Origin of the sequence: Agrobacterium sp. NPDC058088 (genome assembly GCF_042885035.1) — a bacterium.
Classification (GTDB): domain Bacteria; phylum Pseudomonadota; class Alphaproteobacteria; order Rhizobiales; family Rhizobiaceae; genus Agrobacterium.
The window spans coordinates 1-54,977 of record NZ_JBHVSU010000001.1; the positions used below are offsets into that span (position 1 = coordinate 1).

The window sequence follows — 54,977 nt, forward strand, 5'->3', positions numbered from 1 at the left end:
TGCGCTGGTAACGCGGGGTGGAGCAGCCCGGTAGCTCGTCAGGCTCATAACCTGAAGGCCGCAGGTTCAAATCCTGCCCCCGCAACCAAGTCAAACCTGAATGTTCGACCATTCATATCCCTTAACAGAAAGCTCCTCCGCACAAGCGTCGAGGAGCTTTTTGCGTTTCTGATCCCTGTCCAACGCGCAAGCAAGAAGCGCCTCAAGATAAGCGGGCTGCTTATGCGAGACGTGCACCAGATCACGCGCGAGGCTATCCGGTTGCGAGGTTTCTCAACGTCGCGGTGTTGGCCAGCTCTCACTATACGAATGGAGGGAGAAGTTTGCGGCGTCGAACGCCAAGGGCGACGAGGCGACCGGGGAGATTAGGTGGCTGAAGAACGAACTGGCTCGCAGCACCTGCGCCCGCAGAAAACCGGTTGGTGTTCATGGGTGGGCCTCGTTCTGAAGAGGGTAATTTTGCCATCTACACATAGGCCTGAGGAAATGGCGTTTTGGTGCTGGACTTTTGAGATGGCTGGCAGCGAGTGAACGTCGTCTCGCTCGTACTTAAAGCATGGTGCTGTCTGCTTCCAACTCGCCGCGTTCCGGAACCATCCCGCGTGTTCTTTGTTTGGGGGCAACGGAACGCAGCACGCATTGCCGGTCCGTGGATCGCGGGTGATACGGCATGTGTGTCCTGCGTCGGTGTCAGCCATGAGGTGCAGCGCCATGGACAGGTTTTTCACTCAATTAGCGAGCCGCATAGCGTCTTTTTCCGGTTCGCCGACAGCTTTTGTCGCCGCGCTTGGCACAGTCATCGTCTGGGGAATAAGCGGGCCGCTGTTCGGGTTTTCTGAGGTCTGGCAACTGGTCATCAACACGGGCACGACCATTGTCACCTTTCTCATGATTTTCCTCGTGCAGAACTCGCAGAACCGGGATTCTGCGGCGATGGAAGCAAAACTAGACGAATTGCTGCGAGCTGTGGAGGAGGCGCGGGCGGATTTCATCGGGATCGAGCACCTCACGGAAGCAGAAATTGAGGACATCCGCGCTCGGCTGGAAAAGGAAAACGGCTCTGAAGGTGAAAAGCCGCCCCCGCATCATGCCATGGCGCGATTGCTTTCCCGGCGTTAGGTCGGGCGGTTTGCCAGATGGCGGCGGCGGTCATCGCCTGTCGCCGCCGTGACATCGTCACCGAAGACCAACACGCGGCAAAGCCCGCTGACAGAAGGAGTTACCATGTCTCTCAAGGCCCTTGCGTTGAATGCCACACTCAAATCCTCCACATCGGCAGAGCCGTCATCGACAGAAAGAGTTCTGGCCCTGATCCTTCAAGAGCTCGGCGATCACGATGTTCAAAGCGAAATGATTTGGCTCGCTGATCATGACATCAAGGCCGGGGTAACGTCAGACGAAGGCGAGGGGGATGCCTGGCCGGCTATCCGCGAGAAGATTCTTGCTGCCGATATTCTTTTGTTTGGGACACCGATATGGCTCGGACAGCCTTCGAGCGTGTGCAAAAGAGCGCTGGAGCGCATGGATGCATTTCTGGAGGAAACGGACGAGCAGGGACGTATGGTTTCCTACGGCAAGGTTGCCGCGGTGGCAGTCGTCGGGAATGAGGATGGGGCTCATCATGTTTCTGCGGAACTTTTCCAGGCTCTGAATGATGTTGGCTTCACGATCCCGGCAAATGCGGTTGCCTATTGGGTAGGGGAGGCGATGGGATCGGAGAATTTCGTCGATCTCGATGAGACGCCTGATGTCGTTAAAACCATGATCAGCATGCTTGTGCGCAACACGGTGCACTTGGCGGGGCTCCTGAAGAACAGCCAATATCCGGGCAGCGAGGACTGATATCCATTCTACCCGTTCGTATCGCAGGCTTTTCACCTCGAACGGATACGCGGGTCGTATGTTTTCGAGCCCTCCATGATCTGCCGCGATTTTGGAAACGAGATTCTCCTAGTCGATCATTATTTTTCGGAACTCTCCGCATGTCGGTTTGTTCGGGAGATGTCCATGCCGGCCCTGAAAGGGTTTCCCATCTCGGGGGAACTCCAGAGAGGGAGGCTGGAGAGCCATGATGCAAGCGGAGGAAAATCCCAATGAAGAAGACTGTTTTCGTTGCGTTGCTTCTGGGGAGCGGCGCGCTGTCGGCTTTCGCCCAGCAGACGCCGACCGCCAATCCCGGAGGCGATACGCCTGCTGTCGCCACGCCGGGCGCCAATAACCCCACGGCCCCGGTGGAGGGCGCCAATAGCTTCACCGAGGCGCAGGCCAGACAGAGGATTGAAGGTGCCGGTTACACCCAGGTCAAGAACCTGACGAAGGATGACAAGGGCGTGTGGATGGCATCGGGCATGAAGGGCGGAAAGACCGTCGCCATCGCGCTCGATTATCAGGGCAACGTCGTCGCCAAGTGAGGCGCGCAGGATTTTGGGAGAAGTGACATGAGAACCGTAACCGGACTTTTCGACGACTACGATGATGCAAGCGCTGCCGTTTCCGAACTGGAGAGAGCGGGCGTGCCGTCAAGCGATATCAGCGTCGTGGCCAGCAACGCCGACAGGCGACATGGAGAGGATTCCGATTCCAACGCTGCTGAGGGCGCCGGCGCGGGTGCTGGCATCGGTGCGCTTGTTGGCGGCGCTGGCGGTCTGCTGACGGGCCTTGGGTTGATGGCGATCCCGGGAGTGGGGCCGGTGGTTGCAGCCGGTTGGCTTGCCGCGACGGCAGTCGGAGCAGCCGGCGGCGCTGTTGCCGGCGGTGCTGCCGGCGGGCTGATCGGAGCCATGACCCGCTCGGGTGTTTCCGAAGAGGATGCCAATCTCTACGCGGAAGGGGTGCGCAGGGGCGGCACACTGGTAACCGCCCGTGTGGAAGACGATCTGGTGCCGGAGGCCGAGGCCGTGCTGAAGCGGCAAGGCTGGGTTGATCCTGCCGAACGCCGCGCCGCTTATCGCGAACAGGGCTGGACGCGTTTCGATGAGACGTCGAGACCCTACGCAGCGGAAGACATTGAACAGGAACGTAGCCGCTATCGCCGCTCGGCAATTTGACGAGAACATCCGTCCTCCAGGGGCCTGGTTCCGCCATGGTCCCTGGTCAACGCCTTGCAGGAGTTAACATGGCCAAAAAATCAGATTCCACTTCATCATCTGTTACCATCCACGACCAGAAGCTTGTTCGGGGAGAAGGAGGCGAGCTGCACCAGATTGCCGCTGGCGACGAGCCCGTGCTGACGACCGCGCAGGGCGGGCCGGTTGCGGATGACCAGAATTCCCTTCGCGTCGGTCCTCGCGGGCCGCTCCTCGTGGATGATTTTTATTTCCGCGAGAAGATTTTCCATTTCGATCACGAGCGAATTCCAGAACGCGTTGTTCATGCTCGCGGTTATGGCGCGCATGGCTATTTCGAGACCTATGACTTCCTTGCCGCCCACACCAAGGCCGACCTGTTTCAGAGGGCCGGTGAAAAGACCCCTGCCTTCGTGCGGTTCTCGACGGTGGCCGGTAACAAGGGCTCGGCCGATCTCGCGCGGGATGTGCGCGGCTTTGCCGTCAAGCTCTATACCAAGGAAGGAAATTGGGACCTCGTCGGCAACAACATTCCCGTCTTCTTCATTCAGGATGCCATCAAGTTTCCGGATCTCATTCATGCCGCCAAGCAGGAGCCTGACCGCGCCTTTCCGCAGGCGCAAACGGCGCATGACACCTTCTGGGATTTCATCAGCCTCACGCCCGAAAGCATGAACATGGTCATGTGGATCATGTCGGACAGGACTATTCCGCGTTCCTTCCGGTTTATGGAAGGGTTCGGCGTACACACCTTCCGCCTCATCAATGCGAAGGGAGAATCGAGCTTCGTGAAGTTTCACTGGAAGCCGAAACTTGGGTTGCAATCGGTGGCGTGGAACGAAGCGGTCAAGATCAACGGCGCCGATCCCGATTTCCATCGGCGTGATCTCTGGACTGCGATCCAGTCCGGCAATTTCCCGGAGTGGGAGTTGCAGGTGCAGCTTTTCGATCAGGACTTCGCCGACAGTTTCGATTTTGACGTCCTTGATCCCACCAAGATCATCCCCGAGGAGATATTGGCGCCCAAACCGGTCGGCCGGCTCGTCCTCGATCGTATGCCGGACAACTTTTTTGCCGAGACCGAACAGGTGGCGTTCATGACGCAGAACGTTCCGCCGGGTATCGATTTCAGCAATGATCCGCTGCTGCAGGGCAGGAATTTTTCCTATCTCGATACGCAGTTGAAGCGCCTCGGTGGGCCAAACTTCACACATCTGCCGATCAATGCGCCGAAGTGTCCTTTCGCGCATTTTCAGCAGGACGGCCATATGGCGGTGCGCAACCCGACCGGACGGGCCAATTATCAGCCGAATTCCTTCGGAGAGGGTCCAAGGGAATCGCCGATGCGTGGTTTTCAGCATTTCCCCGCTGAAGAGCAGGGACCAAAGGCGAGGCTTCGGCCGGAAAGTTTTGCCGATCATTACAGCCAGGCGCGCCAGTTCTATATTAGCCAAACGCCGCCTGAACAACGCCATATCGCATCGGCGCTCACCTTTGAACTCAGCAAGGTGGAAACACCGGTCATTCGTGAGAGGATGGTCGCGCATCTTCTCAATATCGATGAAACGCTGGCTGCGACGGTGGCGCAGAAGCTCGGCCTGCAAGCCATGCCGAAGCCCGCGGATGCCGCCATGCCGACCCGTCAGGATTTGGAGCCTTCGCCGGCGCTCAGTATCGTTCAGCGTGGGCCCAAACGTTTCGAGGGTCGCAAGCTCGGTATTCTCATCACCGACGGTGTGGATGCAAAACTGCTGAAGGGGCTGACCAAGGCGGTAACAGCCGAAAAAGCCGTCTTCGAGTTGATCGCGCCCAAGGTTGGCGGCGTGACGGCGTCAGACGGCACCTTCATCGAGGCACATCACATGATCGATGGCGGTCCTTCGGTGCTTTTCGATGCGGTGGCGCTGCTGACATCGGCGGCGGCCGTCGATGAACTGACCAAGGAAGCAACCGCGCGGGATTTCGTTGCCGACGCGTTCCAGCACTGCAAATTCATCGGTTACGACCAGTCGGCGCTGCCGCTGCTGGAGAAAGCGGGGATCGCCGATGCCATGGATGAGGGGGTGCTGCCTTTGCCAGGCGAGGAGGGACTGGCGGCCTTCGTGTCCGAACTCGGAAAATTGCGGGTGTGGGCGCGCGAGCCGTCGGTGAAACTCGGCAAGGCCTCCGTTCCCGTTAATGAGCAATGACGAACATCTGATTTCCCACTCACCAACCAAAGCAACAGGAGACTAAAAATGGCTGAGAAGACATTGGAAGACCTTTTCCTCGATACGGTGAAGGACATTTATTTTGCCGAGCGCCAGATTCTCAAGGCGCTTCCGAAGATGGCGCGCGCTGCGCAATCGCCGGACTTGAAGGCGGCATTCGAAAAACACAGGGACGAGACAGAGGTCCATGTGGAGCGTTTGCAGAATGTCTTTGAACTGCTCGGCAAGCCGGCGCGCGGCAAGACCTGTGAGGCGATCCAGGGCATCATCGCGGAAGGTGAGGAAATCATGGAGGAATTCAAGGGCTCGTCCGCGCTTGATGCAGGGCTCATTTCTTCTGCGCAGGCCGTGGAGCATTACGAGATCACCCGCTACGGCACATTGAAGACGTGGGCGGTTGAACTCGGCATGAAGGAAGCGGCCAAACTGTTCGAACAGACGCTGGGCGAAGAAAGCGCGACGGACACGGCGCTCTCGTCGCTTGCCCAGGCCAGCGCGAACGTGAAGGGCAAATCCAAGGCGGCGTAAGCGATCCGTCACCTGGAAGGTGCCGCTCAAACCCGCGGCACCTTCGATTTTGCAGTTGTCTCTTTCATGCGAGGCTGAACCATGAGGCTGTTTCGCGACAATGGATTGACGATTGTCCTTGTCCTGACTTCCGTATTAACGATCGGTGGTATGCTGGCGACCGGTTGGGAGGTTTACAACGAGGAGCTGGCGCAACATCACGCCGTGCCTCTCACGTTTTTATCTTATGCAAAGAGCGGTCATTTTCTCTCCGCTTTGTTCGAAAACTGGGAGAGCGAATTTCTCCAGATGTCGGCTTACGTGATGCTGACCGCGTTTCTTTTTCAAAGAGGCTCGTCGGAGTCCAAGGATCCTGACAAAACTGCCTCGCAGGATGAAGACCCTGCCCAAAAAGAAGATGACCCCAAGGCGCCCTTGCCGGTAAAACTTGGAGGATTTATCCGTGCCATTTATTCCTATTCCCTTGGTCTGGCGCTGTTCTTGCTTTTTATCGTCAGTTTTTTTCTGCATCTGAAATACAGTGCCGACACGGCGGCGTTGGAAGCCGCCATGCACGGCGAGCCCGAGACGACACTGTTTGCGCATCTGGGAAGTGTAGAATTCTGGTTTGAATCATTTCAGAACTGGCAATCGGAGTTTCTGTCGACTGCGGTGCTCGTGGTTCTTTCCATCTTCCTGCGCTTTCGCGGATCGCCGGAATCCAAGCCGGTCGCCGCTCCTCACAGCGAAACCGGCGGGTAGGGAGGAGGCATGATCAAATTTTTGGACGAGGGAGACTGGCGGCACCTGTGCGTCGACATGCAGCGCGTTTTCGCCGAGGATACGCCATGGCATGTCGAATGGATGGACCGCATCAGCGAAGAAGTGGAGGCCGTGGTTCAGGCGGATCCCGCCCGCTGCATCTTCACCTGTTTTATGCCGCCGAAAACCGTAAAAGAGGCTCCCGGTGCGTGGCGGGCCTATTACGAAAAATGGCCGATGATGACGCGGCAGGCCCTGCCTCCCGAGCTCATTGAGGTCATCCCCTCCCTATCGCGCTATATCCCACCCGCCCGTATCTTCCGCAAAAGCGTCTATTCGCCGTGGCAACATGGGGGTCTCGGCGAAATCCTGCGGAAAGAGCGTGTATCGACGGTTGTGATCACAGGCGGAGAAACGGATGTCTGCGTTCTCGCGACCGTTCTGGGTGCGATAGACCAGGGTTTCCATGTCGTCCTGGTAGAAGACGCGCTTTGCAGCGGAAGGGATGCAACGCACGACGCAGCGTTAAAGTTGCTCTCCGGCCGTTATTCGATGCAGTTGCAGGTCTGTGACACGGCGACATTCCTCGGTGCTCTTCCGTCGCAATCCGCTCGGCGGCTCATAAAATTCCCGTAGGCGAGCGTCACTTTTCTTCCGGGGCAGCCATTTTGCGGTGTTGTTTTGCCAGGATCTCGGATGGGGTCACGTTTGCAGCAGCCGACATCAGCTTGTTTTTCCAGCCGGACACGACGTCACCGTCGCCATTCATCATCGCTTCATAGCCGATTTGCGCGACGAAGCCGGGATCGTCCTTCTTTTGTTTGCCGACCGGCGTATCGAGCATATCTGCGCGCTCGAAAAATGCCGTTTCTGTTGCTCCGGGGATCAGGCAGGTAACGGTAACGCCGGTGCCATCCAGCTCTTCGCGAAGGGCGAATGAGAAGGAATTAATAAACGCTTTTGTCGCGTTATACACCGCCTGAAAGCTGCCGGGCATGAAACCGGCAATGGAGCCCGTGAACAGGATCCGGCCGCTGCCGCGCTGGCGCATGCCGTTACCTATCGCATGCACCAGCGCAACGGTGCCGCTGATATTGGTGGCTATCACCCGCTGGATCGCATCCATTTTCTGATCCAGAAAACCGTTGCCCAGTCCCTGTCCCGCGTTCGCAAACAGCAGATCGACTGGGCGCTCTTTCGTCGCTATGCGGGCGAGAAGTTTTTCCACGCCTGCCTGTGTCGAAAGGTCGGCTTGCACCGCCTCCACTTCCGTTCCCGCCGCCCGTAACTTCGTAGCGGCCGTTTCAATTTCCGCTTCGTCAGCCACGACGATGAGATTGTAACCGTCCTGCGCGGCGCATCTTGCCAGTTCGTACCCGATGCCTGACGATGCACCAGTAACCAAAGCAAGGCCCCTGATGGATTTTTTCGCAGGCATGGTTGTTCTCCTATGGCTTCAGGACGACCTTGATGCAGCCATCGTCGCGGTGGCTGAACGTTTTATAAAGATCAGGGCCTTCATCCAGGGTGGCGCGGTGGGTGATGACGAAGGAGGGGTCTATCTCTCCCTTCTCGATCCGCCCCAGAAGAGTCGGTAGATAGGCCTGCACAGGTGTCTGAGCCATTCGGAATGTCAGGCCGCGATTGATCGCGGAGCCCATCGGGATCTTGTCGAGAAAACCGCCATAGACGCCGACGATCGAGACTGTGCCGAAGTTACGGCAGCAATAAATAGCCTGCCGCAGCACATGTGGACGGTCCGTCCCCATGAATGTCGCCACCTTGATACGGTCGAGCCGGGAATCCCATCCGGCGGCCGGATCCGGTTCCGTCCCCACGGCGTCGATGCAGGCGTCGGCGCCGCGGCCATGGGTCAATTCCATGATCTGCTCGTAAATATCGTCATCCAGATAATTCAGTGTGAGCGCGCCTGCGGCGGCGGCAAGGGCGATCCGTTCGGGTACGGAATCGATGGCGATGACGCGTTCCGCACCCAAAAGGAAGGCGGAGCGGATGGCCATCTGGCCGACAGGACCGCAGCCCCAGATGGCAATCGTATCGCCGGGCTGGATATTACAGAAATCCGCCGCCATGTACCCGGTCGGAAAAATGTCTGACAGGAACAGGACCTGCTCGTCCGTCAGCCCGTCGGGAACCTTGATGGGCCCGACATCGGCATAGGGAACCCGCATATATTCGGCCTGGCCCCCGCTGAAACCGCCCAGAAGGTGCGTGTAGCCGAACAGCCCGGCGGGGGAGTTTCCCCACATCTCCCGAACCTTATGGGGGTTGGGGTTGCTGCGCTCGCAGCCGGAGTAAAACCCTCTTTTGCAGAAGAAACATTCTCCACAGGCAATGGTAAAGGGAACGACGACCCGGTCGCCGACCTTCAGGGTTTTGTTGTCCCTACCGACGTCGACAACTTCGCCCATGGTCTCGTGGCCCATGATGTCGCCGCCATGCATTTCGGGCATGATGCCGTTGTAGAGATGAAGATCAGAACCGCAGATTGCGCAGGCGGTCACCTTGATAATCGCGTCGCGGCCATGCTCGATTTGTGGGTCGGGGACACTCTCACAGCGAATGTCGTGCTTACCGTGCCAGGTCAGGGCCTTCATGGTCGGTGTTCCTTCCAGATGGTGGAGCGGCAGGTGCGCCGGGTCCACGCCTAACCGTGGGTCCTCATCAAAGTTCCAGACTTTTTTGGCGACCGCGGCGCACGATGCGCAGCAACGGAAGAATGGGAACAAGCCTGGCCAAGCGCAGTTAGGCCACCAATCTTCCCAGTAACGGAGGTCCAGCCGTGACCCAGAGAGTCGATCACGAAACCAGCAACAGCCTGAATATCAAGGCTGCGACCCCGAAGGTCATCAAGATCATTGTGGGCGAACGTACCGTGCTTGAGGGCGTTCTGAACACCGGCAGCGTGTTGACGGTGCAGACACGAGAGGGCGCCGAGCCACAATCCATCGAACTTCTGATCGAGGACCTGGCACGGTGAAAATTGCGATTTTCAATCGGGTTAACCCCTGAAATCACCCTCGTTGGTGTCTCGTTCGTCGTAGTTCAAATCCCAGTCTTTTTCGGGTTTTTTGACCCCAGGCGGCAGCTTGTTGGCGGTTGCATCGTCCGACCCTGTAATAACCCGTGGCTTCGCACTCGCGACGCCGTTGTTATCAGAGGTTTTTTTGCCGCGCGCAAATTGCGGTTCGCTGTCCTTATGGATCTGCTTCAGCTTGTCGTCCTTGTTCATGACATCCTCCTTGATACGCCCCTAACCATTTTCCGGCGACCCTGTTCCCTCACGCCTTCATTGCGCCGGAACATCCTTCCGGCGGGATGGTTAGAAAACTGCGGGGATAGCGGGTCCCTCATTCTGGAAACCACAAGCGGAGATGAAGCGATGAGCCTACCAGACGATGACGCCAAGCCAGAGCCCGGTACGGATGACGCCCGTTCCGGCAATAGCGATGAAAGCCGCAAGGACAGGGAACGGACGAGAGAAAACGCGGAACGTATGATTGAACAGCGGCATCGGAAACAATCACCCGGCAGTGCGGAAAAGGCCTGAAGCCAGGTTGTCGGGACGCGAGCGTTCACGCGGTCGGGGTGTTCTCAATGAGACCTTTGGATCGTCGCGGATTTCGCTACTGTACGTTGGCGTACAGCAACCAAGCGTCCGCCGAGACATTTGCCCATAGTGAAAGGATGGGAAAATGGCCAAGCACGATGTGAGTGGAGTTTCCGGAAACACATTAAATGATGCGCAGCTGGAGGTGTTGCGTATCGGTATTGCAGATCTGGCACCGGCCTTGACGGCTTTTGCCCGCCGCTTCGTCAGGAATGAAGAGGATGTCAACGATCTAGTTCAAGAGACGATGTTGCGAGGACTGCGGTCCCTGCACGGTTTTACGCCCGGCACGGCTTTGAAATCGTGGCTCTTCACGATTTTGCGCAACACGTTCTGTACCCGCTACAAGGTGTCTAAACGCGAATGTGTAGGCTTGCCGGTTGGTATCGAGCAAACGATGTCTACCCCTGCCAGCCAGGAATGGCGTGTGCAGCATCAGGAAGTCATGCGGGCGATACGGGATCTCGACAAGGATCAGAAAAAAGCTCTTCTGCTTGTCGCCGGAGGGACGAGTTACTCCGATGCCGCGGCCATTTGCGGCTGCCGGGTGGGCACTATCAAAAGCCGGGTGAACAGGGCAAGGGAATCGCTTCGGCGCAATCTTGACTAAAGTGTAATTTCTCATACTCGAGAGCGCCTTTCCGGCGGATCGCCGGAAATCATCTTTTCGTGAGTTGAACCGGCCGCGCAAGACATTGCCGCGGCCGTTTTGTGTCTTTGCGCCTGTCAGCGGTCACCGATCGCAAATTGCAGGGCATAATCGTCATAGCTCGTGCCCTCGATGCTGCCTTGCCGGAAAAAGGTTTCCCCCTGTACAGCCGGAAGACTGGTGAGATTTGGCGAAAGGTTGGCGCGCATTTCCAGCCGTCCCGCGCTGAAATACCAGTCGATCGCCAGACATTGGGTCTCGCAGTCAAGGGAAACTCCCCTCTCGAAATCCGAGCACAGGAGCGGCCAGATGTACCGGCGCCGTTTCTCAAGCAATGCCTTCATCCTTTCCCTTGCCAGCTTCCCCTCGGTCGTTTCCGCGTCATCCCACTTCAGGGTCGAGATTTGCATCGTGTGCAGATCATTCGGATCCAAAACCACCTCTGGCGCCTCGGGAGGTAATTCGCCCTGGAAGCTTTCCGCCTGTTTCAACCTATTCTTGATCTCCTGCTCCCGGTCGTTTTCAGGGTGGTCGGAAAAAAAGAAGAACGGGTTGGTCGAACCATGGTCGTCGCCCATGAACATCAGCGGCGTCTGCGGGGCGAGGAGGAGGATCGTCTCAAGCGTATCGAAAAGGGCAGGTTGTATCAGGGAGCGCAGCCGCTCCCCGCGCAGGCGGTTACCGGCCTGATCGTGGTTATGCAGAAAGTTTACGAACCGGTGGGGCGGGAGATGGCCGCTGGGTTCACCGCTTCCCGCAAAATTATGAGAAGGCCGCGGGTGGCCCTGATAGACAAAGCCGGTTGCGAGCGAGCGGCGAAGACCGTCATAGGGCTGGTTGGCGAAATCTGCGTAAAGGCCACCGTCCTCATGCGTGGTGGCAACATGGATCACGTGGTGAAAGTCGTCGTTCCATTCGGCATCGACACCGACGAGGCCGTCAGACGAAGGTGTCATGGGTGAGGCTGCATTTCGCGCGTCTTCCGTAACGATATGGACATGCCTGCTCGTTATCGCCCGCTTCACGTGCCCTGCCATCTCGATCAGAAAATCGACGTCTCCGTCGCCGCCGGCGAGATGGTCGGCAGCATCGATCCGCAGCCCGTCAAACCGATAGGTCTCTAGCCAGTAGAGCGCGTTCTGGAGAAAGAACGACCGCACCTCTGCGCGGTTGAAGTCCGGCGCGGGTCCCCACGGCGTCCCGCCCTGCTTGAAGAATGCGGGAGCAAACGCCTCAATTGCGTTCCCCGTGGTGCCGAAGTGGTTATAGACGACATCCAGCAGCACCATGATGCCGTGGGCGTGGGCCTTATCGATAAAGGCCTTGAGGTCTTCGGGCGCGCCATAATCTCGCTGGGGCGCGAACTGCAGAACGCCGTCATAACCCCAGCCGCGACTGCCCGAGAAGGTCGCAAGCGGCATGAGTTCGACAACCGTCACGCCGATGTCTGCGAGATATTCAAGCTTCTCCGCTGCGGCAGCAAATGTTCCCTCTTTTGTAAACGTTCCGACATGAAGCTCATAGACGACCGCTTCGTGCCACGGCCGGCCTTTCCAGTCGGGGTTTTTCCAGTGGAAGTCATGGTTTACGATAAGGGAGGGGCCGAGCGGGCCTTCCTCCTGCCGGTTGGAAGCGGGATCCGCAACCTTTGTCCCGTCCTCCAGTATGAAGCCGTAGCGATCGCCGGCGGAGGTGGGTTTTGTGGCGTTATGCCAGCCGTTCCCGGCCGTCTGCATGTCGAATTCCGCGTCGTTCAGCCACAGTTTCACCGTTGCCGAGGCGGGTGCCCATATGCTGAAATCCGTGTCGCCGGATTGATTGCGCTGCGCACCCCATTTGCGATAGTTCGCTGCATTCATCACCAGAGTCTCCTGTTTCCAGTGGCCTAACCTGTTGGTGATCCTGGGGTTCCCGCCTGTCGCCTGTCAGCTATTATCTTTGCAAAAGTCTCGGGTCTGATGTCGGCGACGGCATTCTTTTTGCGCGTGCTGTTGCCAACAAGGCTCTCGAAAAGCGCCATATATTGTGCGGCACTCTTGTCCCAGGAAAAATTAGCCTGCATGGCCTGCCCCTGAAGCCGTCGAAAAAGTTCGCGGTCATTATAGGCGTCAATAGCGCGGTCCAGCGCTGCGCGCAGATCGTCTGTATTCGCCGGCTCGAATTGAAAGCCTGTCGCCACGCCCGCCTCAATGGCCGCGTCATTCGCATCGATAATGGTTTCCGCCAGCCCGCCCGTGCGGCTGACGATGGGCAGCGCGCCATATCGCAGCGCGTAGAGCTGCGTCAGCCCGCATGGTTCGAACCGTGAAGGCTGGATGATGAAATCCGAGCCGGCCTGGATCATGTGCGCAAGCCGTTCGTCATAGCCGATATGGGCGCAGACCAGCTCCGGATAACGCTTTGCCAGCGCCTGCAAGCTGTCTTCCAGTGTCGTATCCCCCTCTCCGTGAATGATCAGCCTGCCTTTTCTTTCAATTATAAGCGGTACGACGTGGGGGAGGAGATCGATCCCCTTTTGCCAGGTCAGGCGACTGACCACGCCGAAGACGGGGCCTTGCGTAGGGGCAAGACCAAGGGCCTGGAGCAAGGCATATTTGTTGAGGCTCCGTCTCGTGGCCGTGGCAGCCGTGAAATTGGCAAGAATGTAAGGGTCCGTCGCCGGATTCCAGACGTCCTGATCGACGCCGTTGACGATGCCGCGCAGGTTCTCGCGCCGCTTAGCAAGCACGCCCTGCATTCCCATTCCCATTTCCGGTGTGAGGATTTCTCTCGCGTAAGTGGGGCTTACCGTCGTCACGGCCGATGCGGTCGTCAGGCCACCCTTCAAAAACGACATGTCGCCATAATATTCGAGGCAATCCACGGTGCAGAGGTGGGGCGGCAATCCGAGCACCCCCGCCCGCTCCAGTGGATATTGTCCCTGAAACGAGAGATTGTGAAGGGTAAGGACGGAGGGCACCTGCGGCGTTGCCTCGGCGAGGTAGACGCAGGTTAAGGCTGCGTGCCAGTCATGCGCGTGAACGAGATCGGGCTTCCAGCCGTCGATCGTACCGACTGCGATTTCCGCTGCAACCTTGGAAAGGACCGCAAAGCGCAGATCGTTGTCGGAAAAAGGCTCGCCTTTTGTGCCATAGGGATGGCCGTCCCTGTCGAACAGGTTCGCCGCCTCCAGAAGCAGCAGTTGTTGACCGTCGGAGACAACGGAATAAACCGATACCGGCTGCTCAAGAACAGTGGCACTCAGACATGGCTCCTTTCCGCGGATAAGTGGCGTGAGCCTGCGGTACAAAGGCAGCAATGTACGAACATCCGCCCCTTGTCTCGCCAGCGCCTCCGGCAGAGCACCTGCTGCATCGGCCAATCCGCCGGTTTTGACGAATGGAAACATTTCGGCCGTCACGGCAAGAATCCGCATTTGGCGCCTCCGGGAACCGCATTGATCTTAGATTGCGAGGAGCCCGGAAACAGGTTGGTGACCACCAAGCCGCCTGCCGGGAACAGGCCGGCATTACCTGTCCTGCTGGTGCCCTTGATGGGTCGTGTTAATCTTTATGTTTGCCTGCCGGCCCGTCTGGGTCGAAGCTTTCTGTTCCTGGACGGATGAGGCGTCTTCCGTGCTCAGGCGGCTGTTGTCACCGGGGCCCTGGTGGCTCCGGTTGTCTTCGGGAATGGGGAGTGTTTTCCGGGTCATGAGACAACCTCGTTCGGTATGAGTTCATTGGAGCAACCCGAACCATGCCTACGCAGGTTTGTTCCCGGTCCGCCGGCTGACTTTCATATTGTGAGCGTGTCGTTTCAAGGGTTGATCGACGGACGGAACAAGGCAACGTTCTACCCACCAGCATGGCGAGATGCAGGATTATCGGAAACCTCGGAGGTGAAAAACTAAGCTGAAATCGTGGCAGGCAGCCACCCGTCAGACCTGGAAGTCAGCCAACACGCAATTTGGTTCGGAAGTAGAGAGCGGCCAATTGCTGGAGTTTCGACGGATCGACAACGCCGCGATCATACATTTTCAGGACATAGCGGGCGACCTCTGCACGGCATAGAGCCGGGTCGCGTTCCGCAGACACTACATTTTCGTAGGCTGCCTTAACGATATTGATGTCTTCGTTTAGAAAAATTCCAGCACTCAGATATTCGTGATTGGTTTGCATTTCACCTCCTTGAAACGCGCTCGGCGTTTCATAGCGTGAGGGAAGATGCATTTATCTTATAGAGAAACGACCAAAGGTAAATGTCCGCAAGCGTACCAACGACAACTCGGAGCAGCCGTCCGGCCTACCGAACGCCCTCGCTCCCAACAGCAGTCAGGTCGTCAAGCACGGAATCAGAGCTGTATTTGCGCATAAAACGGGCGAGCATTCGATTGTTTTCCTGCTCGGGCACGCCGTAGAGATCGCCGGCATAGGTCTCAAGCATCTCGCGGTTCCTGATCGTAATTCGTCCCCTTTCGGAGCGAATGAACCCAAGGCTTTCCAGCACGTGGAGAGCGTCCGTCACGCTCGCGCGCCTGACTGCCAGCATGGTTGACAGGAATTCGTGGGTCAGTTGCAGTTGATTGCTTTCCACCCGGTCGTGGCACATCAGGAGCCAGCGGGCGAGACGCTCCGTCACGGACTGGGTGGCATTCGAAGATGCCGTGAATTGTATCTGTGTTCGTGAGACGTGCAGGGCGCAGACCAGAATGTCGAAGAATACCCGATGTTTTGAAACAAGCGCGTCAAACGACCTGATATCCATGAAAAGTCCTTCGCCCGGAGCCTGCATGACGATCTCGGTCAGGTTCGTTTCCGCGCCTGCTACAGCTCCCGCCGGCACGAACCCCTCTTTGCCGACAACTCCCGCCTCGGTCTTGCGCCCCGATTTGGTGACGACAACGACGGAAGCTATGCCGGATGACAGGAAGAAGACACCCTCGATGGCCCCGCCGGCGGGTATCAGTACGTCGCCCAGTGCGAGCTTGATAGGCCTGCACGCGTCTGTAACCTCAACCCTGACGTCATCGGGTAGATGAGAAAGCAGATTATTCGCTTCGCCATGGCTATCCGGTTGCTTCAGCATGACAGGTGCCTCCCTTTAATGTCTGATGCCTCCGCCTTGCGCCATCAAGGCGGAGACAATATTTTCAATGTCTTCCGAACGCCTGGAGAGGACAAAAGGTCCCGGTTCGCTATCGATGACCGCGTCGGGCACGAAAAAAAGATAGGGAATAGCTTCACCATCCAACTGCTCGGTGAGGCGTAGCAGGACATTTGGCTCGTAACGAACGTCGATAATCGCGGCGGTAAATTTCAGAGCGGCTTCACTCTCTATGAAACTGGCGGAATACGGTCCCTCAAGACCAATCTGCGCGTGAAACCAGGCCATTCTGATTTCCGGCGTCACGGTATCAGTCATGCCAATGATTGCGATGGTTAGACGTTGGACAGTCTGCATGCCTTACTCCTCGCATACGACCGCATGCGTGTGCCTTTCCGCCTACCATAACGACTGAGCAGGATGATTTCAGCCGCCCCATAGTCCGAATTTATCAAATAAGCGCGAGAGGGCTGGCGCGGCGTTGGGCATCGCGTCCCGATGACAAAAACCTCTTGCGACGGTTTTCCTCTCCGCCGTCCCGGTTCGGCGGAACAATTGCGGATGGGCGTTGTTGGGATGCCGCGCGCCCATGAGGAGGTATCGGATGCAGGCGAAAGACAATGACTCGGCTGATGCGCCACGGGAAAGCATCAGGCCTGAGCAGGATACGAACCGACCGATAAGCGAACGGCTCGATTCGAAGTTTTCACCCATCGGCGTCGATGACGGCGATTTTCGCGGCCGCAAACGTACCTGGAAAACCATGATGCTCTATGCGCTAGTGATATTTGCGCTGGCGGCCGCCATTGCGCTCTATTTGTTAATCGCGACGCATCCCGGTCGCGCCGCGTGAGCCGGCGTCGGCCCGTCATTTCGCCTAGCCTTTACCCGCCGCCAGATTGCGACCATCAGTCGACGGTGGAAAGCTGATTTCGGCGCTTCTGCGTCGCAGGGGAATATCCACCTGATGGGGTACTGCCACCATTACCTGAAGCGACCGGGACACCCGATTGGGGGCTGCGGTATCGGTCAGGGTCATATTGGTCGTGGGAGCGAAGCGTCTCACGTCTTCGGTCGGCAGCATATCGCTCTCCAGCAGCTTTGCTGCCGCGAGCGCCAGATGTCGGCTGGGATAAACGCCTCTCATGACATCAGAGATTATGACGGCCCATCCATTTTCATGCGCCATGATATGGTATTCGATGTTCTTTTTCATGGTGTTCAAGTCTCCCTGTCTGGTAGCCCCTAACCACGATTGGAAAAGCTTGTTCCCGATATTGAAGGCGGATGCGGCGGATTGGTTTCGCTAAGTCGTCCCGGCAAGAATTTCGCCTATTCGGCCATTCCCCGATGCGGCAAGGGACCCTCCTGCGAATTCGTACGGAAACGTACTCACTGTTTTCAGGCGATTTTCCGCTGTTAATATTAGCGCCGCATATTGTTGTTTTCGAGTGAGGGGCGAACCGGGCGAACCGCTATGCTTGGATCGGATTTTTTTGTTTGTAACCTGCTATTGAAAACCATGGGCATGGAAGGGCTGTCGCGGCTTGCGTCTCAAATGGAGCACGTCGATCTGCCGGCGGGATATCAGCTCGTTGCGGCTGGCGTGCCCGTTTCCCATCTCTGTTTCATCGAAACCGGTCTGGCATCCACCGTCGTTCATGACGATAGCGGTAAAAGCATAGAAACCGTGCTCGTCGGCCGGGAGGGAATCACCGGCTGGCCCGCTCTTCTGGGCGCTGAAACCACGCCGGATGAAACCGTCATGGGTGTCGGCGGTCGTGGCTTTCTGATCCCCGCCGTCGAACTGCGACAGGAGATGGAGAACGACGTGCGGCTGCGGGAGCTTTTGCTGGGCTATATCAATATCTGTCTGCTTCAGGTCGGCCAGCTTGTGCTGGCAAATGGGCAGTACAGTCTGCGTGAAAGGCTCGCGCGCTGGCTGTTGATGTGTCACGACCGGCTCGATACCGATGATCTGCCGATCACCCATGAGTTTCTCTCCACGGTTCTTGGGGTGCGGCGGCCGGGCATCACCAACGAACTGCATGTTCTCGAAGGCATTCATGCCATCCGTGCCAGCCGAGGAAACGTCCGGATCGTCAATCGAAGCATATTGGAAGGCGTTGCCGACACGACCTACGGCGTCCCGGAAAAAGAATATGAAAAACTGATAACTCGTATGCGGACGGACGTTGCGACGCCATCAGTCATGTCTGTCTAGTGCGTCGGCGAAGCGGACGACTTTCAATACTTCCTGCTGTTTACTACGGATGATGATGCATCCTTCCGAGATGTCGCGCCCTTGCAGGATTGCCTCGCTCATCAGGGCCCGGGCATCTTGGAGCGCCTCCTCGATCGCCCGGTCGAGCGACGGCAGATCGCTGCCTTCCGGATCATCGAGGATGTTTTTGCCGCTGATCACGGTGAAGAAAAATCTTGGCATCTTGGTTCCTCAGGAAAGACATGGTCGCCATAGGCGCACCGCGGCTTGTCCTCAGCCGAACTGTCGCAAATATTGCGCTTGTTTCTCAAGCCGGGCAGCAAGTTCGGAAATGCTCATATTGGTCGCGCATAAATGGATAGCGCATTCCAGGAATTGCAGTGACGAGCGCCTGAGAAAGTCCTGCTGCTGCTCATAAGCCATTCTGGAGATGCGATCGGATTTGCCGGATTTGTCCGTCATCGTCATGTTCCCTCGGATTGAATTTCTCTCGCGCCTAACCGGGGCAAAGCGAAATTGTTTCGAAAAAAGTTGCCCTGCTGTGTCGTTGTCTTTGCGGAACATCGTCGCCGCAAAGAGGTTGGGTGGGTTCGCAACCCAACCGGAGGCAATCATGACCAATAATTCTCCACGAGATGGCGCTCACGGCACCCCCGACCAATCACCCCGCTGGGAGGGGCCAAAGGAAACCCGCCGCAGATAACCTACAAGCGCTCAAAGAGCAGGGTTTGCGGAGGAGGTGGTGAGCGTGACAGTCACCATACCCATGACCCAGACCGAAAAATCGTAATTCGCCGGGAGAGAAACAATGAAAATGGCGAAAGAGAAAAAGAAATGGTCGCAGAAGGTGACCAAGGAAAGCGACGCGCTCGATCTTGAGAAAGACGTGTTCACAAAAAACGATGCCTCGGAGATTGCCAGATCGCTGAAAGCCTCGGCACAACAATCTGAGAGGCGCAAGACCAACCCTTTCAGGTCTGCGATGTCGATGCTGGTGTTTTATATTAACCGCGCCGGCCGGACTCTGCCGACCAACCGCAAAAAATACTGGAAGATGCTAAGGGGGAGCTTCGCAAGGAATTCGGCAAGCGGCGGTAGGACCGATCTTGCGCATTGCTCGTCATCGTTGCTCGTTCTGCCCGGTTGAGCAAAAATGCTTGTCACGACTAGCACCAAGCCGGAAACTCCAGTCTTCCAAAACCCGAAGTCTCAAATCATTCGACGGGGGACAAAGGGCATCGTCGGCTTCGGAGACTGACGGTTACGACCCATATCGGATCGTGAAGCGTCGATCGGGACTCAGCTCGAAATCGTGAAGCTTTGGATATTCATCCCCATCGCGCCGTGCCGACAGCGATTACAGGGCCTGTTGCCTGGCCAGTCGGCGAGCCGCCGAAAGGTTCGACGCTGATCGCGAAGGTGGTGCCTTCGGTGATGCTGTTGCGCATGTCAGCGGGGATTATAAGATCGCCATTCGTGCCGGGCTGGAAGACGCCGAGCGAGCGGGTCTTGCCGCCATCCATCACCAGCCACAGTTCCAGCGACTTTTCGTCGGTCTTGCCGGTTGCAACAGGCACAATGTGCATCCGTCCGGATTCCGCATCGTAGGAGGCGAGGAGATTAACCTGGCTGTCGGTCGTTGCAAGTTCGGCTACCAGCGGGGTGGCGCCCTGCCACTTTTCTGGGAAGGCGGCGTAAACGACGGCGGCAACGGCGGTAGCGCTGGTGGCAACCGAGATCCAGCGCCAGAAGGACGCGGAATTCCAGAGGCTGCCATTGGTATTGACGGTCCTGCTACCGAACAGGCGTTCTTCGATACGTGCAAGAACAGTGGCGCTCGGTGCCTGCTCCTGGTAGTCGGCATTGAAGTCGGAAAATTCCGCCTCCCAACGCTGCACCAGCTGTGCGAAAGCCTGGTCGTTCTGTATGCGTCGTTCCAGTTCACGGCGCTTTTCTAGCGGCACGACGCCCAGAACATATTCACCGGCGAGGATGTCGTCGCGCGAATGCTTGCCGCCGCTCTGTTCGCCTGTCGTCATCGCTGCATGCACTCTCTGAGTTTGAGAAGACTGCGCCGTAGCCAGGTTCTGACCGTGTTAAGCGGCACGTGCAATTCTTCGGCGAGTTCGAGATAACTCAAGCCCTCGACATAAGCCCGGCGCACCGCCTGCGCGTGCACGGTCTCAAGTTCGCGCATGCAGTCTTCGATCCTGCGGCCTTCATCGGCGAGAACGATCTGCTGCTCAGGATCGCGGGTGCTCTCGTCGGCAAGATCGTAGGCTTCCTCGATGTCGTCGGTAATGGGCTTGCGGGCGCGGATCGTGTCTATTGCATGGTTTCGGGCAATGGCGGCAAGCCATGTGGCGGGTTTGCCGGCGCTGGCGGCAAATGTTCGGGCCCGCTGCCAGACCTTGATATAGATTTCCTGCAGCGCCTCCTCGGCTTCCGTTCTGTCACGCAGGATTTTCAGGCAGATCGCGAAAAGCTTCGGACTGGTTGCCTGATAAAGCGAGACGAATGCCGAACGATCACCCATACCGACACGGTTGATTAGGCTTGCGATCTCTGTGGCCTGCATTCGAACCTTCCTTGCTGCGCTTCCTTTATAAAGTCGTCTTTCATGCGAAGACAAGGGTGGCAGAAGAGGAAGTTCGTGATGCGGGGGCCATAGGAAGATCGCGCTGACGCCGCGGCCAAGAGGAAGTGTCGTCATGATACGCCCGCCGAATTTTCCAGCGGGCCGAGGAGGCGCACCGTGACGAGATAACCGATGATGGCCGCCGCTGCGGAAACGAAGGTACCCCAAAGAAGATCGGCAATTGTGAGGGTGGTGGACCAGGTCTTCAAGGTGGCCTGATTGGTCAGGTCATAGGTGGCATAGGCCATGAAGCCGACAACCGCGCCGTAAAGCAGCGCCGTCGTCCATTCACCTGATAGAAGGGCCGGGCGTACGGCGAGAAAGGTGAGGCCGCCAGCGTAGATGAGATAAAACACGACCGCTGGCGCGAGTCGGAAATTGTCAGCCAGAAGATCGCCGATGGCCGGGCGGTAAAGACGCGATGCCATGGTGCTCAGCCAGATGAAATCGATCACCAGAAACGCGACGAGCGTGAAGAAATAGGCGGCGAAATAGGTCTTCATCGTTGTTTTCCTTTGCCAGGCACCTAGAGGGCGGCCAGTACGATTTATCGTCGATAATCAAACAAATGGCTGGAGGGGTTGCGTTCTACGCTAGTTGATCCGCGTCCAGCTTATTCCCTTGCATAGCAGGCCGGCGATGATGCAGCCCTTGGTGGTCATGCTGTTGCCGTCAACGGTGACCGTGATCTTGTAGGACTTATCCCTTTGCGGATCGAAGGCGGTTCCAGAATAGCTACCTGCCTCGCTTTGCTTGATATCCATAATCAGGCGATCGCCGGTCTTTTCCTTGGGTGTACCGGGTTTGATCCAGGTGTTGGTGGCGCATATCTTCCCACCGCAGGGCGCAATCACCACTTTCGCATTGCCGTCGCCGCGTGCCCAGTTGCCGTCGATTTCCGCTGCTGTGGCGCTGAGGCCAACCAGCATTGGAGACAGGGCGGATAAAATTGCCAATGCACTGACTTTCATCGTCTTTCTCCGTTTGTTGGCCCCGCCTTACCTGTGTTCGACCGTGTACAGGCCGACATTGATCGCTCCCTCTGCAAAACCTGCTTCGCAATAGCAGAGGTAATAGTCCCAGAGCCGCCGGAAGCGGTCATCGAAACCGAGCAGAGAGATGGTCTGCCACTTTGCATGAAAACGCTGGCGCCATTCCGCGAGCGTGAGCGCATAGGACCGGCCGAAAAGTTCCACCTCGGTTAGTTTCAGCCCCGCCTGACCAACCGCTTTTTCGAGAGCGGAGTCTGAAGGCAGAAAGCCGCCGGGAAAGACATATTTCTGAATGAAGTCGGCCTTGCGCCTGTATGTGGCGAAGCGGTTCTCCTCGATGGAGATGATTTGAAGCACCGCGCGACCGCCGGGCTTCAGGCAACGCTTCAGCGTTTCGAAGTAGCTCGGCCAATAGGCTTCGCCCACAGCTTCGAACATTTCTACGGAAACGATGCTGTCGAATTTCTCTTTGACGTCGCGATAATCCTGCAGACGAAGATCGATGCGGTCGGCTGCCCCTTCCTTTTCCGCAGCATTTTTAGCCCAGCGCAGCTGTGACGGAGACAGGGTGATGCCGGTGACATTGGCATTTTCACGGGTGGCGAGGTGGATGGCGAGCGCTCCCCAACCGCAGCCGATCTCCAGCACGTTCCTGTTCTCACCCAGTCGGAGCTTTTCGGTAATGCGCTCGAGTTTCTTCAGCTGTGCCGCCTCGAGGGTCGGTGTCGTCTCATCGAAAATCGCCGAGGAATAAAGCATGGAGGGATCAAGCCATTGCCGATAAAACTCGTTGCCGAGATCGTAATGGGCTTCGATGTTGCGGCGGCTGCCGCGTCTGGTATTGGCATTCAGCCTATGTGTAAGCCGGTTGATGAGGCGCATCGGCAGGCTGCCCTGCATCGACCTTTCAAATGCCTCGCTATTTTGTGCGGCGAAACGAATGAGCGCCGTCAGGTCAGGCGTCGACCAGTCATTCTCGATAAAGCCTTCCGCGAAGCCTATGTCGCCATTGACGATCAGCCGGCGGATTGCGCGCCAGTTGTGCAGCACGAGTGCGGCTTCGACGCCTTCCGATTTGCCTGATTTTTCTATGGTTCTGCCGCCGGGAAGGGTTATCCGCAGCCGGCCCCTGTCGATGTTGTTCAGCAGGCGATTGATGAGCCATGTGCCTATGCCCATGCGGCCATTGAGCGGAGCATTCTGCGCCGGTAGTTCCGAGAGATTTTCAAACGGGGTCATGAATTCTGGCCTCGATTTGCGACGATGAAGGGGAAACGAAGGAGACGGGCTCGATGGGCGGCAGCGGACGTTTTCTCAGCCGCACGCCCTTCAGCCAGATTTTCAGGGCTTCCCAGTGAATGCCGAGAATGACTTTCAGCGTGAGGAAGGGGATGGTGACGAAGGCTTTCAGGAGCGCGCCGTCGGTCAGCTCGACCCGTTTGGCAAGATGCCGGGCCGTGAGGACGGCGCCGTGATTGTCGAAAGTTTCAATGACGATCTTCAGCCTGTCACCGGGCGGGACAACGCGGAAAACATATTTGAGGTCCATATCCATGAAGGGCGAGACGTAAAAGGCCTTGCCGCAGCGCTGGACGATCTCTGCCCCCGTGCCAGCCTCCACCGGGATCAGATAAGCGTGTCGTTCGCCAAAGGTGTTGTCGACCTCCCAGAGAATGGCTTTAAGCGACATGTCGCGCCCATGGCAGAAGAACACGCTGAGCGGGTTGAAAGCCCAGCCAAGCAGGCGCGGCATGGTGAGTAGGCGGATAGGGCCGCCATCGACGGCAATGCCTGCCGTCTTCATTGCCGTCTCAATCTGCTGGCGCAGCCCAATGGTGCTGCCGTCGCCGCGGTCTTTATGATGAAATGAAAACAGGTTGAACCGGTCTACGGAGAAAAACCGTAATTTCCGGTCGAGCGTCTCCAGCTCATCGAGATCGAGGAGCAGCGAATAAATCCGGTAGGCGAGCTTATGGGTTTTAGGCTTGAAACGCGCATGCGTTACATGGCCGGGAAAAAGCGCTGAGGCGAGGGGAGGCGTCATGCCATCGCCTCCATGATTTCCGTGTCGGTTGCAATCGTCGCCAAATCCAGGCGAATGATCCGGCCGTTGTCGTCGGCAACTTTCCATGGACGGGAGACACCGCCAAGATCTTCGGCGACGGCAAGGCCAGCCTGAAGACCGTCTTCATGAAAACCGGATCCGAAATAAGCGCCGCAGAACCAGGTGTTTCTCAGACCCTGCAAGGCCCATAGCTCCTGACGCGCCTGTTCGGTGCCAGCATCAAAAACCGGATGGTGATAGGTTTCCTCGGCGATGATTTTTCCTTGATCCGGTTCCCGCACCGGGTTCAGCGTTACGAAAATGTCCGGGGCTTCACCCAGCGGCTGAAGCCTGTTCATCCAGTAGGTAATGCTAGGCTGGCTCGTTTTAATGCGCGTGTCGGCCACATAGTTCCAGCTTGACCAGGCAGCGCGGCGGCGCGGCATGAAACTGCTGTCGGTGTGAAGCACGGCACGGTTTTGGGTGTAGGAAAAAGCGCCAAGAATGCGCCGTTCGGCGCGTGTTGCATCCGCGAGCATGTCGAGCGCCTGATCCGCATGGGTTGCGATCACCACGTCATCGAAGCGCACGGCTTTGCCGTCCGCAGTGGTGATTTCGACGCCGCCCGGCAGGCGGTGGATGCGCTTCACCGGCGTTGAGAGGAAAATTCGATCGGCAAACGGCGCGGTGATGCGTTTCACATATTCGCGCGAACCACCGACGACTGTGCGCCAGACCGGCCGATTGCGCAGCAACAGCAGGCCGTGATTGCGGCAGAATTTGATGAAATGCGCCGCCGGATAATGGCCGACCTCCATGGCCGGCGTCGACCAGATGGCCGCAGCCATGGGATAAAGATGATCGTCGCGGAACGCTGAACCATACCGGTTGCGGGAGAGATATTCGTCAAGAGACAGATCGCCCATCAAATGCAGATCGCGTGGGGCGTTGCGGTAAAAGCGCAGAAGGTCCGCAAGCATCGCCCAGAAACGTGGCCTGAGGATGTTGGACTTCTGGGCCAGGAGGCCAAGGCCGGTTCCGCCGGAATATTCGAAACCGCCATTATCCAGAGAAACGGCGAAAGACATGTTCGACGCCGCTGTCGCCACGCCCAATTTCTGGAAAAGCGCGGTGAGATTGGGATAAGTCTGCTCGTTATAAACAATGAATCCGGTATCGACGTGGACTTGTCCATGGTCCGTGCTGAACGCCACCGTATTGGTGTGGCCGCCGATGCGGTCAGCCGCTTCGAAAACAGTTACATCGTGCCGTTGCGACAAAAGCCAGGCCGCCGACAAACCGGAAATTCCCGTTCCGACCACGGCGATGCGGCGCCGGCTTTGTTCTCTTTTCGCTTCGGTATCGAACATTTTTCCTCGCTATCGCACTGTCAATCCAGTCTTGGGGACCGCGACATGTACGAGGAGGCAGCCCGATCAGTTTCACCGGCGCATCGATTTTTTGAAATTTTGTCCGGCGCATGAAACTCTTTTGCCGGTCCGCTCGTATTCGCCATCACGAGACCCGACCTCAAACTGTTCAAAATGGCGAGCGAAGTGGTGATGTTTTCTGTAGTCCTGGCGCTTGCCATTCTCATCTCGCTTCTGATGGCGGGCGCTTGGGCGTTGCAGAGAGCAACCGGTTCAAGCGGCTGGATCGACACGGTCTGGGCGGCGACTGTCGGGCTTGGCGGAATTTTCGCTGTTGTTTTCGCCGGTGGAGATGGCTGGCGGCGCGGTGCTACACTTTTCCTGGTCGTTGTCTGGTCCCTGCGGCTTGCCTGCCATATCGGTATGCGCACGCGAGGAGGCGGGGAGGATCCCCGCTATGCAAAGCTTATGGAGCAATGGGGTAGCGCTGCCGCCCTGCGGCTATTCATCTTCCTGCAGATACAGGCAATCGCCGCGTTCGTGCTCGTTCTTGCGGTTTATCTTGCGGCAAGCAATACGCATGTGTTTCCGCGTATGGTTGACCTTTTCGCCATGGTGGTTGGCCTTGGCGCGCTTGCAGGCGAAGCGCTCTCCGACGCCCAGCTCTCGAAATTCAGAAAGACCGCAGCGGCAAAAAACAGTGTCTGCGAAACCGGCCTGTGGCGTTATTCCCGTCACCCCAACTATTTTTTCGAATGGCTTTTCTGGTGCAGTTTTCCGCTGTTGGCCATTCAGGGGCCGGCCTTGTCATGGGTATCGCTCGCCGCGCCGGCGATGATGTACTGGCTGCTTGTCCACGTCTCCGGGATTCCGCCGCTTGAAGACCATATGCTGCAATCGCGCGGGGAAAAATTCCGCGCCCTTCAACAACGCGTCAACGCCTTTTTTCCGGGGCCGCGCAAGAACGAGGACAGGCCATGAACATGCTTGCATTCGCCATCAATGCCGCCGAGCGCGCGCCGCTCAGCGACAGCGTGACGCTCGCCGGAATAGATATGCTCTGCGCACGGACGAAACGGCGGCTTGCCGTTACGCCAGCGGATGCGGAAGAGGCTTTCGCGGCGGATATGGTGAATTTTCCCGTCGCCAGCCATACCGACGATGCGAACAAGCAGCATTACGAAGTGCCAGCCGCATTTTTCGCGCTCGTTCTGGGAGAGCAGCGCAAATATTCCTGCTGCTATTATGACGATGCCACGACGACGCTGGATGAGGCTGAAAATGTTGCTTTGGCCGAGACCTCCAACCATGCCGGCCTTGAAGACGGCATGGATATCCTGGAACTCGGCTGCGGATGGGGTTCGTTATCCCTCTATATGGCCGACCGCTTCCCGAATGCCCGCATCACATCAGTCTCGAACTCCGCGTCGCAGCGCGAATATATAATCGGTCGTGCCCGAGAACGGGGGCTTTCAAACCTTTCCGTCGTGACGGCCGATATGAATGATTTCACGACGGAAGATCGGTTCGACCGTGTCGTATCGGTGGAAATGTTCGAACATATGTCGAATTGGCGCGCGTTGTTCGAGCGTGTTCACTCCTGGCTGAAGCCGGACGGCAGGTTTTTCCTGCATGTGTTCAACCACCGCGACCGATCCTATCGTTTCGACCACAACAATCCTGCCGACTGGATCGCCCGGCACTTCTTCACCGGCGGCATCATGCCGGCCTTCGACCTTCCGCATCGCTTCAATGAGTTTTTCACCGTCGAGCAGGAGTGGCGCTGGTCAGGCTCGCACTATCGTCGAACAGCGCTCGACTGGCTCGAAAATTTCGACAAAAAAATTGACCGCATCCGACCCATTCTGCAGCAAACCTATGGCGCCGATGCTCGGCTGTGGGAAAGGCGATGGCGATTGTTCTTCCTGGCAACCGCGGGGCTTTTCGGGCATGAGGGCGGTGATGTGTGGGGTGTAGGGCACTATATTTTAAAGAGGGTTTAGGCTCAGGACTCACCGATTACAGCCGGCAGATGCCGGTCGCGGCTCTTGTCGTATTTGGCGTCCTCGTTTCTGGAGTCCCGACCCGGAACGCAGGGAGAGATCCTCTTCGCCTGTAAAGTGTTACGAAACCAGTCGGCATCATAACCACGGTCAGCTTCGGCGCATCGCACCACCTGAGGCCGTTGCGATTCACGACGATGACGACTTCCGTCTTAGATGTCCTTTGCCAGACGCAGCGCATCGTAGATCGCGGCATGGGTGTTGCGTGCGGCGACGGCGTCGCCAATGCGGAAGAGCCTGTATGTACCGGCCGCATTGCGCTCCACTGTCTGGGTCGTACCTGCCAGCAGGGCATCATAGGAGGTTTCGCCGAGGTTTTTCGAACCGGGTTTGAGCTCGAAATAGAGCTCGTCCAGTGGCACCGTGCCGTGATTGACGACGATCTGATCCACGGTCCTCGATTTAGCAACGCCGCCATAATCGCTGCCGACATGGGCAATGAGCTGGTTGCCGTTTCTTTCCGCCGCTTCCAGCCGGTAGGTGACGGTGAAGGTGACATCGAGTTTCTGCAGCGCACGCATGTAAGGGACGAGGTTCATGGCCATGACCTCTGGCGCAAAAGCGCGGTCCGGCGTCATGATCTCGACCTTCGCGCCCGCCTTTGCCAGACATTCGGCGGCCTGTAGGCCGGCATGATCGCCGGCATCGTCGAAGACCAGCACGTTCGTGCCCGGTTTGACGTCACCGGAGATGATATCCCAGGCAGAAACGACGAGGTCGTTGCCCTTTGCAAGCACGTCGGTATGCGGTAGTCCGCCGGTGGCGATGATGACCACGTCGGGGTTTTCGGAAAGGACCGTGTCGGCTTCCGCCCAGCTGTTGAAATGGAAGGTGACGCCGAGCCTTTCGCACTGGCTCACGCGCCAGTCGATGATGCTGATCATTTCGCGGCGGCGCTCGCTTTGCGCTGTCAGGCGTATCTGGCCGCCGGCATCGTTCGCGGCCTCGAAGACGACAACGTCGTGGCCGCGTTCGGCGCACACACGCGCCGCCTCAAGCCCGGCCGGACCGGCGCCGACGATGACCACCTTCCGGCGCTGCGCCGCTCTGGTGATCTCATGCGGCATGGTTTCTTCACGGCCGGTTGCCGCATTGTGGATGCAGAAGGCGAGACCGCCCTGATAGATACGGTCGAGACAATAATTGGCGCCGACACAGGGGCGAATATCGTCCTCGCGTTTCTCCATGATCTTGCGCACAATATGCGGATCCGTCATGTGCGCGCGCGTCATGCCGACCATGTCGACCTTGCCGGAGGCGATCGCATGGCGGGCGGTCGCGACGTCCTGTATCTTGGCGGCATGGAAGGTGGGGAAGCAGGTCGCTGAACGGATTTCACCGGCGAAATCCAGATGCGGCGCATTGGCCATGCCCTGAATGGGAATGACGTCGGTCAGGCCGGGATCGGTGTCGATATGACCCCTGATGACATTGAGATAGTCGATCAGCCCGCTATCCTTCAGCCGTCTGGAGATTTCGAGGCCCTCTGCCTTGCCGGTGCCACCCTCGAGACATTCGTCGGCGGTATAACGGACCCCGAGAATGAAATCGTCACCCACGCGTTTTCGCATCGCCTTAAAGACATCGAGACAGAAGCGCATGCGGTTATCCAGCGAGCCGCCATAAGGTCCATCAAGCTCGTTGGTCAGCGGGGATATGAACTGGTCGATGAGGTGGCCGTAGGCTTCAAGCTCAACGCCATCCATGCCACCGGCCTTCATGCGTTCGGCGGCATCGGCGAAGTCTTTGATGACGCGCTCAATATCCCAGTCCTCTATCTTCTTCGGAAAGGCTCGGTGCGCCGCTTCCCGCTGATGGGAGGGGGCGAGCACTGGCAGCCAATCGCCCTTGTCCCAGCGGGTGCGACGGCCGAGATGGGTCAGCTGGATCATGATCGCCGCACCCTGCTCATGCACGGCATCAGTCATTTCCCTGATCCACGGAACGATTTCATCCTTGTAGGCAAGGAGATTGTTGAAGACCGGCGGGCTGTCTTTGGAAACGGCGGCGGAGCCCGCCGTCATCGTCAGGGCGACGCCGCCTTTTGCTCGCTCCACCGTGTAGGCACGGTAGCGCCCCTTCGGCATGCCATCTTCCGGATAGGCTGGCTCATGCGAGGTGACGATGATGCGATTTCTTAAAGTGAGGTGTTTCAGCTGGTAGGGCTGAAGAAGAGGATCATTCGACATGCGCCATGCTCCGGAGATGTTTCGTGACAGGAGGCTAAGCGGGAATGTACATATGTGTCAATTAAGAAAACATAGGTGTTTGTTACTTCGACATAGATGAACATTCGTGTTGTCGCGCATAGGCCGATTTGATAGGAAATCATCATGGAAGCGACATTAAACGAGACAGGCTGGCGCGGTTCGTATGAGGGGTGGCTCGAGGCCGCCTATCAGGCCCTGCTGGAATCGGGTGTGGATTCCGTCAAGATCCTGCCTCTGGCAAAAAAGCTCAACCTGTCGCGCACCAGCTTTTACTGGTTCTTCAAGGACAGGGAGGAGCTGCTGGCTGCGCTCGTCTCTCGCTGGCGTGAAAAGAATACGGGCAGCATCGTCCGGCAATCAGAGGCCTATGCCGAAACTCTTGCCGAAGCCATGCTGAATATTTTCGATTGCTGGCTGGATTCCTCGCTTTTCGACAGCCGGTTCGAATTTGCGGTTCGAAGCTGGGCTCTGCAGTCGAGCGAGATTCTTGCGGAGGTTGGCAAGGCCGACGAGATGAGGATGGCCGCACTTTCACGCATGTTCAGGCGTTTCGGCCATGGTGAAACCATGGCGGATGTGCGTGCCCGCACCACCTATCTCGTGCAGATCGGCTATATTTCCATGCAATCCGCGGAAGATGTGGCGGTGCGGATGCAGAGGATTCCCGACTATATCGCCATCTATACCGGCGAAGTGGCGCAGCAGCGCGAACTCGACCGGTTTTATGCGAGACATGGGTATAGGCCGGGTTCGTAGGCCCAGGGTCTGGTTGCCTGACGCGTCTGTTGCGGTGGCATGTGCAGAATGACTCGCCGGCCGGCTGGCTTCCTGCAATGTTGCTGCAACATTCACCCACCAGTGGTGTGGACGGCAAGGATTCATCTTGGGGAACGTCATTGCGAATCTTGCTTCTTGAGGATGAACCCGAAATGGCACGCGCGCTTCTTGAGGCGTTGCGCCGGCGCGATGTGCTTGCCGATCACGTGAGCACCATCAGCGATGCCGATGCTCTCGCGCGTGACGGCTCTTACGATGTTCTGGTTCTGGATCGCCGTCTTCCCGATGGCGAAGGGTTGAACTTGGTGGCTTCGCTTCGTCGCAGCAAACACTCCGTCCCGATCCTTGTTCTGACGGCGCTCGGAAGTGTCGATCACCGTGTTGATGGGCTGGATGCGGGGGCGGATGACTATCTTGCCAAGCCTTTTGCGATCGAGGAACTGCTCGCCCGCCTCAGGGCTCTTCACAGACGTGGTCCTTCTCTTTCGGACAAATATGCGCATTTCGGAAATTTGCGCATTGATCCGCGCAGCAATGAAGTCAGCGTTGCCGGTGCCATCATCGAGTTGCGGCGTCGGGAATATCTTGTTCTCGAAGCGCTGATGCGGCGTCCGAACCGCATCGTGACGCGGTCGAACCTGATTGAGGCCGTTTATACGCTTGATGACGAGATCGAGTCCAATGCTCTCGATGCGCATATTTCCCGCATCCGCAAGAAGCTGGCGCAGGCGGAAGCGACGGTGGAGATAAGAGCCGTGCGCAATATCGGTTACCTCGTCCGGTTGAAGACATGAAGAAGCCACACGGTCGATCCCTGCGATGGGGGCTGATGAAGCGTCTTTTCGCGTTGCAGGCCTTCCTGCTTGTCCTGTTCGTCATCTTTCTCATCGGCTGGATATGGATCATCGATCCGCGGCTCGAAGGCGCCAATGAAGAGGCAGCCCGCATTGTTGCGGAAAGCGTGACAAAGGAAGGACAAGGCAGGCCGCAACTATCGGCGACGCCGGAACTGGCGGAGCTGAAACGGCGTTATCCGAATCTGTGGTTTGTGGTGCGGGACGTCAATGACATCGTGTTGCAATATGGCGTTGTCCCGGCGCCTCTGCTGTCAGCAGCGTTTCCCTGGGGTTTCGACCGCGCGCGTCTGGAGGCGGCCGGAACAGTGCGCGCCACCGTGGAAAACCACGATACACCCGCGGGGCGGCTTCAGGTCATAGCCGGCACGGAGGAAGGAATCCCCAGTGACGGCCTGAGTATCTGGATCAATGTCCAACTTGATCTGGAAAAAAATGCCGAGGGCGCCATTCGCTGGCTGACCGTTCTGCCGGCCCTGGGCTTCATCATCCTGATCGCCGTGGTGCCGATGCTGATCCTGACTGGCATTGCGACACTGCTTGTGACCCCACGGGCGGTCGGGCGGTCTTTAAGCGGGCTGATGGAAACCGTGAAGCAGGCGCAGTCCATCGATTTCGAAAACCGTTCCGAGCGTATCGACCGTTCGAAAGTACCCGTTGAAATCATCCCGCTGGTGGATGCCTTCAACGTGGCGCTTTCGAGACTCGATGACGGGTATAATCGCCGAAACCGCTTTCTTGCCGACGCCGCGCATGAGTTGAGGACGCCGATTGCAATCGTGCGGACCAGAGCCGATCTTCTGCCCGATGATGCGCTGAGCCGGCAGATACGGGCGGATATCGATCGTCTCACCCGCGTTGCGCATCAGCTGCTGGAAATGCAGGCGGTGGGTGCGCTGGAACTGCCGGCGGAGCCGCGCGATCTCAATCAACTTGTCGAGCGTATAGCGACCGACCTTGCACCGATTGCGATGGATGCCGGTTACGAATTCGATTTTGAGCCAAGTGCAAGTGCCGCCATCTTTACCGTGCAGGCGTCGATCATCGAGATGGCGGTCGTCAACCTCGTTCGTAATGCGATCGATCATGCCGGCGGCAGGGGTGCAATCACGATCCGGATCGACGCGATGGGCGCCATCGAGGTCTGTGATGAAGGGCCGGGCATACCCGTTGCGGAGCGCGCGCAGGTATTTGAGCCGTTTCATCGCATCAATACGAATTCGCCGGGAGCAGGCCTTGGGTTAAATCTGGCCCAGAAGGCCGCCGAGCTTCATCATGGCCGCGTTCTGTTCGTTGATCTCAATCCCGGCTTCTGCGTGCGGCTGGAAATCCGTTCCGTCGTCTCGAAAGGCGTGGCTGCTGGAAATCCTTAAAATTCAGTTAAAGAAATTGGTCTAACTATATTAAATAAATCAATTATTTTTAATAAAACTAGTCGCGTGCAATGCAGGCGTAATTCTCGCGGGGAGAATGCCCGTATCTGCTGAGCTCATCCGGATGTCATGCCGATCGGGCGCAGGAGACGAACGGGAACCGGTTTCCGGTTCTTCAACGCGAACTGAAACCTTGCGGGCGCCAAACCGTGGCGCTGCGGTTTCGTCTGGAGTCATTCATGTCGATCATCAAGAAATCACTTGCTGTCGTGACTATCGCCGTTGCGGTTGCGGGCAATGCTCACTCAGCCGATCTTACCAACTACAATACGCAGCAATCCTTCGATTATGGCAGCCAGCCTGCCTTCTCGTGGAGCGGAGCCTATGTTGGTGCCCATGGTGGCGTCGCCTCTCCGAAATTCAGCCCACTGGCCAGCGGCCGCGGCCTGACGGGTGGCGTTCAGGCAGGGTATAACTTCCAGTTCGGCTCCGGCGTCGTCGGTGCGGAAGTGGAAGGCTCCTATCTTGGAAACGATGCGCGTGTGCCGAATGGCCGGTTGCGTGAGCGCTTCCGTGGTGCAGCCAAGCTGAAAGCCGGTGTGGCGCTCGACCAAACACTTCTTTACGGCACTGCCGGCCTGACCACGACGAAGTTTAAGGATGGCAATGGCGTGACGGGTCCCGATGGCTGGAAACAGGGTTATCTGGTCGGCGCCGGCGTCGAACAGAGCTTCGGTGGCGGCCTGTCGGCAAAGTTTGAATATAACTATGTGAACACGGGAAATGTGGCCACGACGACGTCAAGTGGCAAATCGAAGACCGATGTCAGCGATCACGTCATCAAGGCCGGCCTGAACTATCGCTTCTGATCGGCCGGCTCCATGAAGGCTTCCAGGGAGAACTCAAAAAAACCGCCGCTTTCAGCGTGGAAGCGGCGGTAGAACGGCGCGGAGCGCAAAACAGGTGGCGAGGGCGGGCCCGAAATCCGGACAGGGTCACTCGCATTCGAGCGAAGGCTGCCGGAAGCTCGTCACGTACCATTCGTTGCCGGAATTGCGGGTGTAGAACGTATAATAACAATCGATGCGCTCGATATAGCCAGGTGTTTCGGACACTTCGTAACGCTCTCCACGCCGTGTTGTGCGCACTTCGCCGCTAGATGAACCGGCGACGGCCTGTGTCTTGTTCTTGCGCCACTGATAGGCTTGCTGGCCGGGTCCGAGGCTGTAAATATTGTCCGGCGGCCCATAATCCAGCATCACGCTGGTAATGGGTGCACCGATATAGCTTTTCATGACGGTTGATGCGCAGGCTGTGAGCAGTATCGACGAGCCGGCAATGAGAAAGATTGCTGCCGGGACTGCAAGCGAGGCTCTGTTGGACATGGAGGTTCCTTTCTGCGGTAACGTTTCGCAGGCATAGGAACCGGTTGTTGCAAGTACATTGCACGGCATCTGCGCAGACGCTGGTGCGCGCCTGTCGGCTGCTGCGAGCCGAAAACCCGCAGCTGACGCATCACCCCTTGCGGGACACTGGCGCGATCGTGGCCATTTGCTGCAATGTCCGCTCATTGGTCCGCTTCAAGCGCGCCAGTGCATTGTCGCGATCTTCCGGGAGCGTGTAGGTCATGTAGGATAGCGACGTTTCGAGGTCGTTATTGTTGTGGCCGAGAATGGCGGCGAAATAGCTGTTCTTGGTCACATGGGGCGGCGCGAAATTGTGATAGGCCACTTCCGCATAGAGGTGTCTCAGGCCATAGGGTTTGGGAAGCTCTTCCTTCGGCCAGAAATCCTCGAACAGGTTAAAAACCGTGTCGCGCAGCAGCAGACGGGTTTCCGAGGAAAAATCGTCGATCGACATGCCATGCCATAATTTCCCCTGTCCACTGTCGCGCAGGCGCTTATAGGCAGCGAGCACGGTTTCGGAGCGCGTCAGGACCGGAATTTCATAGGTAATTCCGAATTTCGTGCCCTCGCCCTGTTTCGTCTTGGCCTGACCGTTGAACAGGATGCTCCATTTGGAGATGCCCTTGCCATAGGGGGCAGGTGAAAACTCCGCCTGGGTGAAGACTTCATAGGGGCGGCGTCCCGTCATGCCGATGAGGCCGATGCCGATCATCAGGGGATCGCTGGACTTGAGACAATCCTCGCAGATCTTCAGCACCTGCCGGTAATTCTCGAATGTGATGAGCGCGCCGTGCTTGTTGGCGATCTTCTCCATCTTCACCCGGCGTGCCTCGTCATACATTGCGGCATCGCCGGTGGCGATCTTCAGCATCGGATGGTCGTCACCGAAGGCCTCGCGGATGGCGTTACGATACTTGGTGATGTAGGAAATGATCGTCGTCTGGGCGCGGCCCTTCATGACGGCGATTTCGGCGTCCCACAAGGCCTGCATTTCCTGCTTCGTGCCCATGCCGTTCATCGCGGCGATGAAATCGGCGATGCGAAGGAGAACCGTTGGTTTGCGGCCGGCGGTATTGAATTCCGCCCGCTCGATTTTTTCGACAATCGATGTCGCCACCCCGGTTTTCGGATAATCGGCCCGGGCAATATAGGTATTCAGCCGCTCGCGCAGCTTCTTCATGTTGCAGATGGCAAGCGGGGTGCTCTTTGCGCCGAACTCGGCCTTCAGCGCATAGCGATATTTCATGATGTAAAGTTCGAGTGTCTTTTCCGTGCGGCCATTATCGAAATGGTAGCGGACCTCGGCATCCCAGAGATCGCGGATTTTCCTGTTTCGCGAAGCGTCGTCGCTTTTCATCGCCACTTTGACCTGGCTGACGAATTGATCGATGCGTTCCACGAGGACCGGTGTTTTTGTTTTTCGTTTTGCGGCGAGCATGCGGCGGCTCCCTGAACCGGTCCGGAAATATAAAATCCATGGTTGGCGATCAACAACAGAACGGTTGCGGGAACGTGATGAACATTCGCCGCAGGCCGGTTTCTTTTGAATAATAGTTTGATCGATTCCGCAAGCTTCGCCGCGAGCGGGAACTAAAGGTGCAGGCAGTAATATGCTGCCTGCGGCGCCCGTTGTGGCTGGTTATCTCGCCAGCCTGGTTTTCAGCGAGTTGACGATGCGTTTGGCAAGCGCCTCGTAATCCTCGTCGAAATGGTGCCCGCCTTCGATGCCGATGGTTTCGACGCCCTTTGCCTTGAGGCCGGGGCAGGGGTCTTCATCCTCTTCCTCGGTGCCATAAACGCACTGCACCAGCTTTGGATCGATCTTGGCGATATCGTCGACGGTCTTGCCGCCCTTGCCTTCGCCGGCCACACCAAGCCATCCCTGAACGGAGATTTCGAAATCCACTTCGTTGGAAAGGCCGAGCAAAGAAAGCTGCGCGACGGAGGATTTCACCCGGTCGGGCAGGAGATTATAGGTGGCGGGAATGATGTCGGCACCGAAGGAATAACCGATCAGCACCACATTGCGGACCTTCCACTCCTTGCGATAGGTGTCGATGATGCGGGCGAGGTCACTCGCCACGTCCTTCGGCTCCTTCTCCTTCCAGAAATACCTGAGAGCATCGACGCCGATGACCGGCACGCCCTGTTTCTGAAGGGCGCTGCCGACTTCCTCGTCCAGGTCGCGCCAGCCGCCGTCGCCGGAATAGATCACCGCCATGGTGTCCATCACAGGTTTTGCTTCAAGTACCGTGATCGGCAGGCCGAGCGGGTTGTCGCTGTCTCCAGCCGCATCAACCTTGTCGGAAAGGGTCTGGGTGAGCACATCGTTGGCCTTGTCGGTTACGTCGGTAACGTCGATGTCGGAATGCAGTTTTACCAGGGCGTTGACGTGATCACGGCCCTTCTGGTCCGCTTCGGGTGTGAAGATGACGCTGACCGGTGCCGGCAGGGCGCCGTCGGTGAGGCCGTAGACGGTTTCGCCATCCACCTTATCCTTCGTTGCCGGCGTGCAGAGGATCTTCTGCAGCGGCAGGCCCGCCTTTGGATCGACCGCGACAGCTTCGCGCACGGTGGAAACGGGGCTCTGGGCGATCATCGCCAGGGCAAGCGTGCCGCCTTTGCCGATGCCGGTCACGATCGGCAGACGGTAGCTGCCGGTGCCGGCGGTGCGCTGGATCTGCTGCGAGAGCGACTCGATGTCCGAGATCATGTAGATGCACTCGTCATCATCCGCCTCGAGCGCTTTCAGATATTCCTTGAAGTCGATACCGACTACGGCCGCGCCTTTTTCGACCAACGCCTTGGCGCGGGTCTCATCGGCATCCGTCCAGCCATTGGCGTCGGAGATCAGGAAGATGCTGGCCTGAATATCTCCGTCAGGCACCATGATGTGGTCGGCCGGGATCATGCCCGTATCGTAAGACGGCTTGTCCTGGGAAAATGCGACGGACGAGGCGAGTAGGGTCGAAGCGGCAACGAATGCCCCTATCAAGTTGCGTTTCATCATTTGCCGATCACTCCTCTGACACCGCCGCTGATCAGGACCGTCGCATCCATCAGCGCCAGAGCGGCGTCTGCGCCATTCTGCACGGCAAGGTAACGCGGTTCCCATTTCGGGTGGAACTTTGCCTTGAAGGCGCGAAGTCCCTTGAAGTTGTAGAAACGCTCTCCGTGTTCGAACAACGTGCTGCCGATACGGTCCCAGACGGGCGCGGCGTCACGCTTCGACATGCCGGACATCGGCGCCATGCCGAGGTTGAAGCTCTGGTAGCCCGTTTCCTTGAGATGCTGCATGATGCTGACGAACAGGAAGTCCATCGCGCCGCGAGGCGCGTCGGGCGCAAACCGCATGAGGTCGATGGTCGCTTCCTTTTTGGTGTCCGTCACCATGAGGTTGGCGAAGGCGGTGATCTTGCCGTCCTTGCGCAAGACCGCGACCGGCTGCGAAAGAATGTAGGCGGGCTCGAAAGCACCGAGCGAGAAGCGTTTTTCGCGGGTATTGTGATGCTCAAGCCAGCCGTCCGAGACCTGTTTCAGATCATCGAGAACGGCTGGAACATCGGCCTTTTCGATCAATTCGAAGCTCAGCCCGTCGCGTGCGCCACGGCTCAGAGACTGGCGAAGTGTCGCGAGCTTGCCGCCCTTAAGCTCGAATGTGGTGAGATCGACAAGGGCGAGTTCCCCAAGCTTGAAGGCGCGCAGGCCCGCATCGGCACAATGCGACAGAAGCGAAGGCGATATTTGATAGAAGGCCGCACGGGCACCGGCGGAGCGGGCAGATTCCACGAATTGCCAGACGAGATCGGGGAAATCCTCCTCGTCACCGACAGGATCGGCAAAGGCGATCCAGGAGCGGCCTTGAATGCCATACATGATGAAGGCATTGCCTGTTTCCGAAAACATCACATGCTTGTCGCCCATGCGCACCAGATTGGCGTCCGCGGCGTCCTGCGTCATGACGATTTCCGTTGCCTTGGTGATATCGTCCGCCTCGATGGTATCCGGGCGGAACCGGACCGGGCGCATGAGGCTGAAAATGGCGATGGTCGAGGAGGCAAGGACGAGGCCGAGAAGGGCGCGCAAGCCGCGCGGCGCTTCTTCCGAAAACTCGAATTCCCACCACAGCGTGTGGCTATAATCCGTGTCGCGGTAGACGAAGAGCAGAATGGTTGCCGCACCGGCAATGATGACCATCATCGCGGCGATCCAGCTTGGACCGAGCGCCTGTTTCACCAGCGAGGCGTGGCGGTTGAAGCTGCGCATATTGAAGGCGAGCGCCACGATGAAGAGTCCGAGGAAGATCGCCTCGAAAACTGCGATGGCCTTGAGGATGGAGAGGATGAGGGCCAGGGAAGCCGCAACGAGTGCGATCCACCACGCGCCGTCCAGTCTCTGCCCGAGGCCGCGGGAGGCGACGACGAGGCCGAGGCCGAGAATGCTCGTCAGGAAGTGTGCGCCTTCGATGATGGGCAACGGCACGAAATTCGAGAGGAAATCAAGATTGCTGTCCGGCGTCGGCGTCACGCTCGAAAAGATCAGCATGGTGCCGAGAATGAGCGCGAAGGTGGAGAGCAGCGGTGGAGCGAGCCTGACGGCAAGCTGGCTGATATCCGACACAACGGGTTTGGCCGCGAACTGTTTCGTTTCGGACACGATCATCACAAGAATCGCGACCACCAGCGGCAGCACATGGTAGATGACGCGGTAAAGAACGAGGCTTCCGAGCAGCTGATCGACGCTGATGGCATTGCCAAGACCCGCCACCATGACGGTTTCGAAAACACCGAGGCCGGCGGGCACATGGCTGAGAACGCCGAGACCGACGGCCGTGGCGTAGATGGCGAAGAAGGTCGGCCAGCCGAGATGGGTTTCCGGCAAAAGCACATAGAGCACGGACGCGGACGCGGCGATGTCAAAAGCGGAAACCAGAAACTGCTGCGACGAGGTGCGGCTGTCAGGCAGGCGCAGCCGCCACTTTCCGAGCTTGATGACCTTGCCGTTGCGTCCGATATAGGCCGTGGTCACGAGCACCGCGATGATCGCGAGCGAAACGCCACGCAGAACGGCGGGATCAACGTTGATAATCGAGGCGATGCGCGGCGCAACGATGAACGTGGAGATCGCGCTTACCGATAGAAGCCCGAGGCCGAAAGAAAGCGTGACGAAGGCGATAACGCGGGCGATATCACCCGGCGAAAGACCGAGCCGGGAATAGGCGCGGAAGCGGATGGCGCCGCCGCTCAGCGGACCGAAGCCGGCCGTATTGCCGATGGCATAGGCCGCGAAGGCCGTGACCGCCATCGATGGAAAACGGACTTTCTTGCCGACATATTCGATGGCATTCGCATCGTAGAAGATCAGTGCGAGGAAGCTTAGTGCGGTAAAGACGATTGCCAGCAGGACGGCGGAAAACGACGTGCCAAGAAGAGCGGCGATGACATCGTCATATCGTACTTCCGATGTGAGACGGTAAATCGCAAACGTCATCATCACGAAGATGAGCGTTATGGCAATGGCCGTCAGATAGGGCCGGTTTCTGGCGAAAAAGCTTTCAACCGGGGATTCTGTAATATCCGTCTCTATAACTTCGCTCTTGTCTGCCATTTACTTTTTCCAGCGCCAGTCCCGTTGGTTGGCGAACCACAGGATTGTGTCGCTAATTCGTTTCGGTTGAGGAAATTTGCTTAGCAGAATTGCATGACGTGTCGATGTGAAGTTTGTGTAGATCGTCGCCAGATTTTGACAAATTTAACAGCCGGAATGCAACTTGGAAATGTGCGATCTCGGTCATCGGTAAAAAGACGAATAAATTAAACGCGGTGGTTGCTTGGTGGCAGCGTTTAATGCAACTACACGCTCCTTTCGATGGAAGGAGATGCAGATGAACATGCCGACTAGAATAGTGATTGCGCTCGTCGTCGCCCTCGTTGCGGGAGGCGGTTACATGACATTCGATAAGATGCGCGGAGCCGAGTGGGTGGTTTCGCCGCAACAGATCGCCGAGGCGCAGGCCAAAGGTCAGACGGGTTACGAATCCCGTCCCGGCACCGTGACGGTGCGGCCGATCCGCAGCGAGACGGCGGATGTCTTGCCGATGAAATGGGCGCTGATCGGTCTCGTTGCCGGGCTTTTCGCTTTTCGCGCCACGGGCAAGAAAAAAGCGGTCAAGGCCTGAGGCCCCGCCGCTTTATCTCTCCGGCGCTTCGGCGCCGGAGTGCAGAACCGAAGGTGCCCTTAAGCGCCCCAGGTCTTTTCCAGCACGCGGATCCAGTTGCCGTGGCAGATCTTGGCCAGCGCCTCGTCGTCATAACCACCCTTGCGCAGGGCTTCGACCAGCAATTGCAGGTCGCCCGCATCCTTCATGGCGGCGGGAATGGTGGTGCCATCAAAATCCGAACCGAGCGCGACGTGGTCTATCCCGATGCGGTTGACGATATAGTCCACATGGCGGACGAGTTCGTTGAGATCGGTATCCGGGTTCTTCACACCGTCCTGACGCAGGAACAGGACACCAAAGTTGATGCCAGCGAGGCCACCCGTGTCGCGGATGGCGTCGAGCTGACGATCCGTCAGGTTGCGGCTGTGATTGCAGATTGCGTAAGCGTTGGAGTGCGATGCCACCAGCGGCGCGTCTGATATTCTGGCGATATCCCAGAAGCCCTGCTCGTTCATGTGCGACAGATCGACCATGATCTTCAGCTCGTTACAGGTCTTCACCAGCCGCTTGCCTGCATCGGTGAGGCCCGGGCCGATATCCGGTGTCGAGGGGAAACGGAAGGGAACGCCATAGGCGAAGATGTTCGGGCGGCTCCAGACCGGTCCGAGCGTGCGCAGGCCCGCCTCGTGCAGAACGTAGAGCGCATCCAGATCGGCGCCGATGGCTTCCGCGCCCTCGATATGGAAGACGGAGGCGAAGGCGCCCTTCGCCATGGCGCTGCGGATATCGGCGGCCGTGCGGCAGACTTTCAGCGCGCCATTGGATTGTTTCTCGGCGCGGAACAGCAGCGCCGCCATGGCAAGCGTGGCTTTCAGCGCATCGGCTTCTGCCGGTGTCGGGAAATCACCGTTGGCGTCCTTCTCCATGCTGGGCGACGGCACGTACATGGCGCAGAGGCCGCCGGCGAGGCCGCCTTTTTTTGCACGAGGCAGATCGATATGGCCGACGGTGTCGCCTTCGATCAGAAGCGTTTCGGGGGAAGCGTTGCCTGATTTCCATAACCGCAGAAGCACATCGTTGTGACCGTCGAAGACGGGTACGGTTTTTAGATCGGTCATGGTCATTCACCTTCGGAAACGGGGTTGCGCGGACGCGCCTGCGGGAGAGTTTTCAGAATTGGTAGAGGAAAGGTCAAGGCCGGAGCAAATGCAATCCGTGCATAGGCTCTGCCAAATTTGGAATTGGTCGGGCCTCGTTTGCTCATGGTAATCGCGGGAAACATAAAAAAAACGACTGGATTGGGGCAAACCCACCATTTTCCGAAAAATAAGGTCCGAAAGGGGATTTTCGATGATTTCAAGACGCAACCTGTTGATTGCCGGCGCTGCCGTTCCGTTCCTGTCCTATGCGCGCATTCCGGCATTTGCCGCGACACCGAAGGACATTCTGGTCGTTGCCCAGCAGCTGGACAATATGACGAGCCTTGACCCGCATGAAGGTTTCGAGGCTGTCGGCGGTGAAATCATCTCCAACATGTATCAGAAGCTGGTCCGCGCCAACCGCGAGGATTCCACCAAGGTCGATCCTGTCATCGCCAAGTCCTGGGAAGCCGATGCCGACAGCAAGGTCTTTACCTTTGTGATCGGCGACGATGCGACCTTCGCGAGCGGCGCGAAAGTGACGGCGGAAGACGTTGCGTTCTCACTTCAGCGCGCCATCAAGATGAACAAGAGCCCGGCCTTCATCATCGGCCAGTTCGGCTTTACGCCTGAAAACGCCGAAACGACCATTGTTGCCGCTGACGACAAGACGGTAAAGCTGACGACGGCAAAGCCGACCGCCATCTCCTTCCTGCTCTATTGCCTCTCGGCCAATATTGGCGCGATCGTTGAAAAGAAGGCTGTCCTCGCCAATGCTTCCGGTGAAGACCTTGGCAATGGCTGGCTGCAGAAGAACAGCGCCGGTTCCGGCGATTTCATGCTGCAAGCTTGGAAGCCCAGCGAAAGCGTCGCGCTGACAGTCAACCCCAACGGTCCCTATAAGGGCAACATCAAGCGCGTCATCCTGCGCCATGTCACCGATCCGTCTTCTCAGCTTCTGATGCTGCAGAAGGGCGATATCGACATTGCCCGCGACCTGACATCCGAACAACTGCGGACCGTCAAAGACGATGCCAATATCGAGCTGCAGCGCAAGTCCATCGCCTCGCTGGTGCTGATCTCGCTCAACCAGGGCAATGAGAACCTTGCCAAGCCACAGGTCTGGCAGGCGATCAAGTGGGCGCTGGACTACAAGGGCATGCAGGAAAACATCGTGCCGCTGACGCACGAAATCCACCAGAGCTTCGAGCCGAAGGGCTTCCCCGGCGCCGTCAACGACATCCCGTTCCAGCGCGATGTCGAAAAGGCCAAAGCTTTGATGGCGGAAGCCGGCCTTGCCGATGGTTTCGAGATCAGCATGGATCATTATTCCGCCCAGCCTTACCCGGATCTGGCGCAGGCGATCCAGGCTAACCTTGCCGATATCGGTATCAAGGTGCGTCTACAATCGGCTGAAAACCGCCAGGTTCTGACCAAGATGCGCGCCCGCGAGCATCAGATGGCGCTGTCGGCCTGGGGCACGGATTATTTCGACCCGCATTCCAACGCCGATGTCTTCAACATCAACAAGGACAATGGCGACGACGCCAAGTCGAAGCCCTTCCTGTGGCGTTCGCGCTTCAAGAACGACGACTTTGCCGCCAAGGCGGAAGCCGCGCGTGACGAGAAGGATCCGGCAAAGCGCGTGGAGCTTTATGAAGCGCTGCAGCGCGAGCACATGGAGAACAGCCCCTTCGTGTTCATGTTCCAGACCACGAAGACCGCTGCCTTCCGCAAGGGCGTTTCCGGTTTCGAACTCGGTGTTCTCTCCGAGGGCAATTCCTACCACGATGCGAAGAAAGCGTGACATTGAACAAGCGCGTTAAGAGCATATCGTCGATACTGAGCAGCGTCCTTTTGACGCTGTTCGGTTTGATGATCATCACCTTCATGATTGGGCGTGTGATGCCCGTCGATCCCGTCATCGCGGCGGTCGGCGATAACGCGCCCGAAGACGTCATCGTGCGGGTGCGGGCCGAAATGGGTCTCGACCAGCCGTTGGTCGTGCAGTTCTTCCATTATGTCTCGCAGGTTCTGCATGGCGATTTCGGCAATTCGATCCTGACCCGCAATCCGGTCTGGATTGATATCAAGCGCGTTTTCCCCGCCACTTTCGAACTTGCTACCGCAGCCCTCATCCTCGCCGCTCTCATCGGCATTCCGCTCGGTGTCTGGGCTGCCGTGAAGCAGGGCAAGATCACCGATCAGGTCATCCGCGTCGTCTGCCTTGCCGGTCACTCCGTGCCTGTTTTCATGCTGGCGCTGATTTCGCTGCTCGTGTTTTACGCCACGCTTGGCGTCGCGCCGGGACCGGGCCGGCAGGACATTATCTATGACGGCATGATCACGCAGGTCACCGGGCTGATGACGGTCGACACGCTGCTTGCGGGCGACTGGGACGCCTTTTACGACGCCATCGCCCACATGGTGCAGCCCGTCTGCATCCTCGCCTATTTCAGCATGGCCTATATCACCCGCATGACGCGCGCCTTCATGATCGACGCGCTCAAGGGTGAATATGTCATCACGGCCCGCGCCAAAGGCCTCTCCGCCATGACGGTGATCTGGGGCCACGCCTTCCCGACGGTCGCCGTGCAGCTCGTCACCGTTCTCGCGCTCACCTATGCCGGCCTTCTCGAAGGTGCCGTGGTGACGGAAACCGTCTTCAGCTGGCCTGGCCTTGGCCAATACCTCACCGTCTCGCTCATGAACGCGGACATGAACCCCGTCGTCGGCGCAACCCTGTTGATCGGCTTCATCTATGTCGCCCTCAACCTGCTCGCAGACGTGCTTTACAGAGTTATGGATCCTCGCGTTCGATGATGTTAGCTAATTTCAGAAACTGGGCGCTGGATGAGACGCCGCATTCGCGAACACAGGCTGCCTGGGGCAACCGGTATCGCATCTGGCTCAATCTCAAGTCCAATCCGCTGGCGGTGATCGGTCTGACGATCATCGTTCTCTTCATCGCGCTGTCGCTGCTGGCGCCCCTGCTCGCGCCATATGATCCGGCGACGCAGAATCTGGGCAACCGCCTGGCATTCCCGAGCGCCGAACACTGGTTCGGCACGGATGAGCTTGGTCGCGACATTCTATCGCGTATTCTCTATGGTGGTCGTGTCACGCTTGGTATGGTCATTGCCGTCGTCGTTCTCGTCGCGCCCATCGGTCTCGCCATCGGCTGCATCGCCGGTTATTTCGGCGGCATCGTCGATACGGTGCTGATGCGGGTGACGGATGTGTTTCTGGCCTTTCCGCGCCTCATCCTGGCGCTGGCCTTCGTTGCGGCGCTGAAGCCCGGCGTCGAAAGCGCCATTCTGGCCATCGCGCTTACTGCATGGCCGCCTTATGCGCGACTGGCGCGCGCCGAGACCATGACGGTGCGCGGCAGCGACTTCGTCGCCGCCTATCGGCTCACCGGTGCTTCCGCCTGGCGCATCATCGCCCGGCATATTGCGCCACTCTGCGTGCCGAGCCTCATCGTGCGCATTACGCTCGACATGAGCTCGATCATCATCACCGCCGCCAGCCTCGGCTTCCTCGGCATGGGCGCGCAGCCGCCTTCGCCGGAATGGGGCGCGATGATTGCAACGGCCAAGCGCTTCATCTTTGAGCAATGGTGGGTCGCCACCATTCCGGGCATCGCCATCTTCCTCGTTTCGCTCGCCTTCAACTTCCTAGGCGATGGCCTGCGCGACGTTCTCGACCCGAAGGGACATTGAGCCATGCTGGTCGAAATCGAAAATCTGAAGATCGCGTTCCAGACCCGCACCAGCCGTTTCGAGGCGGTGCGCGGTGTTTCCATGAAGCTCGGCACCGAAAAGCTCGGCATCGTCGGCGAATCCGGTTCCGGCAAGAGCCTGACGGCGCGGGCGCTGATGAAGCTTCTGCCTTCCAATGCAGATATCCGCGCCGACAAGCTCGCCTTTGACGGGATCGATATCATCTCCGCGAGCGAAAGGCAGATGCGCCAGATCCGTGGCAAGCGGGCGGGTTTCATTCTGCAGGACCCGAAGTATTCGCTGAACCCGGTGAAGACGATGGGCGCGCAGATTGCGGAAGCTTGGCGCGCCCATAAGGGTGGCAGCAAGCGTGCGGCCATGGAAGCGGCAATCGGCCTGCTTGATCAGGTGAAAATCCGCAATCCGCGTCAGGTCGCCTCATCCTATGCGCATGAGGTTTCCGGCGGCATGGGCCAGCGCGTGATGATCGCCATGATGCTCGCCCCCGATCCGGAACTGCTGATTGCCGACGAGCCGACCAGCGCGCTCGACGCCACGGTGCAGGCGGAAATCCTGCGGCTGATCGAGGAGCTGGTGTCGGAACGCGGCATGGGCCTCATCCTCATCAGCCACGACCTGCCGCTCGTTTCGCATTTCTGCGATCGTGTTGCCGTGATGTATTCCGGCCGGGTGATGGAGGAACTGAAGGCTTCCGAACTTCTGAAAGCCGAACATCCCTATACAAAGGGCCTTCTGAACTGCATTCCCTCGCTGACGCATCCGCGCGAGCGTCTTCCCGTTCTCAACCGTGATGCAGCGTGGTCCAGCCAATGATCGACGTCGAAAACCTCCGTATCAAGTTCGGCGACCGCGAAGTGGTGAAGAGCGTTTCCTTTTCGGTTGAAAAGGGCGGTAGCTTCGGCATCGTCGGTGAAAGTGGCTCGGGCAAGTCCACCATCCTGCGCGCCATGGCCGGCCTCAACGAAAGCTGGGAAGGGCGCATCGCCTTTGCCGGCAAGGATGCCCCCCTGCGTCGTACGCCGGAATTCTTCCGGCAGGTGCAGATGGTGTTTCAGGACCCCTATGGGTCGCTGCATCCACGCCAGACCATCGACCGTATTCTCAGTGAATTGCCGCTGGTGCACGGCATGGACAATATTGAAAAGCGCATCCAGCAGGCCTTGTCCGATGTGGCCCTGCCGCAGGCGGTGCGTTTCCGTTTCCCGCACCAGCTTTCCGGCGGCCAGCGCCAGCGCGTGGCGATTGCCCGCGCCTTGATCGCCGATCCGCAGGTGCTGCTGCTCGATGAGCCGACGTCGGCGCTGGATGTCTCGGTGCAGGCGGAAATCCTGAACCTGTTGCAGGACCTGCGCGCAGCGCGCAACCTTACCTATATTCTCGTCAGCCACAATCTGGCTGTCATTGCGCATCTTTGCCCGCAGGTGGGTGTGATGCTGAATGGCGAGATGGTGGAGCAGCTGAGCGCGGGTGATCTGCGCGAGGGACGGACGAAACATCCGCATACGGAAGAGCTGCGCAGCCTGAGCATCCGGCTGGAAGAGCCGGCCTGACGGCCGGTCACCTAGCCTACGTTACACATGGATCGAGCGGGTGCCGCTCGCTCCTTCTCCCCGAGGGGGAGAAGGTCGCGGCAGCGGGATGAGGGGGCAAGCTCTCCGAAATTCGGTAACGTCGCCCCTTCATCCGACCCTTCGGGCCACCTTCTCCCCGGCGGGGAGAAGAAATGAGCCGCGATGTCGAGGCTCTTTGCAAGACCACAAAGATACGAGACCGAACCATGCCACAGCAATTCGACTGGAACGCCGCTTCAACCCTTTCAGAGAGCTTCGTCTCGCAATGGGCGGGCAACGAGCCGGGTGGGGCGGTCATCGGTTTCGATCTCGATGGCATTCGCTTTGCCCATGCGGGCGGTGTCGAGAGCCTTTCGACATTCGCACCTTTCACGCCGCAGAGCGTGGTGCGTTATGCCTCCGTCACCAAACATGCCTTCTGCGCCATGGTGCTTACCCATTCCGATCTGATCGGGCTTGACGATACACTCGGCAAGCATCTGCCGGAGCTGCAATCGCCGCTCCGTGAGGTGACGGTGGGGCAGGCGCTGGATATGAGTGGCGGGCTGCCGGATACGCGGGAATGCCTCTCGCTGCTTGGCCTTTCCGTCTATACCGAGACGAAGGCCAGACCGCTTCTCGAATACCTGTCGCGGTTGACCCGGCTGAATTTCGATGCCGGCAGCGAGGTGTCCTATTCCAATACCGGTTATCGTCTGGTGGAAGCGGCGCTGGAGCGCCGGGGTTTCCGTTTCGATGATTTCGTGCAGCAGCATATAGCTGCGCCGTTCGACGTGTTTCTGAAAGCGCCTGACGTCTGGAACGATCCGGTCAACGGACTTGTCCCGGGTTACTGGAAGTCTGAAGAGAACTGGCAGCTTTCTGCCGCCGGCCTGCATATTTCCGCATCCGGCAGCCTTGCAGGCAGTGCCGACGCGTTGGCTCGCTGGCTGCAGGGGCTGATGCGGGGCGAGGGCAGCTTTGCGGGTGTTCTCGAGAGGCTTTCGGCTGAGCGGCCGCTCGCCGACGGGCGGATGAGCGAATATAGCCTCGGTCTGCGCTGGTCGCATTTGGACGACCGCCGGTTTGTCGGTCACGGCGGTTCGCATCCCGGCTACAAGACTTACTTTCTGCTCGACCCCGAAAACGGCACAGGCTTCGTCGTGGTGTCCAATCGCGAGGATACCAACGGTTTCAAGATCGCACTGGAAAGCATGGCGGCTTTGACCGGCCTGCCTTTGCCCAAGCCGGCAGCCACCCTGCCGGAAGGCCTCTATGTCACCGAAAGCGGTCCGTGGTGGCTGGAGATCAAAGGCAGCACATCCACCTTCATCGATGGCGACGACACGCTTTATGAAGATGTCGAAGGCTGGGTTTCTTCCCGCTCCGCATCTTCTCCGATGCGTCTCAGGTTAGATGGCGATGCCATTGTCGGTGAGGCCGGTCACGCCGCCCGTCGTTTCCTGCCTGTCGGAGAACATACGGTGCCGAATGATCTTTCGGGAACGTGGCGTTCGGATGAAGGAGCGGAATTTTCGATCGGCGGTTCGTCGCTGACGATGGGCGTCGGCCCGACCCGCCGCAGCATGCCGCTCAAGGCGCTGGGCAATGGCCGTTTTCTCTTTACGCTCACCGATGGGCCTTGGACGAAGCGGGTCTGCCTCAACCGGCTCAGCAACGACCGCATCGAGCTTGTCTCGAGCCGGGCGCGGATGATCGAGTATTCTCGCAGCCGCTAGGTCGTCCGCCGATCCGGCGGTTTGGCCGCAGGTCTGCGCCTTACAAGAGGGTTTCATTCACGCCTCATTGCACCTACTAAAGACGCTTCTGAACAACCGGAAGATAATTTGTTGGGAGTATGAGCCGTGGAAGTCAAATGGCTCGAGGATTTCCTGGCGCTGGCCGGAACGCTCAATTTCTCAAAGGCGGCGGATGAGCGGCATGTGACGCAATCCGCCTTCAGCAGGCGTATCAAACAGCTGGAGGCCTGGGTGGGCGCGACGTTGGTCGACCGTGCCTCTTATCCGTCGCGGCTGACCGAAGCGGGCGTGAAGTTCGTGCCGGTGGCGCAGGAGACGCTGAAGCAGCTTTACCATGCCCGGCGCACCCTGTTGCAGGAAGAAGGGGCCGATGCCAGAACCGTTCGGTTGACGGCGCTGCATACATTGTCCTTCACTTTCTTTCCCGACTGGTTGAAACGGGTGAACGAAAAGGCGGGGCCGCTGTTTTCCGTGCTGCGGCCCGACTCCGGCAGCATGGAGGAAAACCTCAACTCGCTGGTGGACGGGCAGAGCGATTTCCTGCTGACCTACGCCCATCACGAAGTGCCGATGCTGCTCGATGCGCAGCTTTTCGAGTTTCGCGTGCTCGGTGCGGAAAAGATCATTCCCGTTTCAGCGCCCGCAAAAGAGGGTTCGCCGCTGCACGCGCTTCAGCAAGATGCGAAAAAACCCTTTGCCTATCTGGATTATGAAAAAGCGTCGTTCTTTGGGCCGTTGTTGCGCGATCTCCTGAGCGCGCGGCTGCCCAAATTCGAGCGGGTGCATGAGGGCAGCATGTCGGTGGGGCTGAAAGCCATGGCCATGGCTGGCTGGGGTGTGGCCTGGGTGCCGGAAAGCCTGATGCGACAGGAGCTGGATAATGGTACGCTGGTGCGCGCCGCCGATCCAAGTTTCGACATAGCCGTCGATATCAGGCTTTATCGTTCCAAGGAGAACCGCAGGCCCGTTGTCGAGCGTATCTGGGCGGTTCTCCCGGAGTGAGCGAAATCAGATAGCCGTGCGGCGGGCGTTTTCAAGATAGAGCTCGCGCAGCCGGCTCACCATCGGGCCGGGCCTGCCATCGCCTACGGGCTTGCCGTCGATCTTCGTGACAGAAACCACGAAGTTGGACGCGCTAGTCAGGCAGGCCTCGTCTGCGTTCATGGCTTCTTCCAGCGTAAAAGGCCGTTCCTCCAGCGAGAAACCGGCCTCCTTGGCCAGTTGCAGCGCGGCCAGACGCGTGCAGCCGGGCAGGGTCTTGTTGCTGTTGCCGCGGGTGATGATCTTCTTATCTGCGGTGACGATGTAAGCGGTGGAGGACGCGCCTTCGGTTACGAATCCGTCCTCGATCATCCACGCCTCGTCACAGCCTTCGGCCTTGGCGATACGCTTTGCCATGACTTGCGGCAGCAGGCAGACGCTCTTGATATCGCGGCGCGCCCAGCGCTGGTCGGGAACCGACTTCACGGAGACGCCGGCCTCCTCTACCGGGGTGCCCAGCAGCTTTTTTGCCTGGGTGAACATGACGAGTGTCGGCTTCAGATCGGCGGAGAACAGGAAGTTGCGGTCCTCGGCGCCACGCGTCAGCTGCAGATAGATCATGCCTTCAACGAGGTTGTTGTCGGCGATCAGGCGGCGTTCCGCTTCGACGATTTCCTTGGTCGTGACCGGCAGGGCCACGTCGATTTCGCGGGCGCTGCGCTCCAGCCGGGCCATGTGCAGGTCGCTGTCGATCAGCTTGCCTTCCAGAACCGAGGTAACTTCGTAAATACCGTCGCCGAACAGGAAACCTCGGTCGAAAATGGAAAGGCGGGCGTCCGCTTCGGGCAGAAATTCACCGTTGACGTAAACGATGCGGCCGGATGGGCTGGTCATGAAAACTCCGTCTGGAAGGTCAGGCTGAAACAAGGGTTTTAAGGGCGTCGATGGAAATGGCCTCGACCGTGGAGGCCTTGCCGGTGCCGGCATTGAAGCCGGTTGTCGTTTCTGCCGCGCAGAGCGAATTGAGGATCGCTTCCTCCGTTGCCTCTATCGCGGCTTCGAAGAGGGGTGAAATCGCGTCGTTGGAAAGCTCAGGATAGTCCGTCACGGCCTTGCGGCGCGCGGGCGTGCGGCGAAGCCGCTCATCGGTGGAAAACGCGAGCGCGTAATCGCCGGATCCGTTGCTGAGTGCTGCACCCGTGCGTGCCAGTCCACCGAAGCTTCTGGCGGCGAGGCGCTTCAGATTGCGGGAGGAGAGCGGCGCATCGGTGGCGACAATGATGACGATCGAGCCATCCTTGTCCTTATGATCAGGGCTGGCATAGGGCTTGCCGCAGACCAGAAGATGCCCGCCGTAATTCGATTGGACGAGAATGCCGAGCGTGTAGGTCTCACCGGAAATTGTGACGAGGCGGGAGGCGGTGCCGATACCGCCCTTCATGCCGAAGGCGACCGTGCCGGCTCCGGCGCCAATGCTGCCCTCGGCGACGGGGCCGGCGGTCGCATTTTTCAGCGCGGATGAGATTTCCTCAACCGTCGGGCGGCCGGCGCGGATGTCGTTAAGACGGGAATCGTTGGTCTCGCCGACAACGGCATTGATAGAGACGACTTTTTCGTTTCCCGGCTGCGCCAGTATATGGCGGTTGATCGCCTCGATGGCCCGGCCTGTCGCCAGCGTATTGGTGAGGATAACCGGCGTTTCGAGTTCGCCCAGTTCCTCAATCTGGGTTGAACCTGCAAATTTGCCGAAGCCGTTATAAACGGCGAAGGCGGCGGGCACTTTGTCCTGAAACAGGTTGCCGGCATGCGGCAGGATCGCGGTTGCGCCGGTGCGTATTTTGTCTCCTTCGATGACGGTCGAATGGCCAACGGCCACGCCCGCGACATCGGTGATGGCGTTGAGCGGGCCGGTTTCGAAATGGCCTGGCCGGAAACCGATTTCGCGCAGTCTCGGGCGGGTCGTCTGATGCATCGGGCGATCACTTTTGCGGAATGCGAGCTGAAATTGGGACGTGTGCGGCTTGTGAAAAGCTTTGCTTGTCCGAACGTTAGCCTAGTTCGCCGGGAAACGGCATCGCAAAAATGGAATAGTTTTATGCGGGCAATGGATGCCCTCAGGAGGCGCGCAGCGCGGGTTCGCCTTCACGCTCCAGCCATTGCCGCATCGCGTCTTCCGTCTCTTCGCGAGTCGGTGCGCCGGCCCGGCCGCCGAAGACCGTGCATTTGAGTGCGGCAGCAACGGAGGAGAGGCGGATGGCGGCGCGGCTTTCCATGCCCTCGGCCATCGCGAGTGCAAACGTGCCGTGGAAAATATCGCCCGCGGCCAGCGTGTCCACTGCTTCGACCTGCATCGTTGACTGAAAATGCACCGTGGGATCACCGGATTCCGTCCACCAGCAGCCTAGTGGACCGGCGGTGACGGCAATGAATGTCTCAGGATATCGCGCATGCAGCACCGGCAGCATGTCTTTCACCGTTTCAAGCCCCGTCAGCCGGGCAGCGGCGGGTTCGGAAAAAACGATATGGCTCGCGGCTGGCGCAAGCTTCTCAAGGATTTCGACGGGTGCAACGTCTCCATCGAGAATGGCGGGTTTGCCGAGTGCGCGCGCCATTGTGAGCACATCAAGCGCCAGTTCGGGCCAGCGCACATCCACCAGAACGGCGTCGAAAGGCGCAATGTCTTGCGGCGTGCACGAGCGCTTCTTCTCGTGCAGCCGGTGATCGTAGAAAGGTACGATCAGCCGCTCTCCCCTGTTATCGATGATGATCGTCGACAGGGCCGAGCGTGCGCCGGTCGCGACCGTCATGCCGCTCGTGTTGATGCCGCTTTCGCTGAGATCGCGCAGGATACGACTTCCGGTCTCGTCGTCGCCCACCGCGCCCCACAGGCTGGCGCGGCCGCCCATGCGATGCACGGCATAGGCAGCGCTGGACGCCATGCCTTCGGCGATCTGCAGCATTTCATAGGGCAGGACCTTGCCTTCACCCTTTGGCATGTCGTGAACGCGAAACAGGGTGTCGAGCACGGCTGCCCCCACGCAGAGGACATGCTTGCCGCCCTGATTGTCTGCCATGCTGCTCACTCCTGCCGTATTCAGAGACGCTTGCCGCTGTCCTTGTCGAACAGATGCACGGTTGCCGGATCGATGGCAATGTGGATCGTATCGCCGAAGCGGACATTGAGGCGCTCGCGGAACAGGCAGGCGATGTCGTCACCCTTGCAATCGAGTTTGGCATAGATTTCCGAGCCGGTGCCTTCGACCAGTTCGACGCGGCCTTCAATGCCGGTCTCAGCGGCGCGGATATGTTCCGGACGCACGCCGTAGACGAGGTCTCGGCCGCCCAGTTTGCCGATATCGGCATGGGCGGGCAGCGGCAGGCTGAGGCCCTTGGCAGTGCGGAAGACGCCTTCTTCTACCCGGCCGCGAATGAAGTTCATGGCGGGCGAGCCGATGAAGCCGGCAACGAAGAGGTTGGCGGGATTGTCGTAAAGTTCCAGCGGCGCACCAATCTGCTCGATGACACCGTCATGCAGCACCACGATCTTGTCGGCCATTGTCATGGCTTCCACCTGATCGTGGGTGACGTAGATGGTCGTCGTGCCGATGCGCTGGTGCATGGCCTTGATCTCGCCGCGCATCTGCACGCGCAGCTTGGCATCGAGATTGGAGAGCGGTTCATCGAACAGGAAGACCTGCGGATCGCGCACCAACGCGCGGCCCATGGCGACGCGCTGACGCTGGCCGCCGGAGAGCTGGCGCGGATAACGGTCGAGCAGTTTTTCCAGGCCCAGAATGGCGGCGGCCCGGTCCACCTTTGCCCTGGTTTCCTCGGCGCTCACCTTCTTCAGTTTCAGCGCGAAGCCCATATTATCCTTCACCGTCATGTGCGGATAAAGCGCGTAGTTCTGGAAGACCATGGCGATATCGCGGTCGCGGGCGGGCAGGTGGCTGACCTCGCGCGGGCCGATGTGGATTTCGCCGTCGCTCAGCTCTTCCAGCCCGGCGATCATGCGCAGCAGGGTGGATTTGCCGCAGCCGGAGGGGCCAACGAGCACGACGAATTCGCCATCCTTGATGTCGATATCGATGCCGTGGATGACGTTGACCGAGCCGAAGCGCTTCTGGACGTTTTGGATATTGACCGGTGCCATGTGCAGGTTCCCGTTTATTTGTTTGATGGTTCAGCCGCCCTTGACGGCGCCGGCGGTAAGACCCGCCACGATCTGTTTCTGCGCGAACATGGTGAGCAGCAGCACCGGCAGCGTCACGATCAGCGCGGCTGCGGCGAGCGGTCCCCAGCTCACCTGTTCGAAGGACAGCATGTTGTAGACCGCGACCGGCAGGGTGCGCGTTTCACGGCTGGCCAAGACGATGCCGAAGACGAAGTTGTTCCACGAGAAGATGACCGCGAGGATGAAGGAGACGACGATGCCGGGTTTGGCAATCGGCAGCGCCACCAGCCGGAACACCTGCCAGGAGGATGCGCCATCGATACTTGCCGCCTCTTCCAGCTCCTTCGGCGTGGTCTCGAAATAACCGATCATGATCCAGACGACGATCGGCACCGTCACGACAAGATGGATGATGATCTGCGGCCAGAGCGTGCCGAGCAGGTTCAGCCATTGGAACAGCAGAAACAGCGGAATGAGGAAGGAGAGGCCGGGCGTCATGCGGGCGATCATGATGACGACCGCCGACTTCTCCGCCTTCAGCCGCGCGATGCCGTAACCGGCGGGCACACCGATGACGAGCGCCAGAATGGTGGCCGCCCCTGTCACGAGAACCGAATTCCAGAAATAGAGGAAGAAATTGTTCTCCTCGAACACCTTCACATAGTTCGACCAGGCGAAACGTTCGGGAATGAGGATCGGCGGGTAGGCGCCGTTGTCGATCTCGTATTTCAGCGACAGCGAGATCATCCAGATGAAGAACAGGATGACCGGCGAAATCATCACCAGCGCCACGAAGAACAGGCCGAGCCGGTCGAGATTTCTGCGTTTCAGGATTTTTGCGGACATCAGTGTTCCTCCATCTCGTTCCATTGCGAGCGCTGGCGCACCATCAAAAGCACGAAGGAAAGCGCCACGATGATGATGAAGAAGACGACGGCCATGGCCGAGCCGTAACCGATGTCGTAATAGGCAAAGGCCGTGTTGTAGAGGTAGATGTTGATGGTTTCGGAGGCCGTGCCGGGCCCGCCTTGAGTCATCGCATAGATGATGTCGAAGCTTTTGACGGCATCGATGGAGCGGATGATGACGGCGATCATCAGGAACGGCGCGATCATCGGCATGGTGAGATAACGGAACTTCTGCCAGGCATTGGCGCCGTCGATTTCGGCGCTCTCATAGGGTTCGCGCGGCACGGCGGCGAGGCCACCAAGGACGATCAGCATGACGAGCGGCGTCCATTGCCAGGTTTCCACAAGGACCAGCGAGGGAATGACGGTGGATTGATTGTAAATCCACTCCAGCGGGCCGATGTGGATGAAGGACAGGAGATAGTTCAGGACGCCGAGCTGCGGGTGGAACATCATGGTCCAGACGAGCGCGATGGCGACCGGGGTCGCCATCATCGGCATGACGAAAACGCCGCGCAGAAAACCGCGCAGCGGAAACTGCGCATCGAAAACCAGCGCCGCCAAAGTTCCGAGAAACAGCGGAGCGACGACCGACAGCACGGTATAAACGAGCGTGTGCCAGAGCGATTCCCAGAACCTGGCGTCGCTGGCGAGCCTGACGTAATTCTCGAAACCGATGAAGCTCTGCTCCTGTCCGAGCGTCCA

Annotated in this window: 57 protein-coding genes, 1 tRNA gene and 2 pseudogenes (1 of these 60 running past the window's edge); 29 read left to right on the plus strand and 31 right to left on the minus strand. The window is 58.5% G+C overall.

All coding sequences use genetic code 11. From position 1 onward, the window contains the following. The first annotated feature begins 11 nt into the window (after nt 1-11). From ACFVTJ_RS00005 to ACFVTJ_RS00045, 9 genes are all read left to right on the plus strand, one after another. Nucleotides 12-88, plus strand: a tRNA-Met gene (locus ACFVTJ_RS00005). A 623-nt stretch (nt 89-711) separates the two neighbouring features. Then, nucleotides 712-1,119 (plus strand): low affinity iron permease family protein, encoded by a 408-nt coding sequence (locus ACFVTJ_RS00010; protein ID WP_080814635.1) that lies wholly within the window; start codon nt 712-714, stop codon nt 1,117-1,119. Between the two features lie 105 nt (nt 1,120-1,224). Then, nucleotides 1,225-1,842, plus strand: coding sequence for a flavodoxin family protein (locus ACFVTJ_RS00015; protein ID WP_386903524.1), 618 nt, complete (start codon nt 1,225-1,227; stop codon nt 1,840-1,842). A 251-nt stretch (nt 1,843-2,093) separates the two neighbouring features. Then, nucleotides 2,094-2,411 carry a PepSY domain-containing protein gene (locus tag ACFVTJ_RS00020; protein ID WP_386903526.1) on the plus strand — a complete coding sequence of 106 codons (318 nt, stop codon included), beginning with the start codon at nt 2,094-2,096 and terminating at the stop codon, nt 2,409-2,411. Between the two features lie 27 nt (nt 2,412-2,438). Further along, the gene (locus ACFVTJ_RS00025) at nt 2,439-3,047 is read left to right on the plus strand and encodes a general stress protein (protein ID WP_386903528.1); all 609 of its coding nucleotides are present in this window, start codon (nt 2,439-2,441) and stop codon (nt 3,045-3,047) included. Nucleotides 3,048-3,115: 68 nt separating this feature from the next. Continuing rightward, nucleotides 3,116-5,254 (plus strand): catalase C, encoded by a 2,139-nt coding sequence (gene catE, locus ACFVTJ_RS00030; protein WP_386903530.1) that lies wholly within the window; start codon nt 3,116-3,118, stop codon nt 5,252-5,254. Between the two features lie 48 nt (nt 5,255-5,302). After that, nucleotides 5,303-5,803 (plus strand): ferritin-like domain-containing protein, encoded by a 501-nt coding sequence (locus ACFVTJ_RS00035; RefSeq protein ID WP_311108435.1) that lies wholly within the window; start codon nt 5,303-5,305, stop codon nt 5,801-5,803. A gap of 81 nt (nt 5,804-5,884) precedes the next feature. Beyond that, the gene (locus tag ACFVTJ_RS00040) at nt 5,885-6,544 is read left to right on the plus strand and encodes a DUF6766 family protein (RefSeq protein WP_386903532.1); all 660 of its coding nucleotides are present in this window, start codon (nt 5,885-5,887) and stop codon (nt 6,542-6,544) included. 9 nt (nt 6,545-6,553) lie between these two features. Beyond that, nucleotides 6,554-7,180 (plus strand): cysteine hydrolase family protein, encoded by a 627-nt coding sequence (locus ACFVTJ_RS00045; RefSeq protein ID WP_386903534.1) that lies wholly within the window; start codon nt 6,554-6,556, stop codon nt 7,178-7,180. A gap of 7 nt (nt 7,181-7,187) precedes the next feature. Here ACFVTJ_RS00045 and ACFVTJ_RS00050 read toward each other — a convergent pair whose 3' ends face one another. Together ACFVTJ_RS00050 and ACFVTJ_RS00055 are read right to left on the minus strand one after the other, a co-directional pair. Further along, nucleotides 7,188-7,982 carry an SDR family NAD(P)-dependent oxidoreductase gene (locus ACFVTJ_RS00050; RefSeq protein ID WP_386903536.1) on the minus strand — a complete coding sequence of 265 codons (795 nt, stop codon included), beginning with the start codon at nt 7,980-7,982 and terminating at the stop codon, nt 7,188-7,190. Nucleotides 7,983-7,992: 10 nt separating this feature from the next. Next, the gene (locus ACFVTJ_RS00055; protein WP_311108439.1) at nt 7,993-9,162 is read right to left on the minus strand and encodes a zinc-dependent alcohol dehydrogenase; all 1,170 of its coding nucleotides are present in this window, start codon (nt 9,160-9,162) and stop codon (nt 7,993-7,995) included. A 185-nt stretch (nt 9,163-9,347) separates the two neighbouring features. Between ACFVTJ_RS00055 and ACFVTJ_RS00060 the strand changes: the two genes are divergently transcribed. Next, complete coding sequence (locus ACFVTJ_RS00060; protein ID WP_386903538.1) at nt 9,348-9,545, plus strand: hypothetical protein; 198 nt, start codon at nt 9,348-9,350, stop codon at nt 9,543-9,545. 21 nt (nt 9,546-9,566) lie between these two features. On the opposite strand, the gene ACFVTJ_RS00065 is transcribed toward ACFVTJ_RS00060, so the two are convergent. Further along, nucleotides 9,567-9,797: a hypothetical protein gene (locus tag ACFVTJ_RS00065; protein ID WP_013762433.1), complete on the minus strand. Its 231-nt coding sequence runs from the start codon at nt 9,795-9,797 to the stop codon at nt 9,567-9,569. A gap of 150 nt (nt 9,798-9,947) precedes the next feature. On the opposite strand from ACFVTJ_RS00065, the gene ACFVTJ_RS00070 reads away from it, so the two are divergent. Beyond that, nucleotides 9,948-10,115, plus strand: coding sequence for a hypothetical protein (locus ACFVTJ_RS00070; RefSeq protein ID WP_386903541.1), 168 nt, complete (start codon nt 9,948-9,950; stop codon nt 10,113-10,115). 145 nt (nt 10,116-10,260) lie between these two features. Then, the gene (locus ACFVTJ_RS00075) at nt 10,261-10,785 is read left to right on the plus strand and encodes a sigma-70 family RNA polymerase sigma factor (protein WP_386903543.1); all 525 of its coding nucleotides are present in this window, start codon (nt 10,261-10,263) and stop codon (nt 10,783-10,785) included. 116 nt (nt 10,786-10,901) lie between these two features. Here ACFVTJ_RS00075 and treZ read toward each other — a convergent pair whose 3' ends face one another. The 5 genes from treZ to ACFVTJ_RS00100 all read right to left on the minus strand — a co-directional run bounded on the left by treZ (nt 10,902) and on the right by ACFVTJ_RS00100 (nt 16,263). Continuing rightward, nucleotides 10,902-12,683 carry a malto-oligosyltrehalose trehalohydrolase gene (treZ, locus tag ACFVTJ_RS00080; protein ID WP_386903545.1) on the minus strand — a complete coding sequence of 594 codons (1,782 nt, stop codon included), beginning with the start codon at nt 12,681-12,683 and terminating at the stop codon, nt 10,902-10,904. 26 nt (nt 12,684-12,709) lie between these two features. Beyond that, nucleotides 12,710-14,239 carry a glycogen synthase GlgA gene (gene glgA / locus ACFVTJ_RS00085; protein ID WP_386903547.1) on the minus strand — a complete coding sequence of 510 codons (1,530 nt, stop codon included), beginning with the start codon at nt 14,237-14,239 and terminating at the stop codon, nt 12,710-12,712. A gap of 514 nt (nt 14,240-14,753) precedes the next feature. After that, nucleotides 14,754-14,981, minus strand: a complete 228-nt coding sequence (locus ACFVTJ_RS00090; protein WP_114835921.1) for a hypothetical protein — start codon at nt 14,979-14,981, stop codon at nt 14,754-14,756. Nucleotides 14,982-15,105: 124 nt separating this feature from the next. Continuing rightward, the gene (locus ACFVTJ_RS00095) at nt 15,106-15,888 is read right to left on the minus strand and encodes a Crp/Fnr family transcriptional regulator (protein WP_386903549.1); all 783 of its coding nucleotides are present in this window, start codon (nt 15,886-15,888) and stop codon (nt 15,106-15,108) included. Between the two features lie 15 nt (nt 15,889-15,903). Further along, complete coding sequence (locus tag ACFVTJ_RS00100; protein ID WP_386903551.1) at nt 15,904-16,263, minus strand: hypothetical protein; 360 nt, start codon at nt 16,261-16,263, stop codon at nt 15,904-15,906. A 247-nt stretch (nt 16,264-16,510) separates the two neighbouring features. Here ACFVTJ_RS00100 and ACFVTJ_RS00105 point away from each other — a divergent pair, with 247 nt between their 5' ends. Then, nucleotides 16,511-16,759, plus strand: a complete 249-nt coding sequence (locus ACFVTJ_RS00105) for a hypothetical protein (protein WP_386903553.1) — start codon at nt 16,511-16,513, stop codon at nt 16,757-16,759. A gap of 24 nt (nt 16,760-16,783) precedes the next feature. On the opposite strand, the gene ACFVTJ_RS00110 is transcribed toward ACFVTJ_RS00105, so the two are convergent. Continuing rightward, the gene (locus tag ACFVTJ_RS00110) at nt 16,784-17,122 is read right to left on the minus strand and encodes a hypothetical protein (protein WP_386903555.1); all 339 of its coding nucleotides are present in this window, start codon (nt 17,120-17,122) and stop codon (nt 16,784-16,786) included. A 261-nt stretch (nt 17,123-17,383) separates the two neighbouring features. Here ACFVTJ_RS00110 and ACFVTJ_RS00115 point away from each other — a divergent pair, with 261 nt between their 5' ends. Next, a complete protein-coding gene (locus ACFVTJ_RS00115; RefSeq protein ID WP_386903557.1) occupies nt 17,384-18,130 on the plus strand; it encodes a Crp/Fnr family transcriptional regulator in 747 nt (248 codons plus the stop codon). Here ACFVTJ_RS00115 and ACFVTJ_RS00120 read toward each other — a convergent pair. Both ACFVTJ_RS00120 and ACFVTJ_RS00125 read right to left on the minus strand, forming a co-directional pair. Beyond that, complete coding sequence (locus tag ACFVTJ_RS00120; RefSeq protein WP_386903559.1) at nt 18,113-18,352, minus strand: DUF6894 family protein; 240 nt, start codon at nt 18,350-18,352, stop codon at nt 18,113-18,115. The genes ACFVTJ_RS00115 and ACFVTJ_RS00120 overlap by 18 nt on opposite strands. A gap of 51 nt (nt 18,353-18,403) precedes the next feature. Then, nucleotides 18,404-18,745, minus strand: coding sequence for a hypothetical protein (locus ACFVTJ_RS00125; protein WP_386903561.1), 342 nt, complete (start codon nt 18,743-18,745; stop codon nt 18,404-18,406). A gap of 193 nt (nt 18,746-18,938) precedes the next feature. Here ACFVTJ_RS00125 and ACFVTJ_RS00130 point away from each other — a divergent pair. Beyond that, nucleotides 18,939-19,228 (plus strand): annotated as a pseudogene (locus tag ACFVTJ_RS00130) (DUF3175 domain-containing protein). A gap of 230 nt (nt 19,229-19,458) precedes the next feature. Here ACFVTJ_RS00130 and ACFVTJ_RS00135 read toward each other — a convergent pair. The 7 genes from ACFVTJ_RS00135 to ACFVTJ_RS00165 form a co-directional block, all read right to left on the minus strand. Then, entirely contained in the window at nt 19,459-20,169 is a 711-nt protein-coding gene (locus ACFVTJ_RS00135; protein ID WP_386903562.1) for an anti-sigma factor domain-containing protein, read from the minus strand. After that, nucleotides 20,166-20,708 carry a sigma-70 family RNA polymerase sigma factor gene (locus ACFVTJ_RS00140; RefSeq protein WP_386903564.1) on the minus strand — a complete coding sequence of 181 codons (543 nt, stop codon included), beginning with the start codon at nt 20,706-20,708 and terminating at the stop codon, nt 20,166-20,168. The genes ACFVTJ_RS00135 and ACFVTJ_RS00140 overlap by 4 nt, the downstream gene beginning before the upstream one ends. Nucleotides 20,709-20,839: 131 nt before the next feature. Then, nucleotides 20,840-21,271, minus strand: coding sequence for a DUF2177 family protein (locus tag ACFVTJ_RS00145; protein ID WP_386903566.1), 432 nt, complete (start codon nt 21,269-21,271; stop codon nt 20,840-20,842). A gap of 90 nt (nt 21,272-21,361) precedes the next feature. Further along, entirely contained in the window at nt 21,362-21,739 is a 378-nt protein-coding gene (locus ACFVTJ_RS00150; RefSeq protein WP_386903569.1) for a DUF2147 domain-containing protein, read from the minus strand. 27 nt (nt 21,740-21,766) lie between these two features. Then, a complete protein-coding gene (locus ACFVTJ_RS00155; protein WP_386903571.1) occupies nt 21,767-22,999 on the minus strand; it encodes a class I SAM-dependent methyltransferase in 1,233 nt (410 codons plus the stop codon). Beyond that, on the minus strand, nt 22,986-23,804 hold the full coding sequence (locus ACFVTJ_RS00160) for a DUF1365 domain-containing protein (protein ID WP_386903574.1): 819 nt from the start codon (nt 23,802-23,804) through the stop codon (nt 22,986-22,988). The genes ACFVTJ_RS00155 and ACFVTJ_RS00160 overlap by 14 nt, the downstream gene beginning before the upstream one ends. Further along, nucleotides 23,801-25,174: an NAD(P)/FAD-dependent oxidoreductase gene (locus ACFVTJ_RS00165; RefSeq protein WP_386903576.1), complete on the minus strand. Its 1,374-nt coding sequence runs from the start codon at nt 25,172-25,174 to the stop codon at nt 23,801-23,803. The genes ACFVTJ_RS00160 and ACFVTJ_RS00165 overlap by 4 nt, the downstream gene beginning before the upstream one ends. Nucleotides 25,175-25,366: 192 nt before the next feature. Between ACFVTJ_RS00165 and ACFVTJ_RS00170 the strand changes: the two genes are divergently transcribed. Both ACFVTJ_RS00170 and ACFVTJ_RS00175 read left to right on the plus strand, forming a co-directional pair. Next, nucleotides 25,367-26,155, plus strand: a complete 789-nt coding sequence (locus tag ACFVTJ_RS00170) for a DUF1295 domain-containing protein (RefSeq protein ID WP_386903579.1) — start codon at nt 25,367-25,369, stop codon at nt 26,153-26,155. Further along, nucleotides 26,152-27,177: an SAM-dependent methyltransferase gene (locus tag ACFVTJ_RS00175; RefSeq protein WP_386903581.1), complete on the plus strand. Its 1,026-nt coding sequence runs from the start codon at nt 26,152-26,154 to the stop codon at nt 27,175-27,177. Before ACFVTJ_RS00170 ends, ACFVTJ_RS00175 begins: the two co-directional genes overlap by 4 nt. A 38-nt stretch (nt 27,178-27,215) precedes the next feature. Here the strand turns inward: ACFVTJ_RS00175 and ACFVTJ_RS00180 are convergent. Next, nucleotides 27,216-27,332 (minus strand): annotated as a pseudogene (locus ACFVTJ_RS00180) (IS5/IS1182 family transposase); the annotation flags it as partial. Between the two features lie 57 nt (nt 27,333-27,389). Next, entirely contained in the window at nt 27,390-29,426 is a 2,037-nt protein-coding gene (locus tag ACFVTJ_RS00185) for an NAD(P)-binding protein (protein WP_386903583.1), read from the minus strand. 144 nt (nt 29,427-29,570) lie between these two features. Here ACFVTJ_RS00185 and ACFVTJ_RS00190 point away from each other — a divergent pair, with 144 nt between their 5' ends. The 4 genes from ACFVTJ_RS00190 (at nt 29,571) to ACFVTJ_RS00205 (ending at nt 33,320) form a co-directional block, all read left to right on the plus strand. Then, nucleotides 29,571-30,203 carry a TetR/AcrR family transcriptional regulator gene (locus tag ACFVTJ_RS00190; protein WP_386903585.1) on the plus strand — a complete coding sequence of 211 codons (633 nt, stop codon included), beginning with the start codon at nt 29,571-29,573 and terminating at the stop codon, nt 30,201-30,203. 140 nt (nt 30,204-30,343) lie between these two features. Then, complete coding sequence (locus ACFVTJ_RS00195) at nt 30,344-31,018, plus strand: response regulator transcription factor (protein WP_386903587.1); 675 nt, start codon at nt 30,344-30,346, stop codon at nt 31,016-31,018. A 35-nt stretch (nt 31,019-31,053) separates the two neighbouring features. Beyond that, nucleotides 31,054-32,451, plus strand: coding sequence for an ATP-binding protein (locus ACFVTJ_RS00200; protein WP_386903590.1), 1,398 nt, complete (start codon nt 31,054-31,056; stop codon nt 32,449-32,451). A gap of 239 nt (nt 32,452-32,690) precedes the next feature. After that, a complete protein-coding gene (locus tag ACFVTJ_RS00205) occupies nt 32,691-33,320 on the plus strand; it encodes an outer membrane protein (RefSeq protein ID WP_386903592.1) in 630 nt (209 codons plus the stop codon). Between the two features lie 126 nt (nt 33,321-33,446). Here ACFVTJ_RS00205 and ACFVTJ_RS00210 read toward each other — a convergent pair whose 3' ends face one another. The 4 genes from ACFVTJ_RS00210 to mprF form a co-directional block, all read right to left on the minus strand. Further along, nucleotides 33,447-33,836 (minus strand): hypothetical protein, encoded by a 390-nt coding sequence (locus tag ACFVTJ_RS00210; RefSeq protein ID WP_386903594.1) that lies wholly within the window; start codon nt 33,834-33,836, stop codon nt 33,447-33,449. A gap of 130 nt (nt 33,837-33,966) precedes the next feature. After that, nucleotides 33,967-35,295 carry a telomere resolvase gene (locus tag ACFVTJ_RS00215; protein ID WP_386903596.1) on the minus strand — a complete coding sequence of 443 codons (1,329 nt, stop codon included), beginning with the start codon at nt 35,293-35,295 and terminating at the stop codon, nt 33,967-33,969. A 201-nt stretch (nt 35,296-35,496) separates the two neighbouring features. Continuing rightward, nucleotides 35,497-36,867 carry a lysyl-phosphatidylglycerol hydrolase AcvB gene (acvB, locus tag ACFVTJ_RS00220; protein WP_386903599.1) on the minus strand — a complete coding sequence of 457 codons (1,371 nt, stop codon included), beginning with the start codon at nt 36,865-36,867 and terminating at the stop codon, nt 35,497-35,499. Further along, nucleotides 36,864-39,464 (minus strand): bifunctional lysylphosphatidylglycerol flippase/synthetase MprF, encoded by a 2,601-nt coding sequence (gene mprF, locus ACFVTJ_RS00225; RefSeq protein WP_386903601.1) that lies wholly within the window; start codon nt 39,462-39,464, stop codon nt 36,864-36,866. Before mprF ends, acvB begins: the two co-directional genes overlap by 4 nt. Nucleotides 39,465-39,741: 277 nt before the next feature. On the opposite strand from mprF, the gene ACFVTJ_RS00230 reads away from it, so the two are divergent. After that, a complete protein-coding gene (locus tag ACFVTJ_RS00230) occupies nt 39,742-40,035 on the plus strand; it encodes a hypothetical protein (RefSeq protein WP_386903603.1) in 294 nt (97 codons plus the stop codon). Between the two features lie 59 nt (nt 40,036-40,094). On the opposite strand, the gene ACFVTJ_RS00235 is transcribed toward ACFVTJ_RS00230, so the two are convergent. Further along, nucleotides 40,095-41,135: a dipeptidase gene (locus ACFVTJ_RS00235; protein WP_386903605.1), complete on the minus strand. Its 1,041-nt coding sequence runs from the start codon at nt 41,133-41,135 to the stop codon at nt 40,095-40,097. Between the two features lie 232 nt (nt 41,136-41,367). On the opposite strand from ACFVTJ_RS00235, the gene ACFVTJ_RS00240 reads away from it, so the two are divergent. The 7 genes from ACFVTJ_RS00240 (at nt 41,368) to ACFVTJ_RS00270 (ending at nt 49,211) form a co-directional block, all read left to right on the plus strand. After that, complete coding sequence (locus ACFVTJ_RS00240) at nt 41,368-42,963, plus strand: ABC transporter substrate-binding protein (RefSeq protein ID WP_386903607.1); 1,596 nt, start codon at nt 41,368-41,370, stop codon at nt 42,961-42,963. 2 nt (nt 42,964-42,965) lie between these two features. After that, on the plus strand, nt 42,966-43,979 hold the full coding sequence (locus ACFVTJ_RS00245) for an ABC transporter permease (RefSeq protein WP_386903609.1): 1,014 nt from the start codon (nt 42,966-42,968) through the stop codon (nt 43,977-43,979). Further along, nucleotides 43,976-44,878: a nickel transporter permease gene (nikC, locus tag ACFVTJ_RS00250; RefSeq protein ID WP_004433196.1), complete on the plus strand. Its 903-nt coding sequence runs from the start codon at nt 43,976-43,978 to the stop codon at nt 44,876-44,878. The genes ACFVTJ_RS00245 and nikC overlap by 4 nt, the downstream gene beginning before the upstream one ends. Before the next feature lie 3 nt (nt 44,879-44,881). Next, the gene (locus ACFVTJ_RS00255; protein WP_386903612.1) at nt 44,882-45,712 is read left to right on the plus strand and encodes an ABC transporter ATP-binding protein; all 831 of its coding nucleotides are present in this window, start codon (nt 44,882-44,884) and stop codon (nt 45,710-45,712) included. After that, the gene (locus ACFVTJ_RS00260) at nt 45,709-46,449 is read left to right on the plus strand and encodes an ABC transporter ATP-binding protein (RefSeq protein WP_386903613.1); all 741 of its coding nucleotides are present in this window, start codon (nt 45,709-45,711) and stop codon (nt 46,447-46,449) included. The genes ACFVTJ_RS00255 and ACFVTJ_RS00260 overlap by 4 nt, the downstream gene beginning before the upstream one ends. A gap of 227 nt (nt 46,450-46,676) precedes the next feature. Further along, nucleotides 46,677-48,188 (plus strand): serine hydrolase domain-containing protein, encoded by a 1,512-nt coding sequence (locus ACFVTJ_RS00265; protein WP_386903615.1) that lies wholly within the window; start codon nt 46,677-46,679, stop codon nt 48,186-48,188. Between the two features lie 126 nt (nt 48,189-48,314). Next, on the plus strand, nt 48,315-49,211 hold the full coding sequence (locus ACFVTJ_RS00270) for a LysR substrate-binding domain-containing protein (protein WP_386903616.1): 897 nt from the start codon (nt 48,315-48,317) through the stop codon (nt 49,209-49,211). 6 nt (nt 49,212-49,217) lie between these two features. Here ACFVTJ_RS00270 and ACFVTJ_RS00275 read toward each other — a convergent pair whose 3' ends face one another. The 6 genes from ACFVTJ_RS00275 to ACFVTJ_RS00300 form a co-directional block, all read right to left on the minus strand. After that, nucleotides 49,218-50,084 carry a D-amino-acid transaminase gene (locus ACFVTJ_RS00275; RefSeq protein WP_386903618.1) on the minus strand — a complete coding sequence of 289 codons (867 nt, stop codon included), beginning with the start codon at nt 50,082-50,084 and terminating at the stop codon, nt 49,218-49,220. 19 nt (nt 50,085-50,103) lie between these two features. Then, nucleotides 50,104-51,162, minus strand: coding sequence for a P1 family peptidase (locus ACFVTJ_RS00280; RefSeq protein ID WP_386903620.1), 1,059 nt, complete (start codon nt 51,160-51,162; stop codon nt 50,104-50,106). A 142-nt stretch (nt 51,163-51,304) separates the two neighbouring features. Next, nucleotides 51,305-52,264, minus strand: coding sequence for a sugar kinase (locus ACFVTJ_RS00285; protein WP_386903622.1), 960 nt, complete (start codon nt 52,262-52,264; stop codon nt 51,305-51,307). A gap of 20 nt (nt 52,265-52,284) precedes the next feature. Next, complete coding sequence (locus ACFVTJ_RS00290) at nt 52,285-53,343, minus strand: ABC transporter ATP-binding protein (protein WP_386903624.1); 1,059 nt, start codon at nt 53,341-53,343, stop codon at nt 52,285-52,287. Between the two features lie 30 nt (nt 53,344-53,373). Then, nucleotides 53,374-54,195 carry a carbohydrate ABC transporter permease gene (locus tag ACFVTJ_RS00295; RefSeq protein WP_169538611.1) on the minus strand — a complete coding sequence of 274 codons (822 nt, stop codon included), beginning with the start codon at nt 54,193-54,195 and terminating at the stop codon, nt 53,374-53,376. Nucleotides 54,196-54,209: 14 nt separating this feature from the next. Further along, a protein-coding gene (locus ACFVTJ_RS00300; RefSeq protein WP_386903626.1) for a carbohydrate ABC transporter permease crosses the window boundary here: on the minus strand, nt 54,210-54,977 show its 3' portion. 171 nt of this gene lie beyond the right edge of the window; the window shows 768 of its 939 coding nt (coding positions 172-939); its start codon lies off the right edge, out of view; the stop codon is at nt 54,210-54,212.

Bases quoted from the DNA above. Each gene is read 5' to 3' on its own strand.
- ACFVTJ_RS00160 (WP_386903574.1), bottom strand. From the start codon at position 23,804: ATGACGCCTCCCCTCGCCTCAGCGCTTTTTCCCGGCCATGTAACGCAT.
- ACFVTJ_RS00110 (WP_386903555.1), bottom strand. From the start codon at position 17,122: ATGAAAAAGAACATCGAATACCATATCATGGCGCATGAAAATGGATGG.
- acvB (WP_386903599.1), bottom strand. From the start codon at position 36,867: ATGATGAAACGCAACTTGATAGGGGCATTCGTTGCCGCTTCGACCCTA.
- glgA (WP_386903547.1), bottom strand. From the start codon at position 14,239: ATGCGGATTCTTGCCGTGACGGCCGAAATGTTTCCATTCGTCAAAACC.
- ACFVTJ_RS00240 (WP_386903607.1), top strand. From the start codon at position 41,368: ATGATTTCAAGACGCAACCTGTTGATTGCCGGCGCTGCCGTTCCGTTC.
- ACFVTJ_RS00035 (WP_311108435.1), top strand. From the start codon at position 5,303: ATGGCTGAGAAGACATTGGAAGACCTTTTCCTCGATACGGTGAAGGAC.
- ACFVTJ_RS00055 (WP_311108439.1), bottom strand. From the start codon at position 9,162: ATGAAGGCCCTGACCTGGCACGGTAAGCACGACATTCGCTGTGAGAGT.
- ACFVTJ_RS00120 (WP_386903559.1), bottom strand. From the start codon at position 18,352: ATGCCAAGATTTTTCTTCACCGTGATCAGCGGCAAAAACATCCTCGAT.
- ACFVTJ_RS00215 (WP_386903596.1), bottom strand. From the start codon at position 35,295: ATGCTCGCCGCAAAACGAAAAACAAAAACACCGGTCCTCGTGGAACGC.
- ACFVTJ_RS00255 (WP_386903612.1), top strand. From the start codon at position 44,882: ATGCTGGTCGAAATCGAAAATCTGAAGATCGCGTTCCAGACCCGCACC.
- ACFVTJ_RS00070 (WP_386903541.1), top strand. From the start codon at position 9,948: ATGAGCCTACCAGACGATGACGCCAAGCCAGAGCCCGGTACGGATGAC.
- ACFVTJ_RS00290 (WP_386903624.1), bottom strand. From the start codon at position 53,343: ATGGCACCGGTCAATATCCAAAACGTCCAGAAGCGCTTCGGCTCGGTC.
- ACFVTJ_RS00230 (WP_386903603.1), top strand. From the start codon at position 39,742: ATGAACATGCCGACTAGAATAGTGATTGCGCTCGTCGTCGCCCTCGTT.
- ACFVTJ_RS00285 (WP_386903622.1), bottom strand. From the start codon at position 52,264: ATGGCAGACAATCAGGGCGGCAAGCATGTCCTCTGCGTGGGGGCAGCC.
- ACFVTJ_RS00190 (WP_386903585.1), top strand. From the start codon at position 29,571: ATGGAAGCGACATTAAACGAGACAGGCTGGCGCGGTTCGTATGAGGGG.
- ACFVTJ_RS00135 (WP_386903562.1), bottom strand. From the start codon at position 20,169: ATGACGACAGGCGAACAGAGCGGCGGCAAGCATTCGCGCGACGACATC.
- ACFVTJ_RS00090 (WP_114835921.1), bottom strand. From the start codon at position 14,981: ATGCAAACCAATCACGAATATCTGAGTGCTGGAATTTTTCTAAACGAA.
- ACFVTJ_RS00165 (WP_386903576.1), bottom strand. From the start codon at position 25,174: ATGTTCGATACCGAAGCGAAAAGAGAACAAAGCCGGCGCCGCATCGCC.
- treZ (WP_386903545.1), bottom strand. From the start codon at position 12,683: ATGAATGCAGCGAACTATCGCAAATGGGGTGCGCAGCGCAATCAATCC.
- nikC (WP_004433196.1), top strand. From the start codon at position 43,976: ATGATGTTAGCTAATTTCAGAAACTGGGCGCTGGATGAGACGCCGCAT.
- ACFVTJ_RS00015 (WP_386903524.1), top strand. From the start codon at position 1,225: ATGTCTCTCAAGGCCCTTGCGTTGAATGCCACACTCAAATCCTCCACA.
- ACFVTJ_RS00265 (WP_386903615.1), top strand. From the start codon at position 46,677: ATGCCACAGCAATTCGACTGGAACGCCGCTTCAACCCTTTCAGAGAGC.
- ACFVTJ_RS00210 (WP_386903594.1), bottom strand. From the start codon at position 33,836: ATGTCCAACAGAGCCTCGCTTGCAGTCCCGGCAGCAATCTTTCTCATT.
- ACFVTJ_RS00170 (WP_386903579.1), top strand. From the start codon at position 25,367: ATGTTTTCTGTAGTCCTGGCGCTTGCCATTCTCATCTCGCTTCTGATG.
- ACFVTJ_RS00040 (WP_386903532.1), top strand. From the start codon at position 5,885: ATGAGGCTGTTTCGCGACAATGGATTGACGATTGTCCTTGTCCTGACT.
- ACFVTJ_RS00140 (WP_386903564.1), bottom strand. From the start codon at position 20,708: ATGCAGGCCACAGAGATCGCAAGCCTAATCAACCGTGTCGGTATGGGT.
- ACFVTJ_RS00150 (WP_386903569.1), bottom strand. From the start codon at position 21,739: ATGAAAGTCAGTGCATTGGCAATTTTATCCGCCCTGTCTCCAATGCTG.
- ACFVTJ_RS00045 (WP_386903534.1), top strand. From the start codon at position 6,554: ATGATCAAATTTTTGGACGAGGGAGACTGGCGGCACCTGTGCGTCGAC.
- ACFVTJ_RS00095 (WP_386903549.1), bottom strand. From the start codon at position 15,888: ATGCTGAAGCAACCGGATAGCCATGGCGAAGCGAATAATCTGCTTTCT.
- catE (WP_386903530.1), top strand. From the start codon at position 3,116: ATGGCCAAAAAATCAGATTCCACTTCATCATCTGTTACCATCCACGAC.
- ACFVTJ_RS00275 (WP_386903618.1), bottom strand. From the start codon at position 50,084: ATGACCAGCCCATCCGGCCGCATCGTTTACGTCAACGGTGAATTTCTG.
- ACFVTJ_RS00065 (WP_013762433.1), bottom strand. From the start codon at position 9,797: ATGAACAAGGACGACAAGCTGAAGCAGATCCATAAGGACAGCGAACCG.
- ACFVTJ_RS00175 (WP_386903581.1), top strand. From the start codon at position 26,152: ATGAACATGCTTGCATTCGCCATCAATGCCGCCGAGCGCGCGCCGCTC.
- ACFVTJ_RS00115 (WP_386903557.1), top strand. From the start codon at position 17,384: ATGCTTGGATCGGATTTTTTTGTTTGTAACCTGCTATTGAAAACCATG.
- ACFVTJ_RS00235 (WP_386903605.1), bottom strand. From the start codon at position 41,135: ATGACCGATCTAAAAACCGTACCCGTCTTCGACGGTCACAACGATGTG.
- ACFVTJ_RS00075 (WP_386903543.1), top strand. From the start codon at position 10,261: ATGGCCAAGCACGATGTGAGTGGAGTTTCCGGAAACACATTAAATGAT.
- ACFVTJ_RS00010 (WP_080814635.1), top strand. From the start codon at position 712: ATGGACAGGTTTTTCACTCAATTAGCGAGCCGCATAGCGTCTTTTTCC.
- ACFVTJ_RS00145 (WP_386903566.1), bottom strand. From the start codon at position 21,271: ATGAAGACCTATTTCGCCGCCTATTTCTTCACGCTCGTCGCGTTTCTG.
- ACFVTJ_RS00260 (WP_386903613.1), top strand. From the start codon at position 45,709: ATGATCGACGTCGAAAACCTCCGTATCAAGTTCGGCGACCGCGAAGTG.
- ACFVTJ_RS00185 (WP_386903583.1), bottom strand. From the start codon at position 29,426: ATGTCGAATGATCCTCTTCTTCAGCCCTACCAGCTGAAACACCTCACT.
- ACFVTJ_RS00200 (WP_386903590.1), top strand. From the start codon at position 31,054: ATGAAGCGTCTTTTCGCGTTGCAGGCCTTCCTGCTTGTCCTGTTCGTC.
- ACFVTJ_RS00105 (WP_386903553.1), top strand. From the start codon at position 16,511: ATGCAGGCGAAAGACAATGACTCGGCTGATGCGCCACGGGAAAGCATC.
- ACFVTJ_RS00050 (WP_386903536.1), bottom strand. From the start codon at position 7,982: ATGCCTGCGAAAAAATCCATCAGGGGCCTTGCTTTGGTTACTGGTGCA.
- mprF (WP_386903601.1), bottom strand. From the start codon at position 39,464: ATGGCAGACAAGAGCGAAGTTATAGAGACGGATATTACAGAATCCCCG.
- ACFVTJ_RS00020 (WP_386903526.1), top strand. From the start codon at position 2,094: ATGAAGAAGACTGTTTTCGTTGCGTTGCTTCTGGGGAGCGGCGCGCTG.
- ACFVTJ_RS00280 (WP_386903620.1), bottom strand. From the start codon at position 51,162: ATGCATCAGACGACCCGCCCGAGACTGCGCGAAATCGGTTTCCGGCCA.
- ACFVTJ_RS00205 (WP_386903592.1), top strand. From the start codon at position 32,691: ATGTCGATCATCAAGAAATCACTTGCTGTCGTGACTATCGCCGTTGCG.
- ACFVTJ_RS00155 (WP_386903571.1), bottom strand. From the start codon at position 22,999: ATGACCCCGTTTGAAAATCTCTCGGAACTACCGGCGCAGAATGCTCCG.
- ACFVTJ_RS00100 (WP_386903551.1), bottom strand. From the start codon at position 16,263: ATGCAGACTGTCCAACGTCTAACCATCGCAATCATTGGCATGACTGAT.
- ACFVTJ_RS00125 (WP_386903561.1), bottom strand. From the start codon at position 18,745: ATGATTGCCTCCGGTTGGGTTGCGAACCCACCCAACCTCTTTGCGGCG.
- ACFVTJ_RS00025 (WP_386903528.1), top strand. From the start codon at position 2,439: ATGAGAACCGTAACCGGACTTTTCGACGACTACGATGATGCAAGCGCT.